Consider the following 57549-nt stretch of genomic DNA (forward strand, 5'->3'; position numbering starts at 1 on the left):
CGGCGAGTACTTACTAGGTGGCGCCACTTCTTCCTCGTTTCCTTGTTCAGGACAACCCTATTGGGTGCCTGTCCGGAAACTGCGTGGCCCCTCAGCGGTCAGCTCAGGGCTGCAGGCGGCGGCCGGTTCGGGTTGCTGGTCGGTGGCAGGTGTCTTCTGCAGTGTCTGAGCGGTCTGGGAAGTGCCTCCATGGTCCGCTTGTGTCGTTCCTGTGGCACGGCTGCCCGTAGTTGAGCCGCGGGAAGGAGCGGAGGTTTCCGCTGGTGTGATGCCTGCCGCTGCCAGGCCGTCCGGGGCCGTGTCGGCCAGGGGGACGCCGTACTTGGCCAGCCGCAGCGGCATCAGGGACTCCACCGGAGCCTTCCTGCGCCAGGCGCGGCCGTAGCGGGAGCGGAGTCTTGCCTGGTAGACGAGGCGTTCCTGCTCCAGCTTGATGACCTGGTCGTAGGAGCGTAGCTCCCACAGCTTCATGCGGCGCCACAGCAGGAAGGTCGGCACCGGGGAGAGCAGCCACCGGGTCAGGCGCACCCCCTCCATGTGCTTGTCCGCCGTGATGTCCGCGATCCGGCCGATCGCGTGCCGGGCGGCCTCGACCGCCACCACGAACAGGATCGGGATGACCGCGTGCATGCCCACGCCCAGCGGGTCCGGCCAGGCCGCCGCGGCGTTGAAGGTGATCGTCGCGGTGGTCAGCAGCCAGGCTGTTGGCCGTAGCAGGGGGAGGGGGATGCGGATCCAGGTCAGCAGCAGGTCCAGGGCGAGCAGGACGCAGATGCCCGCGTCGATGCCGATCGGGAACAGGTAGGCGAAGTTTCCGAAGCCTTTGTCGGTGGCGAGTTGGTGGATGGCTGTGTAGGAGCCGGTGAAGCCGATGCCGGCGATGGTCATCGTGCCGGTTATGACGACGCCGATGAGGACGCGGTGGGCTGTGGTGAGTTTTGCTGGCGGGCTGTCGCGCCTCACGGCTGGCCGGCCTTGAGGGTGCTGGTGTGTGGTGCTGGGTTGTTGAGGAGGTGGTGGATGAGCTGTGAGGTTTCGTTTTCGAGTGAGCAGTCCAGTGCGTGGTTGATTTGCTGGATGCGGGTGATGGCGGTGTGGAGTCCTTGCCGGTTTCCGGCTGTGTGTTCGATGCGGAGCCAGTCGCGGTAGAGGAGTTCTGCTGTGTCGTCGGCGTCGAGGCCGGTCGCGATGGCCTGCCGGGCCGCGGTCAGGTTGTGGTGGGGGCCGGCGGGTGTGCGGTGGGTGGCGACGGTGTGTGCCACGTCGATGATGCGGGTGACCATGTCCTGCAGGTGTGGTTCGGCCCAGGGGAGGGGTTTGCCTCCGAAGGGGCGGCCGCGGACCAGGGTGAGTGCTTTCTCCAGATCGGTGAGTCCGGAGGGGCCCAGTGGCAGAGCGTGTTCGGCGAGCTGCTGGAAGCGTGTCCAGTCGCAGCGCACTGCGGGGGCGAGCCGGTAGGGGTCCTGTCCGGAGCTGCGGCGTGGCACGTAGGGGTTGCCGGCCGGGTCGTTGCCCAGGGAGCGGCGCAGGCCCTGTATCCGTGCGTTGAGGGTGCTTGTCGACCAGGGGCTTGCGGGATCCATGTCGTAGCACAGGACGTCTGCGCTGCGGCCCGGCCGGAAGTAGAGCAGGGCGGCGAGCTGGGCCATGCGCGGGCCGTGGCCGGTGTTGTCCACACCGGTCACTTCGAGGGGACCGAGCACTCTGATTTCCGGGGCGTGCAGATCATGCGCCTCGCACTCTGCCTCGCTGGATGGTGCGCCGTCTGGGACAGCGGTGTCCGCGTCGTCTTCGGTGTCCTCGTGGCTCTCGGCGCGCGGTGCCGCCGGCGCTGCGGGGGACGGAAGGTGCTCCTTCTCGGCCTGCGGTGCCGGCGCGGTGGTGGGCAGGAGACGCAGTCCTGACGGATCGGTGGTGGCGGCGAGCAGGGCAGGGAAGACTGCGCCGCTCACGTCTGCTGCTGACGCTGCGGGGGCAGGTGCGCTTGTCTCGGGGTCGGCGGCTGCCGCAGGTTGGAGTGGCTGCACCGTGCCGGCCTCGTCCGGGACGTCCTGCCAGGGGCCCTGGGCCGGGTGTGCCGGCTGCGCGGATACGTGTAGCGCTGTGGTGATCTGAAGGTATGAGGCGTGCTCGAGGCGCTGCACGGTGATGTCGGTGCCGGCGGAATGGAGATGCTGGGGTTCGCTGACCGAGGCGTTGAGGATGTCCGCGTCGGGGAAGTGCGCGGCCGCCGTGCTCGCCGGTGCGATGAGGGTGACAGGTACTGTGCGGGACTTGTCGATGAGGTCGGCGAACTGCCAGGCCGTGTCCGAGTCCAGAGGTGACGCGGACAGCAGCAGGTAGGGCTGATGGCTGGTCTCGGGCATCTGGTGTGCTTCCAGGAGGCGTTCGCTCATGTCGCGGAGTGCGTGCGTGGCCTGTCGCATGTGGGCGATGCGTGCGGTGGGCAGTAACTGCGGCAGGTCCTGGCCGAACCCGACGGTGACGATTTCGACGTCGCCGGCCCACGGGTTCATGGCGAGTTCCAGGGCGAGTGAGGTGCATACCTCGGTGATGTGGAGCGGGTTGCCGTCCAGTAGCAGGGCGGGCACTCGGGCGAGGTTGAGGAGCAGCAGGTCACCCGCCCGCGTGCTGCCGATCGTGACCAGTGCCGGGTAGGGGGCCGGTATGTCACGGGCGGCGTCCTCGTCCAGGAGGACGGCGCCGGCGCCCAGAACCCACCAGCCGCCTTCCCCGGACACGAAGGGCGCCGGCGGCTCCTGGGCCACGTCCTCGGGCAGGACCTCGACGCTCCGCGTGCCGATCCGCGCGGCCCGCAGCGCAGGCAGGACCGCGGCCTGGTCCGAGGGGAGGTGGTGGGCGAGTGTCCGCAGCGCGACGTCCAGCCGGGCGGCTGCGCCCGGTTCGGCGGCCGCCGCCAAGGTGGCCTCGGCGGGAGACGTCTGCGAGGCGATCGCGATCCTCTCGCCGGGCCGGCGGCGGCGGCGCTGCAGCGTGCGCCGCAGGGCGAGCGCACCGGTGATGGCGGCGGCCAGGAGAGCACCGGCACCCAGAACGGTGCGCAAGTCCAGCGGGCCGTCGGCCGGTGCCGACACCGGCGACGGCGCGACCGTGGGGGAGGAGGACGCAGAGCCCGACGCCGACGCCGGCGGCGAGGCGGGCCCGGAGGCGCCGGTGCTGGGCTGCGGCGTCGCGGTCGCCGCCTCCGGGGGAGAGCCCTGATCCTGCCCGGGCTGCTGGGCAGGCCGGCTGCTCGGCACGCTGGGAGCCGACGGCTCCGAAGCGGTGGTATGGCTCGGCGCGGGAGTCTGCTCGCCCGCGCTGCTCGGCGTCTGCTCGCTGCCTGGCTGCTGGGCGGGCGGGGGAGCGGTCTCCCGGCTGTGGCTGCCGTTTCCCTCGCCGGGGCCTGTGTCACGGGGCGTGTCCCGGCGCGGCTCGGTCCGGTCGGGCCGAGCATCGGGCACGGTGACCTGCTGCCCCGGATAGATCATGTCCGGGTCGGTGATCTTGGGGAGGCCGTGCGGCTGCGGCCTGTCCTTGCTGGCGTCGAACAGCTCCTGCCATGCGCTGCCGTCGCCGAGTTCCTCCTTCGCGATCTTCGAGAGGTAGTCGCCCGGGTGGACGGTGACCATGTGCGCGTTCCCCTCGCCGGCGGCCGCGGACTCCCCACCGAACTGGGTGCGTACCCCTGGCGCGGTCCCCGCGGCGTCGGGCATCTGAAGCTGCCAGCCGGGCTGGAGAAAGCTGTTCGCGCGGAAGATTGTGCCGTCGGCCATGGTGTGGCCCTCGTTGAGGTCGGCGATCTCCCGCCACCGCTCGCCGTTGCCCAGCTCGTGCTCGGCGATGCCCCACAGGCTCTGCGCGGGCCGGGTCTCGCGCACCGTGTACACCGGTCGCGACGCCGACGCCCCCGCGCTGGACGGTGAGGCCTGCTCGGCCTGAGCGGCCAGTGAAGCGTGGGCTGTCTGGCCGGGAACGCGGGCTGCGGAGGTGGCCGGCGCGGCCTGGGCGGGCGAGGCGAGGGCCGAACTGGCGGGCAGCAGAACGAGGATGCTGCCGATCAGCAGGGCGGCCGCGCGCTGACAGGCGCCCAGACCGCGCGGGGCGTGCCAGGTTAGGCCGCGCAGCTGAGCGGCCAGCTCGCCGACGGCGCAGAACGTGAACTGCGCCCACCCGATCCAGCCCACCGCGACGAGCAGCAGCAGGAACGCCGCGCCGGTGTCCTGCCGGTCAAGGAGGTGTGTGACGTCGTCGTGGGCGGCCGTCCAGAGGATGGGGGTGACCCAGGCGAGCAGCAGTGGCAGTCCGGCGAGTGCGCAGGCCAGCACCAGCAGGCTCAGGACGGCCTTGAGTACCCGGGCCAGGGTGCGGCTCGCCGCGGCGGCGGGGGAGGGGGTGGTGCGCATCAGTTTCCTTCGGGAGCGGTGACGCCGTGCAGGAGGGTCGCCGTGCCGTGGCCGGTCACCGGCAACGAGCCGATCCCGACCGCCGACAGGAAGGCGGTGGCGTACGAGCCGGTGACCGTGACCGTGAGGGTCTTGCCGTCGCCGGAGACGCTGACCGTGCCGGTGGCGCCGGCCGAGCGCAGGTAGGACTGGGCTGCGGCGGAAGCGGCCTGGGGGTCGACGACGATCGCTTTCCCGCTGATCGCGTCGGCGGGATCGATGGCCTGCCCGCCGGCCCGGGCGGCTTCGCCGGCGATGTAGTCGGCGCGTTCGGTGGCACGCATCGTGCTGCCGCCGTCGACGGCGACGCCGATGATCCCGATCAGAGCGACGACGCAGATGGCGACAAAAACGGTGACACCGCCCCGGTCGTCCAGCCGCGCCCGGCGCAGCCCGAGTTGACGGAAGATCATGACCATCAGTCACCCCGCTGCCGGTACTGGTCCACCACCGAGGTCGCCGTCGACGTCAGCGTCTTGGATCCGGGCACGCCGGGAAGCAGGAGGTCGGACAGATCGACCGTGCAGACCACGGTCGCGGTGACCGTGCCGACCTGCCCCACCGGCACGCTGAGACCACTCGTGCTGATGCTGACCCGGGTCGACGCGCACGTGATGCCCTGATCGTTGAGGGACTCGGCAGCCGCCGCCCGGGCGGCACTCTGGGCGGCGCCGGCGGTGCGGTGGATGGACGCCTCCCGCGCCGCGTCCTCGGCCGCAGCGTCGATCTTCGCACCAGAGGTGACGATCCTGCCGCCCGCGAGGGCCATACACAGGAACATGATCAATGCCGGGAGGACGATCGCCGCTTCGATGGCGGCACTGCCCTCGTCGCTGCGCAGTCTGCGTGCCAGGCGGGCCACTGATCGCACGTGCTTCACCCCCCGGGGACGGTCCAGCGCTCCACAGGGCCGGACGCCGACTGCGTGATCGTGAGCCCCGGAACACCCGGGATCATCGACAGGGCCGTGCCGGACACCTGGACGCGCACCCGCTGCCCGGTAGTGCTCGCGGCGACGCTGTAGCCGCTCAGGCTGTCCCCCGCGGTGCGCCCCAGCACGCTCCGCGCCTGGGCCGCGCCGTCGGCGGGGCCCGCCTGGTAGGCACGCGCGGCGGTCAGGCCCTCGCGGGCGGCCGTCAGGGCGATCTGCCGGGCGTAGTACCACATGGAGGCCTGGATGACGGCGATGGTGGCGAGCAGCACGAACGGGAACACGATCGCCATCTGGATGGACGTGTCCCCACGGTCCTCGCGCCACCGACGCCCCTGCCACCAGTGCGTCAGCCGCGTGGGTGGTTTCATCACAGGCCGCTGAGCTTGCCGTTGTACTTGGCGATGACCACGGCGATGGTCCCGGCGATCAGGACGGCGCCGGTGACGGCGGCCACCCAGATGATGACGGTCGTGGTGGAGATGTCGCCACGGTCCGGCCGGCGGGCGGCCTCCTCCAGGCCCTCCTTGAGGCGCGTGGTCACGCTGAGGACCGCACTGTTGGCGCGTGCCCACACAGCACGGCGGGTGCGGGCTGCGGTGTCCTTCATGTTCCGGTACCTCTCTTAAGCGTTGAACGAGTCGGGTGGGTGTCAGACGGTCAGCATGCGGATCACCGCGGGGAAGGCCATCAGCAGCATCACCAGGACGGCCAGGAGGGCCCCCGGAGCGGTCATCTTTTCGCTGGCCGCATTCGCCTCGGCGGCCTGGTCAGCGAGGAGTTCGGCGTTGAGGGCGGCGGTCCGGGCCCGCAGCGCCTTGTAGACGGCGGCGCCGTCGGTAGCGCTGCCGCGCATGATGTCGGCGACGTCGTCCAGGACGGGCAAGCGGTACTCGGCGGCCAGCTCGGTGAGCGCCTGGTAGGGCGGGATCTTCTCCAGCCGGGCCCGGCGCAGCGCGCCCCGCAGATACAGGAAAGGCCAGCCCTCGCCGACCGCGGCGGCCTTCTCCAGCGCCTCGGCAGGCCCGGCGTCGGCGGCCCGCTTGAGCGCGACCAGGTCGAGGTAGGCGGACAGCGCGTGCGCGAACTCCTCCCTCGCCCGCTTGGCCTGGTCCCGCACGGACAGATCCGGGGTGATGAACAGCAGACCCGCGAGGACGAGTCCGACGACGCCGGGCACGTAGAACGGCAGTCCCACGCCCGCGATGATCCACGGAATCGTCGCGATCACCGGGCAGAGCAGGCCCAGGGCGGCGAGCGCGGTCTTCTTGAGCATGAACTGGCCCGGCCACTGCCCCAGCAAGGCCAAGTCGGTGGCCGGGATGCGTACGCCCGGCAGACGTTCGAGGCGGGCCAGCAGCCACCGCCCCCACACCTCTTCGCGGTCCAGTTCCGGCTCGGGCATCGTCAGCGTCGCCGGAGCGCTCCGCTTGAGAGCCGGGCCCAACGCGGGCTGCGGCTGCAGGAGTTCCCGGATCAGCAGCGCGACGCCGGCGCCGACCGTGCCGCCGGTGAGGACAACGGGGATCAGGTTCACGGGGTGGCTCCTTCCGGCTCCCGGGCGGCGATCGGCAGGTCCGGCTCGGGGGAGGGGGCGGGCAGCCGGACGGCGCTGGCCGGGTCGGTGACCAGGAAGCGGGGGATGCGGCGGAAGTGGCCCAGCTGCCGCATCAGGGCGAGCACGCCGACGAAGGCGGCCGTCAGGAAGGCCAGCACGAGCTGGCCGAGGAGCGTGGAGTACGGCTTCGTGTAGCTGGGCACGAAGAAGCCCGCGACCACCACTGCGACGGTGATGATGGTCATCCACCGCACCGTCGTCCGTGGTTTGGCCCGGTCGGCCTCGATGGCGCGTTTCCTGGCGACCTCCTCGCGCACCGTGTTCGACAGGTCTTCCAGCGCCTGAGCCAGCCCCGGGCCGCGGTCGCCCACCGCCAGGATGAGCGCGGCGGCCACCTTGTCCGCGGTGACGTCGTCCAGTTCGCCGGCGAACGCACGCAGCGCCCCCTCGGGGCGCCATCCCAGACGCAGCCGGTCGGACAGGGTGACGATCTGCGGGGCCAGCGCGTCCGGTGCCCCCTGACGGCTGGTGATCATCGCCTGCTCCAGGCCCATACCGAGGCGCAGCAGACCGGCCAGCCGCTGCGTCCACTCGCTCAGGCCCTCCAACTGCCCGATCCGCTCCTTGGCCATCTGCGCGGGCGTGATCAGCCACGGCACCCCGACGACGGCCGCGCCGAGCAGGGCACCGCCGACGAAGTTCCCCGAGACGAGCCACACGACCACGAAGACCACGACAGCCGCGACGACGAGGGCCCGCCGGCGCAGCCGGGCGTCCTCGCTCTGCGGCTGCGACCCGTGCAGGGCCGCCCGCCAGCGCCGGCGCAGCAGGGCTGGGCGCGGCGCCGTGGTGCCCACGAGACCCGCGATGACGCCGATCAGCCCGCCGACCACGGCCATGCCGCTGAGCAGTGCGAACAGCAGGATCATCGGCTCACCCCCACCTTCAGCGGCAGCGGTGCCGGCCAGGCTCCGTACGGCTGCTGGAGCAGCGACGAGTCGAAGCCGACGCGCCGCAGGTCATCGATACATCCCGGGTCCATGCGGGGCACCGCCCGCAGCTCCCCCCACTCATGGCCGGGGGAGAAGACCGAGTTGGTGGCGGGCCGGCCGTTCTCGCCGATCCCGGTGAGCTCCAGGACGTGGGAGACGTAGCGGTGACGGCGGCCGCCGATCTGCGTCTCATCGGTCATGTCGACGTACACGATCATGTCGAGGCCGTTGGCGGTCTGCCGGTAGGCGAGCTGCTCGGAGAGATTCTCCTGGGCAAGCGCATACAGCTCGGCGATCCGGTCGAAGATGATGTCCGGGCGACGCGCGTGGATCGTGCACAGGTTGCCGCCCGACCCGTTCGTCAAAGCCTGCATCATCGCGACGACCTCAGGGCCGCGGACCTCGCCGACCACGATCCGCTCCAGCGACATCCGCAGCGCCGGATGCATCAGGTCCAGCAGCGTGACCTCGCCGGCGCCGCGGCCGGTGGCGTCCTTCTCCCCGTTGGACTCGCGGCCCACCAGGGACACGACCTGCCGGTGGTAGCCGTTGGCGTGGGCGAACAGCTCGTCCTCGGTCTGGATGGTCGCGAACCGCGTCTCCGGGTCGAACTCCTTGAGCATCGCCCGCAGCAGGGTGGTCTTCCCGGCCTTCTGCTTGCCCGCGATCATGATGTTCTTCTCGGCGCGGACGGCCGCGCCGAGGAACTCCCGCAGGATCGGGTCGATCGTGCCGAGCCGGACCAGGTCGTCGAGATCCGCGTGCGAGACCCGGTGCCGGCGGATGACCGCGTAGGTCATCGGCCCGAGTCCGGTGATGGCCTGGAGACGGGAGCCGTCCGGCAAGGACAGCGCGAGGGTGGGGCTCGCGGTGGAAATGGTGCGCTCGCTGTGCCCGGAACCCCTGGCCAACTCCCGCAACAATTCCAGGAGTTCCTCTTCGGAGTCGGCGATCGCAGGGACCTGGCGGCGTTCGCCGTCACCGAAGTCGAGCCACACCTCGCGCGGCCCCTGGATGATGATGTCCTCGACCCGGTCATCGTCCAGATACGGCTGGAGCCGGCCGGCCCGAAACAGCAGGTCGTACACGGCGCGGCGCAGGGCCTCGTCCTGCTGCGGCGTCATCGCCGCGGCGTCCGACCACAGCGCGACGGCCTCGGCGATCCAGTTCAGGCAGCGCTGCTCTTCACTGGCCCGGTCCATCCCGGGCTGGGACTTCAGGAGCTCTTCCCGCTGCTTGGCGACCTGGGACGCGATCTCACGGGCCACCCGGTGGTCGACGGTGACCTGCGGCGCCCCCGTCCCGAGGACGCGGGTGCTTGAAGCGGCACCGGCAGGCGCGGGCGTGCCGTTGGCCTGGGGCAGTGGTGCCACCGTCGGGTCGGGGTGCAGGGGCCTAGCGTGCACGGGTCACCTCTTCGTCTGCGGCGTGCGGGCCGCGCGGATCGAGACGGGCCCGGCGCAGCGCGGCCCGCTGGACCAGCGCGGTACTGCCGGCGCGAGCGGCCTTCATCAGCGGCGACCTGGTGAAATGGCGCGGCTGTTCCACGCCGTCGGACAGCACCCGGGCCTCCTTCGGCGCGTACGGCAATGTGGCCACCACGGGCACCTGCAGCACGCGCTGCACTTCGCCCGCGGGATACGGACCTTCGCTGATCATCAGCACGCCGACGTCGCCGACGCGTTCCTCCAGCGCACGCACCCGGCTCTCCGCCGCCTGCAGACAGCGCAGGGTGTTGCGGACCACCACGAACGTCGTATCGGCCTGCTCCGCCAGCACCCCCGACGGTCCGTACGCTCCGCGCCGGCCGAGGTCGATCAGGACGTCGTGACCATGGTCCGCCTCGATACCGCGGAACATCTGCGCCAGCATCTTCCACACCTGACCCAGGCTCGCCGACTGCGCCGGATCGGTGAGCCCGGGCAGCAACAGCCGGTCATGCGGGGACTCCCGCTTCCCGTCATCGCTGCCCAGGTCGATCAGCTGCCGCCAGAAAGCCTCGCCGAACTCGTTCTTGCGCGCGGCAACGCTGAGGTTGCGCAGACCATACCGATCGCCGAGCGTGCCCTGCAGCAGGCCGTGCAGCACGGCGCCACCGTCCGGATCACACTCGGCCAGGATCATCCGCCGCTCCGCCTCCAGCGGCCACGACAGCAGCAGAGCGAGGGCACTCGTGGTCACACCAGGTGCCCCGCTGCACCCGGCAAGCGCGATCACAGCCATCAGCTGCCGTCCGGAGCCGCGAGGACCAGGCGCAGAGTGCCGGCCGACTCCCACGCGGCGGCCGTGGGGCCCTCAGCGGCGGCCGTGGCCACGTCGACGACCACGATGCCCGTACCGGGAGCGGCACCGGACGCCTTCACGACCCGACCGTTGATCGTCTGCGGCGCAGCATCCGAGCCGTTGCCGGTGTCCGTCGCCCCCTGAGCCGGGACGTGCACGAGCTGTACCTTCTGGCCCGGCACCAGCGCGGTGGCCGGGATCTCCTTGGGCTCCAGACCGATCGGCACCAACTGCTCACCCGCCTTCACCAGCGAATCCTTCGTCACCTGCGAAGGCGCCAACAGAGAGCCGGGCTTGAGCTCCACGGCGGCCCGCTTGCCCACCACCGACTTCAGGTTGCCGGCGCGCACCGCCTTGACCGCCGGGTCCAGCGCCACGGACGCCTTGCCCAGGTCGTCCTCGGTCAGCACCTGTCCGACCTGGACGTCCCGGACTACGGTCACGACGTCGGTGCGGTCGCCGACCTGGAGCAGCAGGACGGCAACTCCGGCGCCTCCGGCGGCGATCAGTGCCAGCGACAGGGCGATGACACCGGGCCGTCGCCTGCGCGCTGACACCCGGGGAGGCGCCACGGGCCCGGCCACGCGTCCTTGCCGGGGGGCTCCGTTCGGGCCGGCTGTGTCCACACGTTCTTGGGTCTTGCTCACCGTTCTGTCCTTCCGGCGGCGTTACCTGACGACCTGAACTTCACCGACTGCCACCTGCACATTGGTCTGCCGTACCTCAGTGAGCTGGCCGGCCTGTCCGCCGCCCTGCCAGTTGATCGTCCACGTCGAGGTCGCTGTCACCGGGAACTTGCCGACTGCAGCCGAGGCCTTGGAATACACGTGTCCACAGGTCGGCGACTGGGCCATGCCCTCGGATGACGTGTAGGGGGTGCCGGGGCCGTTGCAGGTCACAGAGGTGCTGTCGCCCATCGACCATACGATCCTCGACACCTTCGCAGTTGCGGTGACGGTGATCCCGCCCGCGGTGGCCGAGGCGGTGTTCGGCCCGTAGGTCATGGCGCTCTGGTTGACCCACATCCACATCGGGACGCCCACGGTGTACGTTCCGGCAGCTCGGGGGCTAGCGATGTCCGGGCCGAGCAGGGTCATGGAGTCAACAGCACGCTGCGCCAACTCCCGAGGGTCGACCTGCGGGGCAGGGTCCTGCCCGGTGGGCACGACAACCCAGCCGTCGTCGATGCCCCCTCCGCTGTCGATGCACTCCTTGAAGTACAGGTCGTGCATCTTGGGGTCGGCTCCGTTCCAGGCCGGGTGGTCGGCAGGAGGTTTCGGATCGACCTTGGTGTACTTGCACTGCACCTTGCTGTCGCCGCTGCTACCGTTCCCGGTACCGCCCGCTTGCCCGTCGCTACCACCCGTCCCGTCGCCGACACCGACGCCGACGCAGAACTTGATGACGTGGCACTTTCCCGCGCCCACGTCCGGGTCGCCGTCGGCGTGCGCGATGCCGGCAGATGCGAGGACGAGGGCGCCGATGCATAAGACCAGACGCCGAGTCAGCAGGTTTGATCTTGAGCGGTTAACTTCGTGACCATCCACTTCGTTCCCCACTTTTCAAGCGTTGCGGTGCTGACGTATTTGGTGAGCCGCGTCGTTGGCAGCGGGACCTTCTTCTTCGTGGCCTCGTCGATCAACGTCCAGTGCGTGGTGTCGACGCAGTCTGCGACGGTGGCTACCGGGATCTTGGCTGAGGTCACCTTGATAACCTTCGGATGGATCACCGGTTTCCCGGTGGTCACCTGTCCGGCCGTCCGCATCGCCGAGAGGTCGCTCTCTATGTCGGACAGGGCCTTGAAGGTGGTGTTCTTCTTCAGGTCGGTGCCGGCCGAGGAGGCCTTGCTGTAGGCCTCGGTCTGCGCGGCCCAGGAACTGGTATAGGCCGCGAGGACGGCGGCGTCCTGGGATCCGGCGGTGGAAGCCGCGGACGGCGAGGCGGCCGATGGGCTGGAGCTGGGTTTGGACGATGTGTCCGAGTCACCGCCGCTACAACCGGACATAGCCACCACGCTGCAGGTGAGGAGCAGCACGGTTGCGTACTTCCGGGTGTGAACAGCGGCGCTCCCGCGCCCCTTGGAGCGGTTCATAGCTGTCACGTGGTCTCCCCGTACGACGCGGTGCGGTAGACCGCTGCCCCCGGCCTCCGGCATGCGGCTGCCCAGAACCGCGGCCTGGTCCAGCTGCGGTGATCCGTTTGCGTGATCACAAGGTTACGCATATGCCAGTCAACTTCCCAGTGTCATATTTGAATTGACGTGCGCAACTCAGGGCGTACCCGGTCACTTTCGGAACAGGGCGTCGATTTGTAGTTCTGTGGCTTCGCTCGTCGCGCCCGTACATCATCAAGGCGCGTTCGCCGGGCCGAATGTTGCGGTGTCCCAACTGGTCATAGCTCTGCTTCCTTTCGGTGAGGGGGGCGGGGGCCGGTCATGGCGGCGGAGGGCTCGCGCTGGGCGGCGTGGGCGGGGCGGGGGAGGCGTGTTTCACAGTTGCCCAGCCTGTGGCCACACGGTGATGACGTCGCCGTCGAGGGTGACGTGCCGTCCGGGGAAGCGGTCGCGCACCGCGCCCAGGTCGGCGAGGTCGAAGTCGCCGATCCCGTGGACCACGCACGCGGTCCCGAGGTACGAGATGTCCCGCGTCCGGGTGGGCCATCCGGCTTGGACGACCGTTCCCATGGTGCGAACCTGGCCAGCAGGGTGCGACATGTGAAGTCCCTAACGTCAGTGCACAGCCGGGACTTTCCGAGAGCCAGCCTCGTTGTGCAGTAGTAAATTAGATGTTCGCGCGAGCAAATCTCAAGGGGGTTTGTGAGGCAGTTGCAAGGCTGCGACATTCGGGCCCCGGCCAACGAGGCGTCACAGCTCGGTCCACGGACGGGGCTTGCCGCCACGCAGCGGCACCCACACGTCATCGGTGGCCCCGCGCTCTTCGACGTCTTCGAGGACAGCCGTGCCCAGCGGCACTTCGTGGGCCATCTCGGCCACGAGCGGATGGTGGGCGACCATGGCCTTGAGGTCGCTGATCCGGTTGTTCATCGCCTCACGCCCTGCACCGGTCAGCACGAACAGAACGCGGGGGAACACCGGGTACCAGCGCAGCCATCCGGGGCCGCCCGCCTGCCGGCGCCGGCCGACGGGCTGCGGCTCGTACGTCCACAGCCGGGCGTATTCGATCAGTTTCGCGGCCAGCCGCTCGGCTCCCATGGTGGCGCGGTCGACCTCGACGAACGCCCGCAGTTTCCGCCGCTGCTGGTCGTCGATGAGGGTGTAGTGCATGACTGCGTCGGCGACGACCTTCTCTCCGTCGCCGATCGCGTGGAACACCTCGGGGGTCCAGTCCAGGGGCCCGTGCTCGTCGCCGCGGCGGCGGGCATCGGCGACGAATGCCAGGTGCGTACGCAGGACGGTCAGGGTGTGGGGGGTCTTCAGCGAGGCGGCCGTCGCCGTGGTGATCGGATACGGGGGGCGGCCCCGCAGAGCGGGCCAGTCCCGAGTGAGGCGGGCGCCCTTCGGCGTGAGGTACCAGACCCGGGTGCGATGGGACTGGGGCAGCACGGCGAAGTCGACCAGGCGCTCGTCGAGCAGATCGTTCAGACGCTCCGAGACCGTCTGGCGGGAGCGGTCCGGCCGCAGCAGGACGTGGAGCTGGCCGGTGGAGGCCATGCGGTGCTGGGCGAGGGTGGCCAGGAGCTGATGCGCGAGGGGTTCCACCGGGCTGGGGGTGAAGCCCACTGGCGTCTGTTGCTTCGGCTGGACAGTGGTCAGTTCCATTCGTTTTCTTCCTTCGACAGGTGGACTGCGGCGGCGCCGGCAGGGGAGTGCGCGGCGAGGAAGGCGGCGACGCGGCCGAGCTGCTTCGCGGCGCGGTCTGTGAGCTGGTCCAGCGGGAGCGCTCCGGCGTTCGCCTGGGCGGCCCGCTCCAGCGCGGGCACCTCCCGCGGGCGGGCCTGGGCGGCGAAGACATCGTCGAGATGGGGACCGCGCAGCTGGATGGGCCCGATGCGCCGTCCGCGCACGTTCATGGAGATGTAGTGCTCGAATCGGTCCATGGTGGCGACCCGGTCGGGGCTGGGGTCATCGCCCCACTCCGCGGTGATCGGTGCCACTGCCGATTTCGACCCGGCGGTGGTGGCCAGCGTGGACGCGTTCTGCACCAGAGACAGCCGCACCGCGGCCGGCAGGCGGGCCAGCAGCTGGGTCATGCCGTGGATGTGGCACCGGTACTTGCGCAGATCCTCGAACATCGCGGCGATGGTCTCCGGTGCCGCCCCGGTCAGAGTGATCAGCTCGTCGAAGTACGGGCGGAACGCCACCCGCTTGTCCTCGGGCGTGTCTCTCCGGGAGCGGGCGGCCCGCAGCAGATCGCGGGCGAGCAGCGCGGTCAAGAGGCGGTCGGTGGGCCCGTTGCCTCCCGGGCACACCCACACGATCATCTTGGAGTCCATCGCCGCGCGGATGTTGTAGACGCCGACCGGCTGGCCGAGGAACGCGCGGGTGACCGGGTTCGCGGCCAGCCGGGCGATCGGGTTGAGGACCACAGCGAATGCCTCGGGCGGCAGGGTCGGGAACACTCCCTGCCACCAGGAGCGGGTCTCCTCGTCCAGGCGGCCCGCCACGGTGGCGAGAGCTGCCTTGCGGAACGCGGTGTCGGTGAGCAGGGCCCGTACGTGGAAGATCGTGGCCTGGTCTTCGGGCTGGCCGGCCTGGCAGGCCGCCTCGTTGACGGCGACCAGGACCGTGAGCGCGGCGGTGAGGATGGTCAGCGCGCGCGGTGCGGTCGCGTCGTCCCAGGCCAGTGCGGAGGCGTAGGCGTCGGCGATCGCCTCGACGACCTCGTGCGCCGTCTGGCCCTGGTGCATACCGAGCGGATTCCACGAGCTCACCCGCGGGTTGGGGCCGAGACCGTTGAGGTCGATCAGTGCGATCCGTGGCATCAGGGTGTCATGCGCCAGGAAGGGGGTGGCCCGCGGCCAGGAGTCGCGGTGCGGGTCGACGAAGACCAGCCCGCCACCCGCGTGTGCCCAGCCGATCGCCTGCGCCAGGGCGCGTTCGGTCTTGCCGCCGCCGGCCTTGCCGACCCCGACCTCGAACAGGGTTTCCTCGGCGTAAGTGGCGACCAGCCGCTCCCGGCCGTCCGGGCCCCGATAGACGCCCTGCAGCAGCAACTCGCTCTCGCCGAAGGCGAAGGTCGGCAGGTCCCCGGCGAGCACCGGCAGGCGGCAGTTCGTGGTGGGGGGTTTGAGCAGCCCGGTCAGCTCGTCCAGGCGGACCCAGTTCGCGCGGGGTGGCTGGCAGTGCCCCAGAGTCCAGCGGCGTTCGAAGCCGTGCCGGGTGGGCCAGTGGTCGGCGCCGATCCGCCACGGGCCCAGCCTCAAGCCGCGCATGGCCCACCGGGAGCGGCCGCCGAACACATCGAACGCGGCCTGGAGCTGGGCGAGCCGCGCCTCGGCGCGGCCCTCGGTGTTCGACGCGCACATCACCAGCAGTTGCACCCTGACGAGGTGGTCGTCCTCGGCCAGCTTGCCCAGCGCCTCAGCCGGATCCACCCGGCGCGGCACCGGCGGCATCACCAGCCGCCGGCTGTTGCCCGAGCCGGGGTTGTCACTGAGGAGCTGCTGCAGCTGGAAGCCCAGGGAGTCCTCGATCCCGCTGGCGTCCTGCCGCAGCCAGCGCGCGGCCCGCTGGGACTCCCGACGTTCGCTCCGCCGCGCGGCGCTCATCAGCTGCAGGCGGCGCGCCCGCAGTGCCCACTTCGGGGCGCGCTGGATGTCGAGCCGGATCTCAGCGAGATCGCCGAGCTCGGCGCGGAGATCGGCCACCGCGTCGACCAGCGGCTGGAGCGGGTCGGGGTTGAGCGGCACCACTCGCAGCGGGGAAATGAGCTTGCCGCGCAGGATGAACTCAGCGCGCACGGTGTGCTTCCGCGGCTCGTCGACGATCGGCCGGCCCCGGTTGACGGTGATGTCCGGTCCGAACGGAGTGATGGACAGCAGCCGCTCCCCGCCCGCCGGTCCCTCGACGCGGTAGCGCAACGGCGCACTGCCGTCCGCGCGCAGCCGTATCTGCACGGTCTTCGCCCTGCGGGGCGCCCACCACGGCATGGCCGTGGACGCGCGGGCGAGCTGAACACCGCGCCTGAAGATCTCCTCCAGGCTCGGGTCAAAGTGCCGGTTGGAGACGAGCTCCAGGGCCATCCGCTCGGCCGAAGCCTTGGCCGCGAGACGGCGTACCACCCACTCGCCCACGCCCCAGCCCACGGCGATGAGCAGGGCGAGTAGGTACCAGTGGTCGTAGAGCCAGTCAGCGGCGTCGACCAGGCTGGTGACCAGGCCGAGTACCTGACCAGCAGCCGTGTCATCGGCCCGGTCTGTCAGGTACGGGGCTGCGGAGTCCACGTTGATGCTCCCTTTTTCGAAGTGGTGCGGGTGAAGTGCCAGTCGGTGATGCGCAGATCCGTGAAAGTGCCGCCGCGGTCCATGCCGGCCCACACCAGATGGACCACCGCCTTGTTGGGACTGTCGTCGCGGCGGGCGATTGCGGCCTGGATGCGGAAGCGGGCGGTCGCGAACGCTGGGGCCACCTCCTGACCTGCGTCGGGAAAGACTGTGGGCCACTTCGCGCGGCCGATGCCGGTGGCGTCCGCGTGCAGCAGCGCGCGACCAGCGGTGAGCAACTCCCGCTCGTCGGCGGCAGGAAGGTCGGCCGGCCAGGCCGCCTCCAGCGACCGCTGGATGGCCCGGTCGCCGGGCACGCCCTCGCCATGCGGCGGCAGAGCCGACGCGAGGACCGACGGAGTCGATGCGGCGGACGCCGTGGAGGAAGCCGTGCTGATGGTCGTCCCTCCTGCGGGATGTCTACTGGCCGCAGGGGACGGATCAGGGTTCGTGCTCGCGGTCGGCGATGGCGCCGGGGCCGGTGGCTCTTGATCGTGCGGCATGCCCAGCAGGGCGACGCCGACGATGGCGAGCACGACGGTGCTCAGCAACAGCAGACGCGGTGAGCGTGGGGTGGTGGTCACAGCAGTCGCGCTCCCCCCGCGAAGCCGGACATGGTGTTGATCGAGTCCAGCCGTACGACGGTGCCGGGGCGGGCGGCGTTGATCATTTGACCGCTGCCGGCGTAGATCCCGACGTGGTAGATCGTGGAATCGCGGCCGGGGGCGTAGGCGTAGAAGACGAGGTCGCCCGGTTTGAGGGCACTGGTGCCGAGGCTGGCGGGGATGCGCTGGCCGGCACCGGCTTGCGCGGCCGCGGTCCGCGGCAGCTGAACGCTGGCCTGGGCGTAGGCGTACAGGGTCAGCCCCGAGCAGTCGAAGCCCTTGATGGTGGTGCCGCTCTTCCCGCTGGGGGAGCAGCAGATCCCGTACGAGGGGCCCTTCGCGCTGCCGCCGCCCCACGAGTAGGGGACACCGCGCTGGGAGAGCGCCGCCTCGATGACGGTGCGGACCTTCCCGGTGACGTTCGTCAGGTCCGGGTCCTCGGCGGCCGCGGTGTACTGATCGATCCACCCCAGCACCGTCGCGACGTACTCGCTGGAGTGGTTGTACTGCAGGATCGCGGCGCTGAGCTGAGCGCGCTGGGTGAGGTCGCGGCCCGCCCCGCACAGGTAGACGGCGGCGCCGAGCGCGGCGTCGTCCGCGTTGTGCGGGTCAGCGACCTTGTCGCCGTTGGAGTCCTTGCCGAACGACGCCCAGGTGGAGGGCAGGAACTGGAACGGCCCGACCGCTCGCTCCCCGGTCGCCGTGCCGTCCCAGCGTCCGTGGTCGGTGTCCGCGACCGGGGTGGTGTTACCACCCTGCCCCGAGCCGTTGAGGAGCACTCCGTAGATCTTCGGGCGGATGTCCCCGTTGGCGGCGATGCTGTGACCGATGGCGTGGTTGGACTCGACCTTGGCGATCCCCGCGAGGATCGGCCAGCGCATGCCCCGGCACTTCGGCACGTACCTTCCGACCTGCTGGACCGCAGTCTTGTAGGCGGTGAGCATCCGCGAAGGGATGTCCGCGGCACTGCCGCCCTGGGCGATCCCGCCGTCGTCCTCGTCCGACTTCAGCGCCACGTACGCGCTGATCGCGTTCCCCACCGGCGCGGCGCAGCACACAGCGGCGAACAACAGCAGCCCCACCACACAGCCCCAGCGCGCAAGACGGCGTCGGCCCCTCCTCACTCGCTCTCACCGTCCTGCGGCGGCTGCTCCTGCTCCTGGCGCAGAAGCTCGGCGTCGGCCGCGGTCCGGCGCAGCAGCTCCTGGAACCGCCTCCTCGCCTCGTCACGCGTGCTGCCGCTCACGTTTCCGCCACCGGGAAGGACCGCTCCCGGCCCGCCGGGTACAGGGCGACGCCGGGGTGCTCCGCCCTGAAGCCGCGTCGGCGACACCGGCGGGGCGGTCGGCCCGCTGCCCGCGCCTGCCGCGGGCATGCGAGGCGGAACCGGCGCCGAGCGGGGAGAGGCAGAAGGCGCCGGGAGGGGGCCGGAGCGGCGCGTGTGCTGGGAAGACCGGCCGGCTGCCGGGGAAGGCGGGGCGGGAGGAACTGCGGGAGTGGACAAGCGGCGGGTGAACGGGACGACACCCCCGCGGTCGTCCGCATGGTCCCGCATCGTCCGGCCGACATGCCGGCCGGCGTCGCCCCATGCCCGGCCGTCCTCGCGGACGGTGTTGCCCCAGACCTGAAGCTGCTGGCGAGCGTCCTGGGTGAACCGCGACCGGCCCTCCCGCACCTGACGGACCGTGCCCGGCAGACCATAGCTGGCCCCGTACGCCGCCCGGCCGCTCCGATTGAGAATGCGGTACCCGCGGTAGCGCACGAGCCGGTTGTGGGCGCGCGTCGCCAGCAGCGTGCGGTCGGTGTTCTGGTCGTGAAGCACCTCGCCCGTGCGACGGTTGGCGATCTGGCCGTCCTCGTTGCGGTAGCGGTCGGGCGGACCGCCAGGCAGGAGCGGACCCCGACCGCCAAGTCCACCGGCGGGACCGCCACCTTCGTCGCCTCCGTCCGGACCGCCGGATGGTGCGTCGCCGTCCGCTGTGGGCTTGCGCCACCTCGCGAGCTGCTCGTCGTCCGGGCGACGGCCGATCAGTAGCCCGTACGCGCCTTGCAGTCCCAGGCGGGCCCCCAGCCCGCCGATCGCCGCGGCCGCCGTCAGGGGAGCCAGACCACGTCCGGCTTCCGCTGTGGCGTCGGCGAGGATCCCGCCGGTGTCCACCGGCATGCCCGCGCCATCGAACAGGGAGGCGAGCGCGCCCATCAGCCGCTGGCGGGTACCGAGCGTCCCGTACCGGCCGCCGCCGGCGAACAGGCGCAGCCCGCCCCCGTATCCGCCCATCGCTGCGGGGGAGTTCATGGCGAGCGCGGCGCCGAGCTCGGAGGTGTCGCCGGGCATGTGGGTGCCACCCACCTTGGCGTAGCGCATCCGCATGGCCATGCGCCGGCCGAAGGAGACGACACCGGTCAGCAGCCTGCGATGCCCGGCCGCGCCGGCGATGGCCAGCACGTCGATGAGCAGGATCCGTTCCACCATCAGGTTGGGACCTGAGGTGAGGGTCGCATCGACGGCGATCCCGAAGAACGGGATGAACGCGCAGATCGCGACGACGGCCATGATGGCGATGCCCCACAGGGACAGCCACTTCCACACCGACTGCCGGGCCGGGCCGGGCAGCATGCCCGCCACGAACGTAACGCCGCCGACGGCCGCCGCGCCCACGCACACACCCTGGGTGCCCAGCAGCACGATCGCGCTGGACAGCAGCATCCCGCAGATGAACAGAGCGGCGATCAGCAGCAGCAGCGCGCCGCCGACCCGCCACCAGGTGGGCTCCTCGGCGTAGGCGGCACACGCCTTGCCGACATCCCCGGCGTCCTTCATGTCGGCGAGGAAGGCGGCGAACTCCCGATCGTCCTCGCTGGTGATCGCGGTCGACGAGCTCAGAAGATCGCTTCCGGAGGTCAGCCCCGGCAGCCCCCCGGAGTTGTCGGAGGATTCACACAGCTGCTTGCCCGGGCCGTCGATCCCCGCGCAGGCGTCCTGGCTCCCGTCCCCCTCGCAGTACTGCTTCGCGGGGCCGTGGATCAGGGAGCAGGCGTCCGTCTTCTTGTTCTGCTCCTCGCAGTACTTGCGCTGCGGCGTGGCGAGCGAGTCGCAGTCCGCCGTGCTGCCGGCACCTCCGCTGCCGGAGGTCTTGTATCCGCCGGCGACCCACTTGAGATGGACGGCGTAGGCCTTGAGGTCGGATTTCTTGGAGGGGTCGAGGATGCGCCCGTACTCCAGCAACATGAACGGTTTGACGATCAGGGCGTTGGTGATGGAGTCCTGCAGGGGCCGGGCCACGTCCTCGGCGGAGACGGGGGCGTCGTCTTCCCGCTGCAGGCATTTGAGTTCGGCGTTGCCCGCCATGCCCGCGCACGGGTCGGTACTGGCGATCTTGCCGCCCCAGTCGTAGGAGGCGACGCTCTGCTGGGCGACTTCGGCGGCCACCTGCTGGGCCTGGCCCAGCGGCCCGTCCTGGCCGAGCAGGGTGTCCGGGCGGATGAGAGCGGACGCGGCGATGGCCCCGATGAGGAGGGTGAGGAAGATTTCTCCCAGACCGCGGCCGACCCGCCCCCGCACGATCATGAACCCGGCGAACACGAACGCCCAGGCGAGCAGAAGGCCCTTGAGCCCGAGGGTGTCGACGACCACGCTGTCGTAGGTGTCGGCGATCCGCTGTGCCGGGCGGGTGAGGATCTTCAGCAGCGGGAACCGGAGCGCGACCTCGATCGCCCACCCGGCCAGTCCGACCAGCAGCCTAATCAGCGTGAACAGGCCGGACAGGGCAAACGCCAGGGCCTGTCCCTTGAAGTTGATGATCGAGCCGCCTGAGGAGCCGAGGTCGTACCCGTTGATCGGCACCCCCTCGGAGGAGGTGATGTTCAGCGGGGCGAGCAAGTCTCCGGTCTCGCTCGTGTTGCTGGCCGCGTACACGACCTGGGTGTTGACGATGAGGAACACGCCGGTGAGCAGGACGACGAAGCCGGCCGAGCGCAGGGTCGTACGGTCTGGGCGGAACACGTCAGCGCCGCCTCTGCCTCAGCGTGGGCCGCAGCCGCCACACCACCAGGGCGGCCACGCCTGCGCAGGCCGTCACCAGCCGCCATGCCACGCCGGACACGGCATGCCGGTATGCCGCGGCCTCGGTGGTTGTGGTGCCGCGCTCGCAGTAGGTTTTGGCCGGGCCGGCGATCAGGGCGCAGGGGTCGTGGTGCGCGGTGCCTGTGCCGACGGCGAAGGCCTGCCCGGTGTGTGGCCACCACGCATCCGGCAGAACCACTCCGAGGACGACCGCACCGATGGCCACGGCGATCAGGGCGACGATGCAGGCCACCGTGGCGATGCGCCGGGCGCGGTCCCAGGACGCGGTGGTCATCCGACGTGCTCCTTCGGTTGGGAGTGCGCGGCCGCGCCGGCATCGGCGCCGGGCCCGGCCAGCGCGGCAAGGCTCGGGCGGCGTCCTGGCGTGGTGGTGATGGAGGTGGTGATGCGCGAAATGCGGGGGATGGAGACCTTGATGCGGCCGGTGTTCTGCCGCGGGCAGGTCAGCAGGAACTCGCCCTCCCGGCCCTTCTGGCCGACGGGGGACAGGCCGGTGGTCACCAGCCGCAGCAGCTCGCCGTCGTTCGCGTCGAGCCCGACGAACTCCAGGCCGCGGCGGGCGCGCTCACGGTCGGCGGTGCGGGCCAGTGCCCGGTAGGCCATCAGACCGCGGTCGGGGCCGAGTTCCTCTGCATCGTGCGAGCCCGCCAACAGGCCGGCGCCGTGCTTGCGGCCGTCGTGGAGGATCTCGTGGACCAGGGCCGTGCCTTCGGCGGACGAGGTGAGCCAGTACAGCTCGTCCAGGACCACCGCGGTGAACCGCTCGGGGTCCTCGAAAGCCGTCTGCCGGGCGATCGCCGCGATCAGGTAGAGCACCGCCCGACCGATCAGCGCCTCCAGCGGCTGCTGGTGCAGGATCTCGGAGTTGGCGAACGCGGCCTTCGGGGGCAGCTTCAGACCCGTGGTGGTGATCACGATCATGTCGGAGGCGCTGGAGGCATCCAGCCGCACCGGCGGCAGCGTCGGGTCGAAGACCATCCGGGCCAGGGGGTTGGTGGCCACGACCCGGATGAGGCCGGCGAGGGTGGCGGCCGCGTCCTGCCGTTTGCCCGCCTCGCTCGTGGCCATCTCCTCGAGGACCTCAAGGACACGGTGCATGGACGGGGAGTCGCTGAGGGCGGCCTGCTCGACGGCGTGGTGGAGGACCTCGCCGCTGGTGCTCATCGGGCCGATGCCGAGCTGCAGGGTGAGGTAGGACAGGGCGTAATGGCGGCCTTCGGGCCCGTCGAACATCCGCAGCGGGTCGATGGACACCTCGGCCTGGGCGGCGTCGATGATCTGGACGCGGCCCTTGGCGGCGGTGCGGGCGAAGGTCGCCCACTCGCGGACGGGGGTGCGGTCGATGCAGATCGCGCAGCCGCCGCGGGCCCACACCGCTTCCGCGATCAGCTTCTGCAGGACGCTCTTGCCCGCACCGAGGTCGCCGACGATGCCCATGGAGGCGGACGCGTCGACCTTGGGCGCATCTGCCACGTTGATCATGACGGGGCGGGTGGTGCCGCAGTCCAGGTCGATGCCGAGGAACATGCCGTTGGGGTCGCCGACCTCCGTGGCGGTGAAGGCCCCGGAAAGCGCCCAGTCTTCGGAGACCTGGTGCTGGGTGAACTCCCGCACGACCCCCGGCCGTACGGTGCCGGGCAGCCCCAGGGTGAACAGCGCCTCCTGCAGGCCGGCCGGGCGCACCGCCCGGTAGTCGGCGCCGCCGAGCAGCGCGGCCAGGGCGCGGGCCCGGGCATCGCACACGGCGGCGGTCGGACCCCACACCGTCAGCACGGTCACGGACTGCACCTCGACCTCCACGGAGGTACGGGACAGCCGGGCGTCCAGCTCGCCCAGGTCGCGGGCGGCCTCATTGAGGGAGGCAGGCATGCCGGTGGGCCGGGCGTCGTACTGGTCGGCCTGGTCGACCAGCTCGTTCTTCTTGCGCCGCACCTGGTCGCGGGCCTTCTCCGCCGGCACGAGCGTCAGGTCGACGGTGTAGTCGACGGGGAAATCGAGCAGCTCCAGCTGGGCGAACAGGTCGGCGGCGTCCTGGCGGACCGCGGGCGGGCACTCGGCCAGCGCCAATTGCGCCTGGTAGCCCACCCCCGTGTCGGACTCGACCTGCAGCCAGCGCCGCCCGAGCGGCGAGCTGGTGTTCACTCGCCACCAGGCCGCGCGGCCCGACCGGGTGATCCGGCCCGCGTTCTTGAGCTCGTCGACGCCATCGAACTCGGGGTCGATGCCGCCTTCCTGCAGGCGCACCTGGCCGAGATCGGCGTAGCTGGGGGAGCGCAGCACCCCGTCCCGGAGCTGCCCGCCATACATCTCGCTGGACTCGGCCTCCGCCAGCAGCGGCTCGTCAAGGCCGCGGTGCAGGGCGTGCTGGATCATCCACACGATCTCCGCCGGGCGGGCCGCGCGAAAAGCGATGCCGCCGGCGAGCGCGGCTTCCACCCGCGAGGCCTGCTCGCGATACGCGCTCACCTCGCGCCGGGCCACCGGCGCCGGCCGCATGCCCAGCATCGGTGCAACCTCGGCCCACGCGGCACCGAGGGACGCCGACACCTGAAGGCTGCCTGTTTCGGTCTGCAGGGGCACGGCCAGCCACAGGGTGCGGCGGTGCATCTCCTGGTCGTCGAGCAGGTCGAGGGCGGCCTCGACGTTCTCCACCCATGGGTGCCGGCCCGCACCGGGCGCCTGCTCGGCCGGCTCGATGCCCTCGATCATCCGCAGGGCAACCTCGCCCGGGTCGACCTGGGCGCACATGCCGTACAGGCGCGGGGCCCCGGACAGCGAGCGCACCAGGTGGGTGATTTTCGCGAGTTGTTCGTCGCGGACGGGGGCGGGCACGTAGGTGCCCTGCACGGTCTCCTCGCGGCGTCCGTGTGCGTCCGGGCCCGGGCGAAGGCGGTAGACGGCCCACACACTGCCCTGCGTCGACCACACCAGATGCCCGGCGATGTGACGGATCGGAACCCTCATCGCACACCCCCGCTCTGCTGGGCGATCGCGAGCAGCTGCTGTACGCCCGACACCGGCCCAACCGCTGCCGCGGGGGCAACCGGTTGGGTGTGGCGGGGTGCGGACGCGTGGTCTGTGGCCGGGCTTGGGCGCGGCGCCCGGGCTGGACGCCGCTGCACCGCACGGGAGGGTGCGGCCTGTGCAGCGGGGACGGGCGCGGGCGTGTCCTCGATGGTGAAGCCGCCGAGCAGCGGGTGGGGCGCGCGGTCGCGGGCGGCCCGCCCACCGATCCGGCCGCCTCGGGGCTGCCAGCCAAGCAGCACCCAGCCCAAAGCGGCCTGCATCGGGGCACGGCCCCGGATCTTCGGGCGACGCACCATCCAGATGACCAGGCCCCACCCGACGATGGGGACCGGCCCCATCCACGACCACCAGCTGATCGTCTTGACCAGAAGGAACCCGCCGCCGACGGCGACCGCGATCTGCGCGGGCGTGTACGGGCCGAGCGGGATCTTCCAGTCCGCGACCTTGCCCAGCACCCAGGGATGGCGGCGGGCGGAGGTGTAGAAGCGGCCCACACGTGCCGCGGCTGTCACGCTCACAGCCAGCCTCCGACGCCCGGCGAGTGGTCACGAGAGGCCGGGAGTTCGGACCGGACGATCCCAGGAACGGCGGGCGCGCCCTTGGACGGGTTCTTCACCTCGTCGGTGAACATGTTCGCCAGGTCGTTGCGCGAGTTGTACAGACCGAGCGCGATCACCATCAGAAGCAGGGCGCCGATCCCCGCCTTCAGCGAGAACTTCTGGATCATGATGACGACGACCAGGCAGATCAGACCGGCCTGAAGACCCTTGGTCGCCCACTCCTTGAACATGTTGATCCACGAGTTGCCAAGGTCGTCCAGCTGACCGGCGAGCATCAGGCTGTGCACGGTGTTCATCGGGCACCCCCGTCCCGGGCAGCCCCGGACTCCAACGCGGCGACTTCCCACCGGCCCGAGCGGGCCTTGAGCGTGAGCTCGTACGCCAACGGCCACCGACCGGTCGCGTCCCGGGCTTCCACCGAGGCGAGCACCCGCACCGTCGTGCCGTTCGGCGGCACCTGCTCAGCGGCCGCGGCCTCCTCGACGGCGGACACCTCCTGGACCACAACCGCCGTGTACGGGGCGGGGGAGACGGCGGTGAGCCTCACGCCGGGCGCGAGGTAGCGGTCGACCTCACCAGCCCCCGTCAGGTAGGCGCCGAGGAACTCCCCGACGGCGGACGACAGATCCCCCTCCGGGACGGTCACGGCGTACGACGACTTCGGCACGTCGGTCCGGGCCGGGCCGGCCACCACGCCGGGCGCACCGGTCACCGTGAACGAGGAGCCCGTGCTGTCGCAGGCAACCGGCACGGCGTAGTACCGCACCGAACCGTTGGCGTACTGCGCAGCCACCGTCACCGACCACGCACCGGCGCCGCGCTGCGCACTGCGCACCGCCGTCACGGAACCCGGCGCCGACTGCGCATCGGCGGCCGGGTCGGGCAGCTCGACGTCCGGCGCCATCGACTGCGCAAGCCGCGCCTGCGCACTCGTCTCGTCGTTCGTGCTGCTGCGCAACCACGCGCCGACGAACACCTGCGCATAGCCACCCGGGTCGGTGGCGGCCGTCGCGGTGCGCACGGCAGTGGGCTTGGTCGCGGGGGCTGCCGCGACCGTGGTCGGGGTGGAGGCGACGGCGACGCACAAGGCGATGGGGCCGGCCGCGATGACGGTCCAGACCGCCACGCGTGAGAGGCGTACGCGGCGGCGCATCGCCTCCAGCCGGGCGTCGGCCGCCATCGGAGCAGCGGCCTCGCTCTGTGCGGACTGCTTGCCAGGGGACATGGTCAAACTCCCAGGTCAGAACGTGTACTTGCTGACCTTGAGAAAACCCGTCGACCCCGACCCGACCACCGACCACGAACCCCCGACCACGGTCACGATGAGGACACGAAGTCCATGGTCGGGGTCATGGTCGGCCCGACCATGACCCCGACCATGGGGCAGCCGCGGGCCGGCGGCAGGCCATCGCGTCCGGCGCGCGTTGCCCAGGAGCGGCGCCCGCCGTGATCATGTGCCGCCCGGCCATCGGGCCCGGACGCCGATGCGCAGACAGAAGCCGGCCGGGCCGCGACAGACACCTGCGCAGTGCGCGAGAAGGACCTGCGCAAGAGAAGATCAAGAAGTCCGGGCGGACTGCGCAGCCGCCCCGGCATAACTCGACTGCGCAGGATCCTCGGACGGTTGCGCAGCCCGATTGCGCAACGCCCGTTCGGGCTGCGCAGTCGGCTGCGCAATCGCTGAGCGCCCAGGGTAGAAGGTGCGTGGTCGGCCCGACCATGAGCCCGACCACGGCAGCTAGACGGCTCCGTTGCCGGATCGTGACCGATGGTCGGGGCTCGTGGCCGTCAGCGTGGTCGGGGTCGGCGGGTGAGCTGACGACATGGAACCCACGCACGCCCGCGCACCCGGGTCAGCCGACCGCCCCACCTCGGCGGGCCCGGTGCGCTGCCCTGGGCACCGCACGCGGGCCGCTTCGGAGGTACGGCGGTGAGCCGCTTCGGGGCAGGCGTCCGGCGGGGGGTGATGGCGGCCGACCAATTCACCCAGATCGCCAACGGGCTGTTCCGCGACAGTCGGCTCTCCTACAAAGCGAAGGGGATCTTCGGGTACGTCAGCACGCACCAGGACGGCTGGCAGGTCACCCTCGCCCACCTCGTTGCCGTCGGGCCCGACGGGCGGGAGGCGGTCCGCGCCGGCCTGAAGGAACTGGAACGGTACGGCTACCTCATCCGCGAACGCCTGCGGCGCCCGAACGGAACGCTCGGCGAGGTCGTCTACTCGATCACTGACCGCCCTGCCACCCTCGACGTCGCCCTGCTGGAAGCCACGTCCACCCTCGCGATCGAAGACGAACACGACGTCGGCTTCGGGGCGGGGATCCGGCGGGGGGTGATGGCGGCCGACCAGTTCACTCAGATCGCCAATGGCCTCTTCCGCGACTCGAGGCTGTCCTTCAAAGCAAAGGGGATCTTCGGGTACGTCAGCACGCACCGGGACGGCTGGCAGGTCACGGTCGCCGAACTGGTGCGCCGCGGTCGCGAAGGCGTCGACGGGGTCGCCACCGGGCTTCACCAGCTGGAGCGGCACGGATTCCTCTACCGCACCCGCGAGCGGAACCCCGACGGCACGCTCGGCCAGGCGCTGTACTTCATCACCGACCTGCCCGGCCTGCAAAACCCCAGGTCGCAACCAGAGTCGGGTTTTCCAAGATCGGCTGAGCCTACGTTGGCTGATCCCGGCACTAAGAACACCAACAGAAAGAACACCACTCAGCAGAACACCAGACCCCTCCGTCCGTGCCGCGGCGAACCGTCGCGAACACTTGGACGGACGGACCGGCCGGACACGCCGACGTCCACGCCGGCCGCGCCCGTGGCGGATGAGATGCATCCGGGGATCCTGCTGCTGCTCGAACTCGGGGCGGCTCGCCCCGAGCTGCTGCTGACTGGGCAGGCGCTGACCGATCAAGGCCGCGTCGTGACGGTGATGCTGGAGTCCGGCTGGAGCCGTGAGCAGCTGCGGCACGTCATCGCTGCCCGGCCCCTGCCGAATCCGGTGCGGACCACGGTCGGCGCGATCATTGCCGCCCGCCTGCGCGCTGCCCAGGCCTACCCGCCGCCCGCCATCGCGGCCGACCGCCACGACACACCCGCCTGGGACGTCCCGCCGCCGCAGTCGACCAGCTCTGCCGCCGCGCGGTCGGTGAGCGAGGCCCTCACCTATCGGGCCCTCGTCGAGTGCGCCGGCTGCGGCGTTCCCGGAACGGCCCCCGGCGAGGACCTCTGCCCGGCCTGCCTCGGCTGGCCGCCGTGCCGCACCTGCCCGGGCCCCACCCCCCGGCGAGCCCACCCCGACGGTGACGGCCGCTGCACCACGTGCGCCTCCGCTTTGACCGACCAACCGGAAGGAAGCAACCCGTGACCGACACGCTCCACACCCGGCCGCCGACCGCGGCGCACCACGCGCGTCCCTTCACCCGCGATCCGGGGCAGTGGGAGAAGGAACACTCCCGCGCCCTGCGGACCGGCCACGTCCGCGACCACACCTGCACGGCCGCGTGCGAGCTCGTGCTCGTCCACGAACGCACCCCCTGGGGCTGGATCGCGTGGACCGTCCCCGCGGACGGCCTCCCGCCCGAGACTCCCCACCAGATCGGGGTGCTCACCCCGGCCGCCACCCGTACCCAGCGGCTGGCCCTGCGCTGGCTCACCAGGCGGCCCGCCCAGCGCATCACCCTGGACCCCGTCCCCGGATCCCTGCGGCTCTCCGCCGCCGCGGTCGCCCTCCTCAGTCTGATCGCCGGCCTTTTCGCTATCGGCTGCGGCGTCCCCGTCGACGTCGCCCTCCCGGCGATGCTGCTCGCTCCGATACTCGCCGAGCACCTCACCGGCCGACTCGACGCTCGGGCCCGCGAACACGTGCGCAGCGTCGAAGGCGAAGACGCCGTCCGCTATATGCAGCGCCTCGCCGCCCTGCACACCTCGCTCGTCCGGGCCGCCGCCGGCAGCGACCGCTACGAGCTGCGCCGCTCGGCCGAGATCGGCCAACACCTGATGTGGGAAGCCGCGGACCTGCTCCAGACCCGGGACCCCCGTTCGGCCTCAGCCGACCTCATCGCCCGCGAACGGCTGATGCTCCAACTCGCCGACCAGGTTGCTCAACTCCTGAAGCGCACCACCGCCCAGGACGGCACAACTGGCACGGACCAGAACCGCGAACCTGAGCGGCCCCTGGGCCCCTACCCGCCCGGCGTCCGGCCGCCAACTCACCCGACGCCTCAGCACACGCCTGGCACATCACCGCTGAAGGGAACCCTCGTCATGACCCAGCCCGAACCCACTCCGGCTGTCCGCACCACCGGCGTCTATCTGCTCTTCGCGCACGAGCCGTACTACCCCGGCCCCGGCACCCAGGAGATCAACACCACAGTGGTGGCGGCCGACACCCTGCTCCACCCGCAGGTCCTCCAGCCCGACGGCGCCCGGATCCACGACCTTCTCACCCAGGGGCGCCAGCGGGGCGAGATCATTCCGCTCGCCACCCTCACCCACGAACTGAACGGCGGCGCCGACTGGCCGACCATCGGTGGCTGGGAGCGCGTCACCATCGACTTGCTGCAGCTCGTCCGATCCGGGGACTGCGATGCCCTCAGCCTCTGCCTGCCCGAGATCGCGCGAGCCCTCGTCTGCATCGGTCCGGACAGCCAGGTGCGCGCCTTCGACGCCGCAGCCGACGAGTTCATCGTCTACGGGGCCGCCGAGCGGGCCGCCGTGCTGGCCGAGGTCGATGTGTTCCTCGCCGGCCTCGTGGCCGAACAAGACCTTTGGCCCGGCGACGGACTGCTCGGCCCGCTCGCCCGACGCGTATGAGCGAGCCAGGGATCAAGGCGGTACGGCGCCGACACCAGCAGCTCAGCCAAGGGGAGCGCGGATGCTAATCGGATTCGAAGGACGGGCGGTGTGGGCGGACCTCCGGCGCCTGCTCCACCGACTTGCGCAACGAGCCCGTTGCCGCTGGCAGTCCGTACGTTGACCGTTGCCGCTCCGTACGGCACACGGACCGGCCGGCACACAGACCGGAGCCCCAGGACTCGCCTGGGGCTCCGCGCTCTCTCGTGCCTGCCTGAACGGCCGGCTCACTTCGACCGTGCCGTCACGACGGCAGGGCCTTCAGTGTCTTCTGTGCCGCCCAGGTGGCGACGGTGACCGGCACGGCGTCGCCGACCTGGAGCTTCTGGTCGCCCTCGCTGCCGGCGAAGACGTGGTGTGAGGGGAAGCCTTGGTGCCTGTTCCTGAGGCCGACATGACAGAGCTGCGGTTGTGATTGGTCGGTGGACGGCTCGTTGGATCTGGCCGCCTGGCCCGTGGGCGGGCGGACGGCGGCGAGCCGGCTTCCCACGAGGGTGGGAAGCCGGCTCGCCGGGTGGTGCTTTTAGTTGGTCTTGGCGTGGGCCGGTCGGTGGGAGCGCAGGATGAGGGCTGCCAGGGCGGAGGCCAGGAGCGTGAATGCGGCGGTGGTCAGGAATGCGGCGCGGGCTCCGGGGACGAACTGGCCGGGGACGGCTCCGGCGGCGTAGACCGAGACGACGACGGCGAGTCCGATGGCGCCGCCCAGCTGCTGGACCGTCTGGAGCAGGCCCGAGGCCGATCCGGCGTGCTGCGGCTCGACCCCGCCCATCACCAGGGAGGCGGCCGGCATGAAGGTCAGTCCGGCCGAGACGCCGTTGATCAGCAGGGGAACGAGGACCGCGCCGGAGTAACCGCTGGTCGTGTCGATGTTGCTGAGCCAGACGTAGCTGGCGGTCAGGCCGAGGGTGCCGGTGATCAGCAGCGGCTTCTGTCCGAAGCGGGCCACTAGCTTGGGAGCGATGCGTGCCATGGCGAAGATGCCCAGTGTCATCGGCAAGAACGCGGCACCGGCAGCGATGGGGCCGAAGTGCAGCACCCGCTGGACGTACTGCACGACCAGGAAGAACGTGGCGATCTGGGAGCCGAAGACCAGGGTGGTGACGGCGAGAGCGCCCAGGCGGCGTCGGTCGCGCAGCAGGGCGGGCACCAGCATCGGGTTGGCGACCCGGCGTTCGGTGACGGTCAGCGCCGCTAGGAGCGCACCGCCGGCTGTGAGCGAGCCGATGGTCTGGAAGGAGGCCCAGCCGTGCTCGGGTGCGCCGATCAGTGCCCAGACGATCGCCACGGCCGCGCCGGTGGCGCTCAGTGCGCCGATAAGGTCGAAGCGGCCGGGGTTGCGCGGGGTTTCGGCGACGAACCGCGGGGCGAGGGCTAGCACGGCGATGCCGATGGGGACGTTGATGAACAGGGTCCAGCGCCAGGATCCGACTTCGGTGACCACGCCGCCCAGGAGGAGGCCGAGGGTGCTGCCGCCGATACCGACGGCGGCGAACAGGGCCAGGGCCCGGTTGCGTGCAGCGTCGTCGCGGGCGCTGGTGGTGACCAGGGCGAGCACGCCGGGTGCGGCGAGTGCTGCGCCGATGCCCTGCGCCGCGCGGGCGGCGATCAGCAGGGTGGGGGTCTGGGCGAAGCCGCCGACCAGGGACGACGCGGTGAAGATGCTCAGGCCGATGAGGAAGACGCGCCGTCGGCCGTAGGTGTCTCCGAGCCGGCCGCCCGTCAGCATCAGGCCGCCGAAGGCGAGGGTGTAGGCGTTGACGATCCAGGACAGGGCGGACGGGCCCAGGCCGAGGCCGGTGCCGATGCTGGGCAGGGCCACGTTGACGATGGTGCCGTCGAGGGTGAGCATCAGCTGCCCGACCAGCACGATCATGATGCCGAGCGCCGCGCGGCGGTTGCTGCGCTGCAAGGTGGCGGGCGATGGGGCGGACGAAGTCGGCGGTATAGCGGCAGGGATGCGCTGCGTTGTGGACATGGCGGGGTCCTGTTCTGGCCTTCGGGGGCCGACAGAGTGTGAGCGGTGTGCGGAGCGGCGGTCGCGCCTGGCCCCGGCGGAGAGGGGTGATCGCGGGCGCCTGTGGCGCCGGCGGGAATGGGCCGGTCGAAGCCTGGCCCGGAAAGGGGATGTCGGCGGGGTGGCGCGCGCCCGGCGGGCCTGGTCGTCGGGCGCGCGTGCTACGGCTTGGCTGCTCAGACCTGGGCCATGCCGCCGTCGGCGAAGAGCTCGACACCGGTGATGAAGCTGGAGGCGTCGCTGGAGAGGAAGGCCACGGCCTTGCCCATCTCGCGGGGGTCGGCGATCCGGCCGGTGGGGTTGCCCTCGCCCATCTTCTGGACCGCGGCCGGGACGGCGTCGGCGCCCTGCGCCATGCCGAGGGCGCGGCGCAGGGATTCGGTGTCCACGGCACCGGGGCTGAGGACGTTCATGCGGATACCGGTGCCCTTGATGTCCTGGATCCAGGACCGGATGAAGGCGCGCACGGCGGCCTTGGCACCGCCGTACAGGCCCATACCGGCCGGGGGCTGGATGGAGGCGGTCGAGCCGATGATGACGACCGTGCCGCCGGCCGGCAGCAGCGGGATCGCCGGCTGGACGGTGAACAGGACGCCCTTGGCGTTGACGTTGAAGGTCTTCTCGAACTGTTCCTCGGTGATCGCGCCGAGCGGGGCGTGGGCGCCGATGCCGGCGTTGGCCACGACCGCGTCGAGGCGTCCGTGGCGCGCGATGACCTCCTGATACATCGCCTCCATGTCCGCGAGCTTGGTGACGTCGGCGACGATGCCCGAGCAGTTCGGGCCGACCGTGGCGACCGCCTCGTCCAGGGGCTTCTGCTGCAGGTCGGTGATGACCACGCGGGCGCCCTGGTCCACGAATTCCTGGGCGATCCCCAGGCCGACGCCGGACGCGCCGCCGGTGACCACGGCGACCTTGCCTTCGAGCGGGAGGCTCATCATTTTCTCCTTGCGATTGGGGGTGCCCGCACCCTGCGGACGGCGGCGGGATGTGCTCTACACTCGTAAGTGGAGGCGTCGCCGCTTCCTTGACTATAAGCGGGGCCGCCTCCACTTAGCAAGATGTGGAGGCGCCTCCACTTAAACTCGATGAGGAAGGGCCCTTACGTGACTACAGACACCGGGCGACCGCTGCGGGCCGACGCGCGGCGCAACCGCGAGAAGATCCTTTCCGCGGCGGTACGCGTCTTCGCCGAAGAAGGGCTGGAGGCGCACCTTGAGCGCATCGCCAAGGAGGCGGGCGTGGGCTCGGGCACTCTCTACCGGAACTTCCCCACCCGGGAGGCGCTGATCGAGGCCGCCTACCGCAACGAGCTGAGCCGGCTGTGCGAGGCCGCTTCCGAACTCCTGGCGGCCATGCCGCCACGCGAGGCGCTCCGCGCCTGGATGGGGCGCTTCATCGACTACGCCACCGCGAAACTGGGGATGGCCGAGGCCTTGCGCGCCGTGGTCGACTCCGGCGTCAACCCCTACGACCACAGCCGCGAGCTGATCATGGCCGCCCTCACCTCGCTCATGGACGCCGCGACCGCCACTGGGACGATCCGGTCGGACGTCAGCCCGGCTGTCATGTTCGCCGCCCTCACCGGCGTCGCCCTCGCCTCGGGAAAGCCCGAGGAGCGCGAGCAGGCCGAACGCCTCCTCGACCTCACCCTCGACGGACTCAGGTACGGCACAGCCGACTGATGCCACCCCGGAAAGTGCCGACGGGCTCGCCTCCGTGCGAGCCCGCGGCCGGGCCGGCGCGGACCGCCGGTCGTTTGCGGCTGGCGGTCAGGGTTCTCACCGGCAGCAGCCCGATCTGGGGCAGCGACCGGTTGAACGACCCTCAGGATCACGGGAGTTCATGGCCGACGAGGGTGTCTGCTTCGTACGGTGAAGCACATGGGCGGTGACAGGGTGCCCCGGCTGCGGTTGGTCGTCATTGCGGCCGACGAGGGCGGGCCGCGTTTGTGTCGTGGATGCGGTGATCCGTTGATGCCGTCAGCGAAGGCGACGGCGGTGTTCTGTTCGTCGGCCTGCCGGTCGAGGAGCTGGCGCCGGGCGCGGCGGACGAAGGCACGGACCGAAGCGGTGACGGCCGGCGTGAGGGCCGAGTGCCCGCAGTGCGGGGCGCAGTGGACGGTCGGGGTCGACCGCCTCGTCTCGGCGGTCTACTGCTCTCCCGTCTGCCGCAAACGGGCCTGGCACGCGCGGCGCGCGCGGGCAGGCGGGGAGTGAGCCCGCACGCCGCCGGACCGTGGGGCCGCTTACGCTCTTCCCGCCGGGGGCGAAGCGGTCGGATCGTGCGAAGTGGAGGGTTTCCAGGGCGAGTTGACGGCACGGGTCGGGTGTCGTCCCCGGGGGCTCGTGGGGGTGGTGTCCGGATGACCGGGATGGTCGGCAGCGTGACCCGGCAGCGCTACGACGAGCTCGTGGAGCTGGGCCGGGGCTGGGTCGCGGAGATGAGCTCCGTCCAGTGGCGGCTGGGGGACGCGGCCGGGGAGATCGAGCCGATGCGCGCCCACGGCGGGGTGAATCCGTCGGGGAGCGAGGAGTTGTTCACCGTCAGCGAGGCCCTGCGGATGTTCGCCGAGGACGTCGGCCTCGCCTACACGACGGTGCGGGACTACCGGTGGGTGGCCTCGCGCTGGCCCAAGGAGCACCGCCGCGCGGACGTCTCGCACACGATCCACAAGATCCTCGCCTCGATCCCGGACGAGAAGGAACGGTTCGAGGCGGTCGCCAGTCCTCCGGCCCATCCGCGCGGAGGGCCTGCGCGGTGGACGCACGACAGCGCGAAGCGGATCGTGGGCTGGAAGGTCGACACCCCCGAGAGCATCCAGGAGAAGGTGGACGCGATCCACGACCTCGCCGCCGACGACCAGGTCGCCGCGAAGGTGACGACGGACTTCCTGCGCCGGCCCGCGGTCGCCTCGAAGGCGATGGCCGACGACACCGCCCGGCATGCCGTGAACAAGGCGCAGTTCGACCGCTTCCGCCAGGAGGCCGCGTTCGTGCAGGACGAGGCGGCGCCGCTGCCGCAGCTGGCGCGGATGGAGCACAGCGTCCAGTTCATGGACCTGGTCGCGGCCTGCACGCAGCTCGTCGTCACCGCCGGGAGGATCGTGCCGAACCTGCGCGGGGCGCCGTTCGACGACGCCGAACGCGAGACGGTCCTGCACGGCCTTTCCAGGGTGCGGGCGTCGGCCGACTGGATCGAGAACGCGGTCACCCGCGGCGAGGTCGACCTCGACGAGCAGCTCCAGAAGCTGCTGAAGGGCTCGGGCGAGTAGCCGTGGGGCGGGGCGTTCCCGCTCACGTCCACGCCGAAGCCATCCTCTCCGCCCTCCTGGAGGCCCGCCCCGCCGGCCTGACCGTCGTCCAGCTCATGGCGGCCACCGAACGCACCCGCGCCCAGGTCCACACCGGCCTCGCGCATCTGCGCAAGGTCGCCGCCGCGAAGGGCCTGCCGCCGATCACCTGGGACAGAACCTGGGGCTACCGGATGCTGGACGACGCGCCGGAGATCTGGATCGGCTACGAGCGGGCGTTCTTCGAGTCCACCCACCACCGGATCGTCAACTTCATCGAGGGCATCCTCCTCGCGCACCGCAAGAAGAAGCCCGACGACCCCTACATCCGCACGGTCATGGCGCAGATGGGCGCGATCGAGTCGACCCTGCACCTCCTCGCCAACCTGGAGTGACCCCATCCGAGGAAGGCGACGGGCCGCGACCGCCCCGCAGTTGGCTCCCAGCACAGGTCGCGGCCCGACACCCCGCCATGCCCCCGGACCTGCCCCGCTACCACTACCCGTCCGACACCAGCGACCTCGAATGGGCTCTCCTGGAACGGTTGTTGCCGGTTCCCGCCTGCCGGACCGCCAGGGGCGGTGCCCCGGAGAAGTGGCCCCGTCGGCGCGTCGTCGACGCGATCCGCTACATCACCGACAACGGCGCGAAGTGGCGGGCGCTGCCCGCCGACTTCGGCATCCCCTGGCGCACCGTGTTCGGCTACTTCGCCCGCTGGGCGAAGGCCGGCGTCCTGCGCCACGTCCTCGACCATCTCCGCCGACGACTGCGAATCCTGCGACGGCGGTGTCCCTGGCCGGTCCGCGTGATCGTCGACTCCCAGTCCGTCAAGGGCGCCGAGACCGTCTCGAAGGCGACTCGCGGCTACGACGCAAATAAGCACATAAACGGGAGGAAGCGCCATCTCCTGGTCGATCAGGACGGCCTCTTGGTCGATCTCCTCGTCACGCCAGCCGACGTCACGGACCGGGACGCGGCCCGCATCCTCCTCACCCGCCTGCACACTGAGCATCCCGAGATCGTGCTCGTCTGGGCCGACAACGGCTACGGCGGCGAGGAGTTCGCCACCTGGGCACAGGGCACCCTCGGCATCACCGTCAAGGTCGTCTCCCGCCCCAAGGACGCCAAAGGTTTCGTCCTGTTGCCGAAACGCTGGGTGGTCGAGCGGTCGAATTCGTGGACGATGCGGGCCCGCCGCAACGCGAGGGACTACGAGCGCCTCATGTCCCACGCCGAGGCCCACATCCAGTGGGCGTTCATCACCCTCATGAGCCGCCGCCTCACCCGCCGAAACCGCCGCGTCGAGGCCGTCCGGGCCCCTCTCACGACAGCAGCCTGACGATCTCCAACTGCCGTTCGGGTGGGCGTCTATGGACGCCCACCCGAACGGCAAACCCGATCAACAACCGACCTCACAACGCCGCTACCTGCGGAAAGAGGATGTGACACAGGCACTTGGGCACGGGCGTTCTCCACGACGGTCAGGGGCCGGTACTCGCACTCGTCGATGTCCAAGTTCGCGGCGGGGCGCGCGAGGTAGTGGTGGGCGCCGCCCTGCGCGGTGACGGTTCCGATCGGCTCGTTGAGCGGGGTTGGCCGACCGTGGTTGCGGCGGGTGACGATGAACGGCTTGCCGCCGAATTTCCTGTGTCCTTCCTCGACCTGGGCGCGGGCCGCGGCCGAGTACGCCTCGAACTCGTTGCGGTCCTGTCGACCCTCGCCGAACCGGTGGCCGCGCACGCCCATGTCGAGGACCTCGCCGATGCCGCGCATGACCGGCTCCACGCGCACATGGCAGCGCGGTGTCGGGCAGACGTAGTAGTACGACTGCTTCGCCGTGGACGGGCGCCCGGATACGGGCTTGCGGCGCAGGTACCCGCCGATGCGGCGGCCGCGTTCGACACCGGGCCAATGCTGAATGCCCTTGACCAGGCCGCACGACGGGCAGAGCGCATCCGGCCTGGGCCGAAGGTCTGGCACCACGCCGAGGTCTTTGCGGACCATCACCCACACCAGCCGGTCGCGGTACTGCGGGACCGGGCCGAGGACGCCGTCCGGCGTGTCGACGCCGATGTGCGCGGAGTTCACGCAGGCGAGCGTCGGGTGGTAGCCGCGGGGCCCGAGGGCGTCCCACACCCGCAACCAGGCGTCGAACATCCTCGGATTGTTGGTGAAGAAACCCGGCACGTTCTCACCCACGTAGGCCAGCGGTCCGTGGACGTCGGCGTAGCGGATCGGCTCCCACGCCGTCATCCGGGTCTGCGCCCACCGGCTCGGCTTGGCCACCTTGCCGTCCCCGACATCGAACTCTTCCTGGACGCGGGCCTTGGAGTTGCCGCCTGCCGGGGTGGCTTCCCGGCAGATCGGCGAGCCGACCAGGACGTCCGCGTAGGGAAGGGTGCGCATGTCGATCGTCTGGATCGCGGCCTCGCGTACGTAGAGGCCCGGGACGTTGGCGCGCGCGGTGGCGACGGCGGCCGGGTTGTGGTTGGCGCCGAAGCGCGGGGCGTATCCGGCATTCATGAAGCCGCGGCCGTCGCCCCAGCCTCCGCTGAACAAGTGGCCAGAGGTGTACACGTCACGCCTCCTGGTCCGCGGCGGTGGTGGGGTTCCCTGCTGCGCAGCCGTCGCAGCTGCCGGGCAGGGCGTCCGCCGGGGTGCCGGGGCGGACGTAACGAGCCCGCTTGGCGGGCTTCTTCAGCGCGGCCTCGACGGCGTTCTCAAGGGCGTCGAACTCGGGTCCTTCGTCCTCGATGACCACCCCCGGATCGGGTGCTCCCGGCCGGGCGGCCCGCTCGATCAACTCGGCCATGCTGGTGTTGGGGTTGAAGGGGACGCCCCGCACCCGCTCGACGAGGGCGTACAGTTCCGCCAGCCGCGGCCGGCGCTTCACGGCGAGCAGCAGGTCCCGCTGGGAGGCGAGGACGCACAGCGAGCAGGAACAGCGGCTGGATCCCTTCCAATCTCCCGCGCCCGGGTGGGAGTCGTAGCACCACTGGTGAGGAAGGCCCTGCTCGTCCGTCCAGTCCTTGACCTCCTGGGTGGTCACCTCGTCCGTCCAGTCCTTGACCTCCTGGGTGGTCACCTGGTGGGCGGGGGACCACTCGTGTACGACCCGGGCCGTGTTGTCCGTCGTCGTACGGAACGCAGGCCGCTTCTTGCGATCCGGGCTCTCATCCGCCCTGAGCCCCAGGACGTTCGCGCAGACCACCGGACGGCCAAGCTGCTTCTTGCGGGCCCGGACCATGGAGCTGAAGGCGCCATAGATGAGGCCGGTCTTCCAGTCGCTGCGGCAGGGGAGCACCGCCTTCCACGGCCAGTCACCGCGCTCGGCGATGTAGGTCAACAGGTCGTACGGGACGCGCTCGCCCTCCAGCTCGCGGGTCCGGCGGACCTCGATGTGCCGCTCGGTAGGCACGCCCAGGACCCGGCTGTGAAGGGCCGCCAGTTCGCTGCTGCCGGGGTAGCGGACGCCGCCGACCGTGACGGCGGGCCACTCCAGCGGACCGAGACTGGCATGGATGGTGTAGACGCGCTCCTCGACGCCGGCGGCGCGCGCAGCGTCCAGAGCCAGAGCGGCGGCGCGGGGGCCGTCCTTCCCGCCCGAGAGATTGAGGATGTAGATGTCGACCTCGTCTGGGACGAGGGCGGTCATGGGGTCTGCTTCCGCTTCGGTGGGGAACAGACCGAGCTGCAGGCTGCGGCTCATGCGCGACGTCTCCTTGTGAGCTGAGTTGGTGGCCTGTGGGCCGGGCGTTGCCGCGCCCGGCCCACAGAGACTCCTGAGAGTGGTGACCGTTCCAGGTTGCCGCCTGAAATCTAAAATCAATTAGACGCTCTTTTCAGGGATTGGCAACCCTGCTCACAGCTGTGGCCCCCGGTGGACCGGGGGCCACAGCCAGGCGTTTCGCGGCCACGCGAGGCGGCGCTTGCCTGTGGTGGTAGTCGGTGGTCGGCGGTACGCGTTCTCGCGCGCGGCGATCACACGGTGGGCAGCGGGCCAGGCGCGTCGTCTACGCCGAGGAGCAGGACGTGGTGGCCGACGGCCTCGGTGACGCCGGCGGTGACCCTTTCGACGTCCAGGCGCAGCCGGATGCGGCCGGCGCCTTCGCCGTTGGCCGCAAGGTCGTGTTCCAGTTCGTCGTCGAGGCGGTCCAGCGCGGTCTCGGCCGCGGCGTAGTCGGGAAGGTCGCGGGCGAGCAGCTGGCGGGTGGCGGTGTCGCGGAGCTGGTAGCTGGTCATCGGGACTCGTCCTTCGGGGTGGGGTGATCGGTGGTCGAGTTGGCAATCCCGCGTGCCGCGTTCACGGCGCGCGACCAGACGTCGGGGCTTCCTCCGTGCTCGCGGGCGAGGGAGGCGGCGAGTCCGCGGATGTCACCGCGCTCGCGCAGGGCGGCCAGGGCAACAGCCGCACGCCGGTCGGCTTCCGAGCGGGCCGACGCGGCCGCGGGGCGGTGCTCGAGGGCGGTGCGGACGACGTACTCCCAGGACCTCTGCGGGCCGCCGTACTGCACGCTGAGCTCCGCGGCCAGACCCGGGTGGTAGCCGTCGCGGTCGATCGCCTCGGCGGCGTAGTGCTCGGCGAGCTGCGTGGCCGTGAGCGGCTCACCGCCGGCGTGGGCGCTCAGCTCGGCCGCCAGAGCCTCCTCGAGGGCGGAGGGCCGGCCGACGGCCGCGTCGGCCTGGGGCCCGGGACGGCGGCCGGCCTTGCCGAGCTTGTCCCCGGTGCGCTTCTTGTCGAAGTCCTGCAGGTCGCCGACACGGAAGCCGGGGATCATCCGGCCGGTCGGACCCTCGACCGGCTCCGCGAGGGGCTTCGGGAAGTAGTCGGGGTTGTCCTTCAGGTACTTGCGGATCGCCGAGGCTCCGTTGAAGCCCAGCCACTTGGCGGCCGTGTTGATGGAGACGACGTCCTCCGGGTCGGCCTGGTACAGCTCGGGGTCGGCCTTGAGGACTTTGTCCGCCTTGTCCTGCTGGAACCAGGTGTAGAAGTCGCGGAACTGCTGCTCGTCGTAGAAGTCGGTCCCGTCGATGCGCTCCTTCTCCGGGTGGCGGTGCTCCTCCGGCTGATCGAGGCGCACCTTGTACCAGCGGGCCGCGGTGCCGACGCTGGCGCCGGTGAACTCGCGGATCCAGTCGCGGTTGACCACGGCACGGTCGCCGACGACGCGACGCTGCGGGTTCAGGGCCTTGGGCATTGCACTCTCCGGTTCGGATCGCGGCCCTATACTGAGGGCCTGCTCCTCTTGTTCCTCCGGTGCTCACGCGCCGGCGGCGAGTCGAGTTGGTGATGGTGGTCGGCGGGACGTTCGGTCGGGGTTGCCGCCCTGGGCCGACACCTTCGTGAGAGGGTGCCTTCCGCCGCCCACCGCTTTTGCCGCTTGTTTCGCGTAATCAATATGGCGCTCTTGGTAGGTGGCTGTCAATCTCGCCGGCGCCCAGAGCACGTCACGACCGGCTGCCGCGATGCGCGGCCCACTTCCGTTCGAAGTGCGGCACCTTCTTGTCCCGGACGTGGAACGGGGCGGTGACCATCAGTTCCTCCACGGTCGGAAGCGCCGGCCCGCGCCGTTGGACCCACGCTCGCACCCGCCCGTAGCGCTCGTCGACTTCGACTGGGACGCTGTGCCGCTCCGAGACGCTCTGCAGCCTCCGGCCGAGAGCGGATGCCCGGCCCACGTCGACCCGCTCCACCGAGCGCATTGCCCGCCCGCGGCGGGTCGGGTCCGCCTTCGCGACGGGCAGGATCCGCCGCACGTGGTACAGCGCCCACGGACAGGCGAGCTCCTCCTCGAACGCGGCGAGCACGGGCCGGTCGGCGGCCCGGCCAGGGTCGAACTGCTCCAGCAGACTGCGCCGGCCGAACAGCCTCGCCTTCGGGTTGAGGCTGACCGAGGTGTACTCCAGGCGCAGCACCCGTCCGGCGATGTCCGGATGGGCGCGTATCCGGTCCAGGTGCGGAGGCCTCTGCCGTCCTGCGCAAGGTCCGCGCCTCGGCTCCTGCGCCTGTCGTCCTGCCCGTCCCCTCCATCCCCGCCCGGAGAAGTCCCGATGAGTGAGCCCCGCACCCCCGCCCAGGTCCTGCGCGAGGCGCGGCAGAAGGACTCACGCGACAAACGCGCCCGTGTTCTGTCCGTTGTCGACCAGCTGCTCGCCGACAACGAGCCGGTCACCTTCACCGGAGTGGCCCGTGCCGCGAACGTCTCCCACTGGCTCGTCTACGCCGAGGGCGTGCGCGAGCACATCGAAGCCGCCCGGCGCCGTCAGGCGCGCGGAGCGACCAACGATGCCCGCGCCAACGCCAGGGAACCGGTCGGATGGAAGGTGGAGAAGCAGCTCCTCCAAGAGGACAACCGGCGCCTTCGGCAAGAAGTCGAGCGCTTGAAGGGCGCCGTCCGTCGGAGTCTCGGCCAGCAGCTCGACCAATTCGGTGCCGCCGACCTCGGCACCCGCCTGGACGAGCTCACGGCAGAGAACCAGCGGTTGCAGGGTGAGCGCGACAAGGCACTGGTCAGTGTCAAAAGCCTCACCGAACAGCTCGACGAGGTTCAGGACGATCTGGCCAGCGCCCGGCTCAGCCTGCGCCGCATGATCCGCGCCGAGAACACTCCCTGAACCGGGAAGCGGCAGCGGCGCTCAAAGAGGTGGACTGACATTCCTGAGTGGCTGTTGTCGTTCCGAATCTGAGGGCGGCGTTTTCGCTGGTCAGGCATAGCGTGGGTGACTCGGTGGGAGTGGTGGCGTGTCGTGTTGTCGCTCCTCGGGAGGTTGCGGATGCCGTCGGTCGTCGGACTGCTGGAAGAGCACGAGCTCGCTGCTCGGCGTCGAGTCGACGGGCTGCGGGAGGAAGCCGATCGCATCCAGGCCGAGCTGGCCGCGGCCGAGCAGGAATGGCAGGAGTGGGCGATTGCCCGCAGACGAGTGGGCACCGTCCTAGCTCCGGACGACGGCAGCATCGCTGATCAGAAGGCCGCTCCCGGCCCACAGAACACAGACACGCTCTCAGGGGCCAGGCAGGCGGCAAAACCGAAGTCGCAGGTGCCGGTATGGCGTGAGGGGCTGGACTGGTCGGTGCTGTCGGTGGACTATCAGCGCATCCTCGCGACCCTCGCGGACCGGCACCGGCTCCATCAAGGACCCTTGAGCTGCCAGGATTTGGCCATGATGTTCGGCCTGGACGCGGTGCCGGCCAAGGTAGAAGCGCTGCGGTCGAAGGCGAAACGCCTGGTCGCGCGGGGCTGGCTGGCCGAGCGGCAGCCGGGCCGGTTCACCCTCGCCCAGGGTGTGGCCGGGCAAGGCGGCGCGTCATGAGCAGGGTCATCGACCAGTAGACCATCGCCTCGGCGCTGGCGGTGCGGCGTTCGAAGTCACGCACCAGACGACGGGTGCGCATCAGGTGGGCGAAGAACCGCTCGACGATCCACCGCTTGGGCAGCACCACGAAGCCGCGCATGTCGTCGCTGCGTTTCACGATCGCCAGGACCAGTGCGAACACGGCCAGACAATGCTCGACGAGGCTGCCGGTGTAGCCGCCGTCGGCCCAGACCATTTCCAGCCGGTGGTGCATGTCGGCGACCTGCCCGAGCAGCACGTGGGCTGCGGTGCGGTCGCCGGTGTCCGCGGCGGTGACCATCACGCCCAGCAGCAGGCCGAGCGTGTCGACCACGACGTGCCGCTTGCGGCCGTTGATGAGTTTGCCGCCGTCGAACCCGCGGCTGTCGGCACCGACGACGGCGTCCGCCTTGACCGACTGCGAGTCGATCACGCCGGCCGTCGGTGCCGCGTCGCGGCCCAGCCTCTCGCGCACCTCTTCACGCAGCCGGTCGTGGAACTCCCTGACCAGGCCATGGTCACGCCAGCGGCGGAAGAACGCATAGACCCGGTCCCACGGCGGGAAGTCCCCTGGCATCGCCCGCCACTTGATCCCGTTGTCCACGAGATACCGGATCGCGTCCAGCATCGTGCGGTGGCAGTACGCCTCCGGCTGCCCGCCCCGGCCGCGCAGCCAGGCCGGCACCGGCAGCAGCCGCCGGACCTGGGCCCACTCCGCGTCCGTCATGTCCGACGGATACCGCCGAACACGTTCCGGGTGATCGGTCGCATTCCCGAACCGGTGAGCGACACAATCACACGTCGGTGCAACCGAGTTGAACTTCACCGGCGTGAGCACGTACAACTGCGGCAACAGGGTCTCCTGGATCTCGGTTGGCTTCGCAACCCCGAGCTACCAAGAGGCCCTGCCTTCATGCCCGCGGCCAGCAGCAATCACCCGATCGAGACTCCCGTTCGAGGGCCGGCCCTCAAGATCGGAACGACAACAGCCACTGAGGCCCCCGGTTCTGAGCGACCGGCTTGAGGCCGCGATCGGGTAGCGGGCGAGGGACCAAGCTGCCGAGAGGGCTGCAGCGCCGAAACGCAGGTGGTAGGTAGGGGTCAATCATCATTCACCGATGTCAGCGGACCGGTAGTGACAACGCTGAAGTATCGTCGCCCTCGCTGGTGGGCAATTGGGCGACGACGAGACTCTGCTGGGTACCGATGAGAACGACCAGGGCGTCGCCGGACAGGAAGACGGCAGAGAGGCCGGTAACGCGCGCGTCCACTGGTAGAGGAGTGCCAAACAACTGTCCAGTTGACAAGTCCCACACCCGTACGATGCCGTCCTGGTCGCCGGAGACGGCCAGGGCGCGCCCGTCCGGCAACACCACCGCCGACACCGCCTCCACCGAACCATCGTGACCGGTCAGGGGGCCGAGGGCCTCTCGTCCGGCGGCTAGATCCCACACCCTCACTGCGCCGTCCCGGCCGCCGGAGACGGCCAGGGCGCGCCCGTCCGGCAACACCACCGCCGACACCGCCTCCACCGAACCATCGTGACCGGTCAGGGGGGCACCGACTTGCTGTCCGGCGACTAGGTCCCACACCCGAACCGTCCCATCCCAACCGCCGGAGACCGCCAGGGCGCGGCCGTCCGGCAGCACCACCGCCGACACCGCGTCCACTGAATGGCCGTGTCCGGTCAGGGGGGCACCGACTGCTTGGCCTGTAGCCAGATCCCACACCCGCACGCGGCCACCGGCACCGGCGGAGACGGCCAGAGCTCGTCCGTCAGTGTCCACTATGGCCGAGACCGCTCGCACCCAAGTTCCCTCGTTGGCCTGGATGCTGCCGACTAGCTCTTTGGTCGCCAGATCCCACACCCAAACGGTGCCGCCGTCATCGCTGGCTACGGCCAGGGCGCGGCCGTGCACTACCACGGTTGTCACCGCCCCCACTCCAGTCCACACCGGCCCGGTGCTGGTCAGGAGGGAGACGATTCCTTGGCCGGTGGCAAGATCCCACACCTGTACTCCGCTCATCCCACCGCACAGGGCCAAAGCGCGGCCGTCCGGCAGCACCACCGTCGCCACCGAGAGCGCTCCCGAGCCAACTTGGCTAAGGGAACTGCGGGCAGGCTGGGTTGTGGCAAGATCCCATGCCCGTACCGCGCCGTCCCGGCCGCCGGTGACGGTCAGGGCGCGGCCGTCCGGCAGCGCCACCGCCGAGGCCGCCTCCGCCCAATCATCGTGGCCAGTCAGGGGGGTGTCGGTTTCCTCGCCGGTGGCCAGATTCCACGATCGCACGGTGTCGTCCTCGCTGGCAGAGATGGCCAGGGCGCGGCCGTCGGGGAGCGTCAGCGCCGCGACCGCCCGGATCCTCTCTCTGTGGCCGTCCAGGAAGGGTACTTGGTGGGTGGGTCCCCATAGCCGGGAGGGAAAGGAAACTGCTTGTCTGGCCATCAGGTCCCACACCTGGAGGTTGCCGTGGCGGCCGCCGGAGACCGCCAACGCGCGGCCATCCGGCAGCACCGCTGCCGTCACCTCTACCACCCATTCGTCTATGCCGGTCATCGGTTTGCCGACGCGCCGCGTCTTGGCCAGGTCCCACACGCGCACCGTGCCGTCCTGACCGCCGGAGACGGCCCAGGCGCGGCCATCAGGCAGCACCAGTGCTGTCACTGACAGGACCCAACCTCGGTGCCCGGTCATCGGCTTGCCGACGCGCTGGCCGGTGGCCAGGTCCCACACCCGCACGGTGCCGTCGTAGCCGCCCGAGACGGCCAGGGCTCGGCCGTCCGGCAGCACCACGGCAGCCACTTCCGGGAAGTCTCCGTGGTCGGCCTGGATCACGAAGACCGACTGGCCGGTGTCCACATTCCATACCCGCACCGTGCCGTCCTGACCACTGGAGACCACCAGGATGCGGCCGTCCGGCAGGACCACCGCCGCCACCGACGCCACATGCCCTGTGTGGCCAATCAGAGGCATCCCAATCGGCCCGCCGGTGGCCTCGTCCCATACCCGCACCGTGCCGTCCTCGCCGCCGGAGACCACCAGGGTGCGACCGTCCGGCAGCACTACCGCGGCAACCGAAGTCACCGGACCGGCGTGGGCGCCAAGACGTTCGCCTTGTGCGCGGGTGGTGATGGCCCAGGGGACACGCCAACCGCCGGGCATGGATGGCTCGGTGAGTGGTGTGTTCAGTAGCGCGGCTTGCATCTCCAGGGCAGCGGCGTTGTTGGCAGGGCGAGTGAAGTCCCATTGATGGGTGGCGTGCCGGAAGGCTTGCCACAATCCGTCGCTCGCATCCGGGGTGGAAGGTCCGACGGCGCTGCGCAGGCGTCCGGCATCGAGGTGCGGCAGGAGAGCGGGGCGAAGTACGCGGCGGTCGAGCAGTCCTGCGTCCTGGGCGTGCTCAACCAGATGGCGGCGCAGGTAGGCCGGCATTGCGGCATCGTTTTCGTCGACGGCGTCGTTGGCCAGGGCCAGCAGGCGGCGGGTGATGCGGGCCTCGGTAGCGCGCGCGTCCGGGCTGTTGGGGGTATCGGTCATAGCGGACTCGGGGTGTGCAGGAGGTCGCGCCAGTGGTCGCGCAGAGTGGTGCGCAGGGCGTCGTGGAAGAGGCGGTAGACGGTGGCGCCGTCGGCGGTGTCGGTGGTGAGGTAGCCGGCCAGCGGTGAGGCGAGAAGGTCGGCAATGTCGCGGTCGCCGTAGGTGCGGTCAGGGTCGTCGGCCACGGCGTTGGCCATGGCCGGCCAGATGCGGCGCCACGACAGGCCGCGGCCGCGGGCGAAGGCGACGGCGCGCAGGAGGTGAACCGCGGTGAGGCGGTCGTCTTCGTCGGGACGGTGGGTGTGCAGGTCGGCACGGACCACGCCCAGGATCCCGTTGTCGACGATGTTCAGCCACGCCCGATCGGCGGGCGCGACCGGGGCGGGACGTGCAGCGAGATTGGCGGCGGCGATCCGGGTGATCAGAAAGGACCTCCCTGCATGGGCAGCCAGAACGCGGGCGACATCTGTGGCGTTCTGCTCTGTCGTGTAAGGGGAGTTGGGGGTGGTCTTCAGGATGCTGGCGGCGTAGTCGGCGAGATCGTCGCTGTTCCACCAGGGGGCTTCGTCGACGCGGATGCGCTGCGCGCCCAAAGCGCGTTCGGCCTGGTCGGCCAGAGGCATGCCGCGCTTTGGACGGGCTGGAGCTTCCTCGTCGTGCTCGCCGCCGAGGGAACGCACCCCCACCAGCAGCCGCACTCGCTGCCAGTGCGGGTCGAGACGGGCCAGGACCTCGGTGAGCACAGAGGTCGCGCCATCGGCCTCCTCCAGGCCGTCCACCACCACGGTCACGGGACTGCTGCGCGTGGCCAGCCACTGCTGCCAGGCAGTGATCCACTCCTGCAGCGTGGGCGTGGCTCCGTCTGCTGACGGTGCTGGGACATCGAGGGCGCCGCACAGTTGGGCGATGATCTCAGGTGCGGTCTTCCCGGTGGCCAAGACCGCCACATCCACCGAACCCGCGGCCGGTTGCAGGACGGCAGGGACGGCCTCGAGGCGATCGCGGTAGTGAGCGCGGAAGGCGGGGTCGCTGAAGGTCACCAGCCGTGCCAGCGCCGCGGACTTGCCACTGCCCGCGCCGCCGGTTACTACCGTCGCCCCGGGGGAGCTGCTGGCGGCTGCAAGCAGCGCCTTACTCAACATCTGTCGGCCGGTGAACAGCCAGCCGGCATCGCCGACTTGAGCCACCCCACGGTGGCGCGGCTCCCAGTGGGCCTCCAGATCATTACGAGGCAGTGCGAAGTCGATGCGCGGGCGTTCCATCGGAGCGAGCGCCTTGGCGCGGTAGTGCGGGTTGGGCAGGCACAGGTGGGGGCCTGTCTGCTGGCTGCCGGGCAACAGCTGCAGCCGCTGGCCCTGACCGAGCTTGGCCCGCACCCCTTGCAGGAAGATTTCCACGCTGAGCAGCGGGATCGTCGGGCCGGCGTAAGCCGCTCCCTGGTCGGTCTGCAGGTCGGCGAGGAACGCGGTCACGGCCTGGGTGAGCGCGCCGGTCAGCACCTCGCTTCCGCGGGTGGCACTGGGCAGCACCAGCCATTTGTCGGGAAGCTCTTCATCGAATCCGGCGACCTCGGCGACAGTGTTGCCAGCGAAGCACTGGTCCAACACTAAGAAAAGGTGCTGGATGTTGGTGTCCTTCAGCCAGGAAATCAAGTCGACGGTGCGCAGCGCCGTCGCGGCCAGTCGATTGGACTCGGTAGCTTGCAGTACCGTCCAGTGCGCACGGTCTTGGAGGATCCCGTGGCCGGTGACGTAGACCACCGCCGTATCAGCCTCGCGCCAGCGTCGCTCCGGTGGCGGGTCTTCCAGGGCCTCGCGGATCGCTCGCTTGGTCGGGTTGTCCGCCAGGTGTGGATACGCCGGAGCGAAGGCGCGCTCACCGAGGTCGTCCGCGCACAGCCACTCGCGCATCGCCTGTACCTCGGGACCCACCTCAAGCGGCTCGAAGGATGGGTCGTCGTAGTCGGCGGTGGCGATCGCGACGAAGTGTCTGCGTGTGCGCTCTGTATCGGTCCGGCTCGGGGTGCTCACGGCGCGAGCTCCGGCAACGCCGCCAGCACGGCGGCACCAGTCTGGCGCTTGCCCAAGTAGCGGGAGGCGGCATGCGCATCGTTACCGTTGTCCACCAGCAGATCCTGGATCTGTTGCCAGCGCCGTGCCAGGTCGCCGGCGAAGGCCACCGGATCACGCGGGTCACGCACGTTCACCCAGGCGTCCACGCCCGGCGGCAACCCATCGGCGCCAAGGTTCGGGTCGGGCATCAGTGCTCGTACAAATCGCGCGCCCAGCGGGGAGCCCAGCGTCACCAGCAAAGCCAGGCGATGTTCAGGGTGCTGGCGGACATATTCGAACGCCACCACGGACCCCAGCGAGTGCCCCACTAACACCTTGGTCTCCTTGGCCATCGCCGCATCGACGATCGAGTCGATGGCTGCTTTCAACCGCGCGTCACGCAGGTACAGGCGCACCTGCTTGAACACGCCCACGAACAGCAGTGCCGCGCCCGGACCATAGCGCCAGTCCACCGCACGAAACACCAACTGCACGGCCCGCGGCGACCGCATGAGGCTCTTCGGGGTCTGGGCCTCTGCGACCCGCAGCGCCTCCGCGCCAACAATCTCTGCGGCCGCATCCAGCAGGTCGTCCAGCTCGTCCTCGGCGAGCCCGGCCAGCTCGTCCCGTGGCTGTGCCCCCTTGCTGCCAGCCCCAGCTGGGCCGGTCATGTCCAAGAACAGCCGCCCGTAGTAGGCCAGGTCAAGCGGCAACGTCCCCACGTGCCGCCCGGACAAAGCCGCCTCCACGCCATCCGCCAGCGACGGACCCCACACCGCCGCCAACTGCTGTCGACCCAACTGCTGTTGGGCGATCCCATGCACTCCGATGATCAATGCCACTGGCACCCCGCACTACCCAGTCCAGCCCCTTTTCACTACCTGGGCCGCAAGCGCCCGTCTCAAACCATGCATAGAGATATGCACCCCGGGCCCAGCACCACCGGCGTCGAGACAGCCCCGGACGCCATCGGACCACAACATGAAGAACCCCAGTTCTGCCGTTCGGATGCCTGTTCATCGACGGCCACCCGAGCTACATCGGTTACCTCGTGCCTGATGTGACTGCACGGGAGCCCTAGCTCTGACCAGCCTCAAGGCTTGGCAGGTGCAGATAAGGCCGCACGAGCCGCTGTAGTGGTGAGCGCGCACGAAGGCCTTCGCCGTGTGGACCAGATCGTTCGGCATCTCGCGGACGCGGTAGCGGGACGGGTCGAACCCGCCTTCACTCCTCGGCCTCCAGCTGTGCCGGCGGTTCTTCCACCGCTGGCAGACGGCGCCGAGATCGAGCGGGGGTTGCTCGTACGTAGACATCAGGGTGTTCCCCTCGGGGCGGTTGAGTTGGTGAAGGAAGGCCGGTCCGGGGTTGCCGCCCCGGGACCGGCACGGCCGGCGGGTGGGTCAGGTCGTAGTGGGGAGCATCAGCTGACGGGGGGCGTGCAACACGTCCAGGACGCGTTCGCGCCAGCGCATCGCCCAGTGCACGCAGTTGGAGCAGCTCTTGTGCTTGCCCTCGCACTGGGGCAGCGGGGCGTTCCAGCGGGCATCGCGCGACCACGCCAGGGAGTCGGCGGAGGCCAGGTACTCGGCGCACGTCTCCAGCGCTTGGGTCTTCAGCCCGAAGCCGTGCAGGCGCAGTCCGGCGGTGGCCACCGTGGCGAGGACGGCCTGAACATCCTTGACCGACTTGCGTCGGCACACGGAGCCGACCCCCACCAGCGGATAGTCCGCCAGCCGGACGCCGCGCTTGTCGTACAGGTCCAGGCAGGCTTCGTAGTCGGCCGGCCGCCAGCCCTGGACGGTCGGGATGATGTCGACGCCGGGGTCCTCGGCCATCAGGTCGACGAAGTTGCCCACGGTGCGGTCGATGTGCTCGCTCACGGACAGACCGGTTTTGGCGATCATGTCGGGCTCGCACATCCAGTCCTGCGGACCGGCCCAGACCAGGCGGCCGATCCCGTCGCGGAACTGGCGCAGCTCGCGGACGTAGGCGTGCGGGCCGATCGTCCATCCGCCGTGGTTGTCGAGTTCGGAGAAGGCGCCCGAGTCGTACACCCAGGCCTCGGCGGCGCAGGGCAGCATGGCGCGGCCGGTCAGGGCGGAGCGCGAGACGCACATCGGCACGCCCCAGGAGGACAGCCAGTTGGCGTGGTGTCCGCCGATCCAGAACATCGGTCCCTCGGGCGGCGAGTCGCCCGGGTGGAAGCCGAGGCCGTACTCGCAGTGGCAGACGCAGCTGCCCATCGTGCAGAACCCGCAGTCCAGGCACTGTTCGTGGTAGCAGTGGCCGCAGGCGTAGCGGACGGCAGCTGTGCAGGTGCACGTCTCGGGATACGGGGCGTATACCGGCGGCGCCGGCATCCGGCGGGTCGGGGCGGTGAGGACGGCGTTCACGGGCGTGTCCTTCGAGTTGGCGAGTGGGGCCGGTCCGGGGTTGCCGCCCCGGACCGGCGGTGGGGCAAACGGAGAGTGGGTGTGGCTCACGCGGTCGGCGACCGCGTCAGGTGTCCGCGCTGGGCAGGTCGCCGCGGTTCCAGGGAGCGAGAACAGCCCGCGGCTCGCTGGCCCCGTGATCGCGTTCGTGCCGCGCGGCTGCCAGAAGGGCGAGGATCCGTTCGCCCTTGATGGCGGCCTGGTGGCGCAGCGGGCCCGCGGGGATCTGGTCGGGGAGCGTCACCCGCATCGTCCCCAGGTCGATCTGCAGCGTGACGGTGCGCACGAGGGCGCATCCCCGGTCCTGCCCGGCGTACAGCTGCAGCCGCGCTTCCACGCGGTGGTCGACGGGGGTGAGTACGACGTACTCGTTGCGCCAGGAGCGGTGTTGGGCGTCGGGGGAAATCCGCACCCGGACGGGAACGGTGCGGCCGGTGGGCACCGAGCGGTCGTTGAGCGGGGCGGTGGGGTCCTTCTCCCGGCGGGTCACGTGTTCGTGGAACGGGTACCAGCCGGGCCCGTAGAACACCGCCTGGGCGTCCAGGACGTACCGCCAGCCGCCGAGATCCAGCTTCACGCCGTAGATGTCGCGTTCGGCCTGCGGGGCGACGTAGAGGTCCAGGGGCGCCGTGACGGCGCGCGGCATCAGGTACGGGGCGAGGCAGGGGAACGCCGGCAGGTCGGTGGGCAGGAACGTCGTGCGGGTGTTCCCCAACTCCCCTGGCACGAAGCGGCCGGTGCCCACCACCGAGCGGACCAGGTGGGGGACGGTGCGGCCGCGCGGGGTGACGCGCAGGGCGACGGCCGAGCCCTCGACGGAGATCACAGCTCCTGGAAGTCCCAGTCCGGCCGGTCCGTGCACAGCCCGTGCTGCAGCGCGCGCAGGGCCCGGGAGGAGCGGCGGCCGAGCGGGTCTTCCGGATCCCAGTGCGGATCTGAGGGCAGGACCAGCGCGGCGGCGGGGTGCCATTGGTCGGACAGGACCTGCCATGGTCCGTGCGGCAGCAGCGAGGCGACCTGGCCGGTCAGTTCCCTCGCGCCGGTCAGCTCTCGCAGGACGGCGGCGGTGAGACGGGCAGTGGACGGTGCGTCCCAGGGACCGCCCAGGGTGAGGCTCAGCCCGCTGCCGGGGGCACCCAGGGTGACGCTGAGCCGTCGGCCCTCCAGCCAGGCCTGCGCGTGCCCGAACTGGACGAACAGGCCCGGCTCGCCAGGCTGCCGGAAGGGGGCGCCGGTGGTGAGCAGGCGGGCAACGGCCTCGGGGGACGGGTGGGCGTCGCGGGCGTCGGGCAGGGCCGGGGCGTAGCGGGTGACCGCGTCGAGAATGCGCGACGTGACGGGCGTCGGGGTGTGCGCGCTGATGCGCGCGGTGCAGATCCGGGCGGGGCCGGTGGGCGACGGCGCGGCCAGAGCGGCCTCAAGCCGGCCGTGCCGCTCGCGGGTGCGCAGGGTCAGCCGGTAGCCGCCGGGCAGGTCGGCACGGGTGCGGTCACGGCCGCGCAGGTGGTGTTCGACGATGGTGTCGGAGATCGCGTAGGTCGGAGAGGCGGGCTCGAACACGTACATGGCGCAGGCCTCCACAGGCGGTAGTCGGCGCGGGTGTGCGGGGCGGTCAGCGGGTGATGCGGGCCCGGGCGCGGTCGGCCTGGACGTGGACGGCATCGGCGTGTGCGGCGGCGCGGACCTTGTCGGCCCACTCGGCGGCACGCTGGGCCAGTCCTGCGAGGCGCACGAAGTAGGCGTCCTGGTGCTGGCGGGCGCGGTCCATCAGCGCCGCGTGCTCGGCGGTCAGCTCCTGGGCGGTATACGCGGCGATCGCCTCGACCCCGTGGCGGCGGGTGACACGCCCGAAGGGGCAGGCGCCTTCCTCCTGCTCGATGACGGCGAGATCGGCGGCGGGCCAGCCGGTCTCCTCGTCGCGCGGCCCGAGCTGGATGTCGAGCACGCACACCGCGTCCGCGTCGTGCAGGCCGTCAGCCTGGTAGCGGATGTGCGGGCGGGGCACCGGGCCCGTCTGGCGCTCGGTGTGCGCGCGCCACAGGTCGGGGGCGGGGTCCTCCTCGTCCTGGTGGAGGCGGTGAAGGTAGGAGACCAGGGCGGGCAGCTGCCAGGCGGGGGAGCCGAACGGCGCGGCCGGCATGGCGAGCCCGGACCGGGCGATCAGGCCCGTGTGGTTGCTGACGGCGGCCTGGGCGACGAACACAGAGGCGTTCAGACGGAGTTCGGAGCGGAGCATGGCGAGGCCTTCCGGGCGGGCGGCGCGCAGAGAGGGGAAGGGGGAGGGCGCCCGGGCCGGACCTGACAGGTCCGGCCCGGGCAGCAGGTCAGGACGCGTCCTCGGAGTCCTCGACGCTCACGGCGTCCGGAGCGTCCGGGGTGTCCTCGTCTGCCGCGTCCGGCTCGCCCTCCTGGTAGGGCTCGTCGTCGACGATGGCCTGTTCGACGCTGGAGAGCGGGTAGCCGATCTCGGCAAGGAACTCCAGCCACGTGCGGGCGTCCTCGCGGATCTCCCGCAGCTCGTACACGGCCGAGCGGGCGGTGCTGTCGGTGCGCCAGGTCCGCACCTCGCCCATCCGCTTCTCGAACGTCGCGGCCAGCACCGCGAAGTTCAGCAGCGTGAGCTTGGCCGGGGTCGCCGACTTCGCGCGCTCGGCGGGGGCGTCGTAGCCGGTCAGCTCCTTGACCAGGTCCCGGCGGCCCGCGTCGCCCACCCACTGAGCCACCGGCTTGGGGCAGGAAAGGAGCTGCTCGGTGATGAACGCGGCGAGCGGCTTCGGCGCGGTCTTGCGGCCGATCAGGTCCTTCAGCCACGCCTGCCGGGCCTTCTCGGCGGCGCGGTAGGCCTTGTTGCCCGCCTTGACGTACTCGCGCGACGGCTCCGACGGCTTGGCCGCCCCCGTCGCCTGCGGCTGCTCCTCGGCCTGGTCGCCGTCCGTCTCGGCGGCGTCCTCCTGGGGCGGGTAGTGGCCGAAGCGCTCCGGGTCGGTGCAGAAGTACTCCACCTCGCCGGGCTCGCGGGGGTTCTCGGCCCAGGTCGCCACGTGTCCGGGGCACTCGGCGTGCGCCTCGGCGCTCATGGGCTCGCCGTCCGGGCCGTCCAGCTCGCTGAGCGGCTCGACGGTGGCCGGAAGCGTGTCGCCGTCCTCGGCCAGCCGCACACCGGCGGCCTGAAGCTGCGGGCGGACCTGCTCACGGGCGCGCTGCTCGGCGCGGTCGTCGCGCTCCCACTGCACCTGGAACTCGAAGCGGCCCTTGGCGTAGGCCTCCAGCAGCCGGTTGACGGCGTCGGCGTCGTCGTCGAACTCGCCCAGCACACCGAGCACTTCGAGGTCGAGGTCGTAGGTACCGGCCTCGGCGAGTGCCGAACGGGTCCGCTCGCCCACCGACTTCGCGGTCCTCACCGCCTGGGACACGTCCCTGCGGGAGCGGCCAGTGAGTTCGGCGACCCTGGCCTGCTTCATGCCCGCGCCGACCGCGCCGAACAGGGCGTCGGCCTGCTCCAGCTCGGTCAGGCCCCGGCGGTAGTCGTCGTCGTTCTCGATGAGCTGGTCGATGAAGTCCTCGCCCGCCTCGCGCAGGGAGGGGTCGAGCACGTACGCGGGGACCTCGATCGCGTCCTGCTCCTCGCCGGTCTCCTTGGTGGCCCGGGCGGCGAAGTAGCGCCGGTGGCCCATCTTCAGTTCGTAGGTGTCCTCGCCGAGCGGGAGGACCACGACGGGGACCTTCACGCCGTTGGCCGCGACGGACTTGAGGAACTTCTCGTCCAGGTTGAGGTCCTGGCGGACGTTGTTCTCGTTGACGCGGATCTGGCCGAGCTGCAGGGTGACCCGCTGCATCGGTGTGGTTGTTGCGGTGTCGCTCACGGATTGCTCCTCGTGGGCTCGGTTGGTGTTGGGCAAGTTGCCGCTTGCCCGTGAAATCAATTATACGCCATTTAGGGAATGGAGCAAGGCCTTTTATCCCTGGTCGGCTGGGGTGTGATGCTGGCGGATCTCCTCGGCGATGCCCTTGGCGACCGCCTCGATGTCCTCGGGGGTGTGGACTTCGCGGAACACGGCGATGGGGCCAAGGGGGTTGAGGCTTGCCCACAGGCAGAGCTCGCCGTGTTCGTCGACGTGGAGCGCGTACGGGTCGGCTCCTGGGGCGTCCAGGTGGCCGGAGGCTTTCCATGGGCCGGCGGTGGCCGTCCAGTTGCCGCCGAGGATCTCGGCGACGCGGTCGGCGACTGCTGCGGGGGTCGTCATGGGGGCTGGTCCTTTCGGGCCCGGGCCCGGGGGCGGTGCGCCCCGGGCTGGCTAGGTGATCAGTCCTCGTGGGGTTCCATGATGGTGATCACGGGTTCGCCGTGGTCGCCGGGGCCGATTGCGCAGACGAGCTGGACCGGCCGGGCCTGCCGGGTGCGGCCGTCGCGCGGCACCCGCCGCAGGTCGATGGTGACCTCACCTCCGCCTCCGCCGCTGCGCCGGATCGCGTGGCGGGCCATGGTCAGTACGTCCCACAGACGGCCGCGCTCGTCCTGCGGCGTCTGCCGTTCGCTGTCGCCTTCGTTCCACGCCACGCAGCCTTCCCATACGGCGCTGGTGAGGGCGACCGGGACGCGGAAGCCGGCCTCCCGCGCCAGCTCGGCGTCGGCGGCGACCAGGACGCCGTCTGCCAGGGCCCGGGCGCGGGTGTAGGCGTGGATGATGTCGCCCGGGTCGGCCAGCGGGACCGACCGCATGGCGTCGTCGCTGACGTCGGGGTCGTCGGTGACGGCGGCGTCGTCCAGAACCGCATCGATGCGGGACAGCACGCTGTCGCTGCTCACCCGCTCTTCACGCGGCGAGCCGGGGCGGTGCCGGGCGGGCTCCTGGTCGTGCGGGGAACTGTGGCCGTGGTCGGCCGGTGCGGGGCCGGTGGGCGACTGGGCGGCGTCCTCCTCGGCCACCATCGCCGCGTGCACCTCCAGCACCGTCCCCAGGGCCGCAACCCTCCCGGCGTCGCCGACGGTCACGGCCTCCGCCCGCTCCTGCTCGAACTCGTCCCGGATCTGCTCGTGGCTGTAGCCCTGGGCGAGCTTCACGCGGACGGTCTTTCCCACGAGATCGACCGCCAGGGCGGGCAGATGACCGGGCAGACGGTCACGCCCCGGCACACCGGATGCCCGCGTGTGCCGGGCGAGCGTGCAAGCCGCGCTGCGGTCCTGCGCGCTGGCCGGTCCGGCGGCCTGGTGCGCGTGCCCAGAGCCGGGCCCGGCGGTGGGAGCCGCGGGAACCTCGGCGGCCGGCGCATCGTGCGCGGGGACGGCGGGGGCCTCGGCGGTCAGTTCGTAGAACCGGTTGGAGTGAACGTGGACCGTCCACTTCTGCCCGGGGGTGTCCTCGGTGAGCCGGGCGCGCGGCGCGCTTTCCCAGGCTTCGAATGCGCGGGCTGGGTCGACCGGCCGCATGTTGCCGCTGTCGGAGTCGTAGGCGCGGCAGAAACGGGCCGCTGCGCGGATCTGCGCAACGCGGTTGGTCCAGTTCCGGCGGATCGTGGTCATGGTGCGTCCTCCTGCGAAGTTGGTGACCAAGCGAGTTGCCGCTCACTTATAAAATCAATAATACACCCTCACGGGGGATTGAGGGCTTCAGAACAAGGTGTCCGCGCCTTCCGTGTCTCTCGTCTTCCGTGCGGTCTTGGGCGTGGTGGCATCCGCTACGGTCGGCCGGAGCGTCCGGGCGCTCGCCGACTGCCGCACCCGGGCGGCCTGTTCGGCCCTCGCCTCCAACTCGTCTTCGTCGCGGTTGCGCACCACGATTTCGACGGCCGGTGAGGCGTCACGCCACTGGTCACGGAAAGGGTCGGTGGGGATACCGGGGTTGGGCCGGAGCTTGATTCCGGTCTCGCGGTGGAAGCGCTCGTACGCGGGCGAGTCCTGCGCGACGAAACCGGTCTCGATGCGGAACGGTGCGGACTCCCTCGGGATGATGAACGCCCCTCGCCGGGCGAGCGTCTCGGCGACCGCGATCACGTGGAACTCGAACAGCGGCCCCCGATAGCCGGGGGCGTTGCGGCTGCGCTTGATCCGCCCGAACGGCGGGTTGCTGATCGCACAGTCGAACGGGCCAAGGTCCATGCCCGGGACGTCGAGCACATCGGCACAGATCCACGTCGCCTCCGGCAGGACCCGCCGCCCGACCCTCACGTACTCCGGGTTCTGCTCCACGCATACGATCTCGCGCGGCGGGAGGCGCTCCCAGCGCCGGTTCCAGTAGTCGCGGGCGTGCCAGGCCAGGCGCCCGATGCCCGCGCACAGGTCGATGATGCGGTCACCCGGGATCACGTGGTGGAGTTCGCCGGCGAGCTCGGCCGGGGTGAAGAACGCGCCGTCCAGGGTGCGGCCCATGTTGGCGGACTCGTGGAAGTGGTCGAGAACGAATTCCCGCTCCTCCTGCGTCAAGACCCGCTCACTGTCGACCAGTTCGCGCGCCCGGTTGTGCTGCTTGGTCAGCTCCTTGCTGAGCTTCGCGGCCATGGCTGGCCTCCTTTCGAGGGAGGGGCGGTGCGCCGGTCCGGGGGCTGCCCGGACCGGCGGGGTCGGGTGCGTGGCGGGCGGGGCTACGCGGTGCGCAGGTCGGCGACCAGGGCGGTGGCGTTGTCGATGTGGGGTCCGGCGTGGCTGACCGCGAAGGCGGCGACGGAGCGCGCGGCCAGCTTCGGGGAGCCGGTGAGGTAGTCGGCAAGTCCGCGGTTCGAGTCCTCCAGGGGCTCGTATGCGCCGTCGCTGACGAGCAGCAGGCGGCAGTTCTCCATGTCGCGGGTCACGGACTCGATCGCGGGATGTCCGACCTGCGCCTTGCGCTCCTCGTCGGTCTCCGTTGCTCCGAGGTACGACGTGACGCGGTTGCGGCTGCCGCGGAAGACGCGGCGAAGATTGTGATCTTCGGTGAGGCGGTGGAGGGTGCCGCGCGGGTTGAGGACGTAGGCGCGGGCGTCACCGCACCAGGCAACGGTGAGCGGCCTGCCGGGGGCGGTGACAGCCACGACGGCGCACGCGGCGGGCAGGTCGTAGCGGGTGTGTTCGTCCTGCCGGTCAGGCTCGGCGGCGTACGCCTCGTAGGCGGCCCGTAGGCCGGCCTCGGCGTCGGCCT

The 57549-nt window shown here is 70.8% G+C and carries 51 protein-coding genes and 2 pseudogenes (1 of these 53 only partly in view); 8 read left to right on the forward strand and 45 right to left on the reverse strand.

Annotation, left to right across the window (positions count from 1 at the left end):
* Positions 1–258 precede the first annotated feature (258 nt).
* The 24 genes and pseudogenes from ACFY0P_RS49045 to ACFY0P_RS49160 all read right to left on the reverse strand — a co-directional run.
* A pseudogene (locus tag ACFY0P_RS49045) lies at positions 259–888 on the reverse strand (DUF2637 domain-containing protein); the annotation flags it as partial.
* 71 nt (positions 889–959) lie between these two features.
* Complete coding sequence (locus tag ACFY0P_RS49050) at positions 960–4406, reverse strand: hypothetical protein (protein WP_388929005.1); 3447 nt, start codon at positions 4404–4406, stop codon at positions 960–962.
* Positions 4406–4858 (reverse strand): TadE/TadG family type IV pilus assembly protein, encoded by a 453-nt coding sequence (locus ACFY0P_RS49055; RefSeq protein WP_388929006.1) that lies wholly within the window; start codon positions 4856–4858, stop codon positions 4406–4408. The genes ACFY0P_RS49050 and ACFY0P_RS49055 overlap by 1 nt, the downstream gene beginning before the upstream one ends.
* 5 nt (positions 4859–4863) lie before the next feature.
* Positions 4864–5307 carry a TadE/TadG family type IV pilus assembly protein gene (locus tag ACFY0P_RS49060; protein WP_388929060.1) on the reverse strand — a complete coding sequence of 148 codons (444 nt, stop codon included), beginning with the start codon at positions 5305–5307 and terminating at the stop codon, positions 4864–4866.
* A 14-nt stretch (positions 5308–5321) separates the two neighbouring features.
* Entirely contained in the window at positions 5322–5747 is a 426-nt protein-coding gene (locus ACFY0P_RS49065; RefSeq protein ID WP_388929007.1) for a TadE/TadG family type IV pilus assembly protein, read from the reverse strand.
* Positions 5747–5986, reverse strand: coding sequence for a hypothetical protein (locus ACFY0P_RS49070; RefSeq protein ID WP_388929008.1), 240 nt, complete (start codon positions 5984–5986; stop codon positions 5747–5749). The genes ACFY0P_RS49065 and ACFY0P_RS49070 overlap by 1 nt, the downstream gene beginning before the upstream one ends.
* A 42-nt stretch (positions 5987–6028) precedes the next feature.
* Positions 6029–6913, reverse strand: coding sequence for a type II secretion system F family protein (locus ACFY0P_RS49075; RefSeq protein ID WP_388929009.1), 885 nt, complete (start codon positions 6911–6913; stop codon positions 6029–6031).
* On the reverse strand, positions 6910–7863 hold the full coding sequence (locus ACFY0P_RS49080) for a type II secretion system F family protein (RefSeq protein ID WP_388929010.1): 954 nt from the start codon (positions 7861–7863) through the stop codon (positions 6910–6912). The genes ACFY0P_RS49075 and ACFY0P_RS49080 overlap by 4 nt, the downstream gene beginning before the upstream one ends.
* Positions 7860–9332 (reverse strand): CpaF family protein, encoded by a 1473-nt coding sequence (locus tag ACFY0P_RS49085; RefSeq protein WP_388929011.1) that lies wholly within the window; start codon positions 9330–9332, stop codon positions 7860–7862. The genes ACFY0P_RS49080 and ACFY0P_RS49085 overlap by 4 nt, the downstream gene beginning before the upstream one ends.
* Positions 9322–10149, reverse strand: coding sequence for a hypothetical protein (locus tag ACFY0P_RS49090; RefSeq protein WP_388929012.1), 828 nt, complete (start codon positions 10147–10149; stop codon positions 9322–9324). The genes ACFY0P_RS49085 and ACFY0P_RS49090 overlap by 11 nt, the downstream gene beginning before the upstream one ends.
* Positions 10149–10766, reverse strand: coding sequence for an SAF domain-containing protein (locus ACFY0P_RS49095; protein ID WP_388929013.1), 618 nt, complete (start codon positions 10764–10766; stop codon positions 10149–10151). The genes ACFY0P_RS49090 and ACFY0P_RS49095 overlap by 1 nt, the downstream gene beginning before the upstream one ends.
* 111 nt (positions 10767–10877) lie before the next feature.
* Complete coding sequence (locus ACFY0P_RS49100; protein WP_388929014.1) at positions 10878–11768, reverse strand: ATP/GTP-binding protein; 891 nt, start codon at positions 11766–11768, stop codon at positions 10878–10880.
* Positions 11714–12301: a hypothetical protein gene (locus tag ACFY0P_RS49105; protein WP_388929015.1), complete on the reverse strand. Its 588-nt coding sequence runs from the start codon at positions 12299–12301 to the stop codon at positions 11714–11716. The genes ACFY0P_RS49100 and ACFY0P_RS49105 overlap by 55 nt, the downstream gene beginning before the upstream one ends.
* A gap of 396 nt (positions 12302–12697) precedes the next feature.
* Complete coding sequence (locus ACFY0P_RS49110; protein WP_388929016.1) at positions 12698–12892, reverse strand: hypothetical protein; 195 nt, start codon at positions 12890–12892, stop codon at positions 12698–12700.
* 180 nt (positions 12893–13072) lie between these two features.
* Positions 13073–13987 carry a replication-relaxation family protein gene (locus tag ACFY0P_RS49115; RefSeq protein ID WP_388929017.1) on the reverse strand — a complete coding sequence of 305 codons (915 nt, stop codon included), beginning with the start codon at positions 13985–13987 and terminating at the stop codon, positions 13073–13075.
* Positions 13978–16611, reverse strand: coding sequence for an ATP/GTP-binding protein (locus ACFY0P_RS49120; RefSeq protein ID WP_388929018.1), 2634 nt, complete (start codon positions 16609–16611; stop codon positions 13978–13980). The genes ACFY0P_RS49115 and ACFY0P_RS49120 overlap by 10 nt, the downstream gene beginning before the upstream one ends.
* Positions 16587–17201, reverse strand: a complete 615-nt coding sequence (locus ACFY0P_RS49125; protein WP_388929019.1) for a hypothetical protein — start codon at positions 17199–17201, stop codon at positions 16587–16589. The genes ACFY0P_RS49120 and ACFY0P_RS49125 overlap by 25 nt, the downstream gene beginning before the upstream one ends.
* A gap of 29 nt (positions 17202–17230) precedes the next feature.
* On the reverse strand, positions 17231–18379 hold the full coding sequence (locus ACFY0P_RS49130) for a C40 family peptidase (protein ID WP_388929020.1): 1149 nt from the start codon (positions 18377–18379) through the stop codon (positions 17231–17233).
* Positions 18376–21258: a hypothetical protein gene (locus tag ACFY0P_RS49135; RefSeq protein WP_388929021.1), complete on the reverse strand. Its 2883-nt coding sequence runs from the start codon at positions 21256–21258 to the stop codon at positions 18376–18378. Before ACFY0P_RS49135 ends, ACFY0P_RS49130 begins: the two co-directional genes overlap by 4 nt.
* A 1-nt stretch (position 21259) precedes the next feature.
* The gene (locus ACFY0P_RS49140) at positions 21260–21613 is read right to left on the reverse strand and encodes a hypothetical protein (RefSeq protein WP_388929022.1); all 354 of its coding nucleotides are present in this window, start codon (positions 21611–21613) and stop codon (positions 21260–21262) included.
* Positions 21610–24303, reverse strand: coding sequence for an ATP-binding protein (locus ACFY0P_RS49145; protein WP_388929023.1), 2694 nt, complete (start codon positions 24301–24303; stop codon positions 21610–21612). The genes ACFY0P_RS49140 and ACFY0P_RS49145 overlap by 4 nt, the downstream gene beginning before the upstream one ends.
* Positions 24300–24884, reverse strand: coding sequence for a hypothetical protein (locus ACFY0P_RS49150; RefSeq protein WP_388929024.1), 585 nt, complete (start codon positions 24882–24884; stop codon positions 24300–24302). The genes ACFY0P_RS49145 and ACFY0P_RS49150 overlap by 4 nt, the downstream gene beginning before the upstream one ends.
* Positions 24881–25222 (reverse strand): hypothetical protein, encoded by a 342-nt coding sequence (locus tag ACFY0P_RS49155; protein ID WP_388929025.1) that lies wholly within the window; start codon positions 25220–25222, stop codon positions 24881–24883. The genes ACFY0P_RS49150 and ACFY0P_RS49155 overlap by 4 nt, the downstream gene beginning before the upstream one ends.
* Complete coding sequence (locus ACFY0P_RS49160) at positions 25219–26151, reverse strand: conjugal transfer protein (RefSeq protein WP_388929026.1); 933 nt, start codon at positions 26149–26151, stop codon at positions 25219–25221. Before ACFY0P_RS49160 ends, ACFY0P_RS49155 begins: the two co-directional genes overlap by 4 nt.
* A gap of 705 nt (positions 26152–26856) precedes the next feature.
* Between ACFY0P_RS49160 and ACFY0P_RS49165 the strand changes: the two genes are divergently transcribed.
* Positions 26857–28290, forward strand: a complete 1434-nt coding sequence (locus tag ACFY0P_RS49165) for a hypothetical protein (RefSeq protein ID WP_388929027.1) — start codon at positions 26857–26859, stop codon at positions 28288–28290.
* Positions 28287–29738: a hypothetical protein gene (locus ACFY0P_RS49170; RefSeq protein ID WP_388929028.1), complete on the forward strand. Its 1452-nt coding sequence runs from the start codon at positions 28287–28289 to the stop codon at positions 29736–29738. The genes ACFY0P_RS49165 and ACFY0P_RS49170 overlap by 4 nt, the downstream gene beginning before the upstream one ends.
* 283 nt (positions 29739–30021) lie before the next feature.
* On the opposite strand, the gene ACFY0P_RS49175 is transcribed toward ACFY0P_RS49170, so the two are convergent.
* The 3 genes from ACFY0P_RS49175 to ACFY0P_RS49185 all read right to left on the reverse strand — a co-directional run bounded on the left by ACFY0P_RS49175 (position 30022) and on the right by ACFY0P_RS49185 (position 32729).
* Entirely contained in the window at positions 30022–30267 is a 246-nt protein-coding gene (locus tag ACFY0P_RS49175) for a hypothetical protein (RefSeq protein WP_388929029.1), read from the reverse strand.
* 33 nt (positions 30268–30300) lie between these two features.
* Positions 30301–31686, reverse strand: coding sequence for an MFS transporter (locus tag ACFY0P_RS49180; RefSeq protein ID WP_388929030.1), 1386 nt, complete (start codon positions 31684–31686; stop codon positions 30301–30303).
* Between the two features lie 281 nt (positions 31687–31967).
* Positions 31968–32729: an SDR family NAD(P)-dependent oxidoreductase gene (locus ACFY0P_RS49185; RefSeq protein ID WP_388929031.1), complete on the reverse strand. Its 762-nt coding sequence runs from the start codon at positions 32727–32729 to the stop codon at positions 31968–31970.
* A 150-nt stretch (positions 32730–32879) separates the two neighbouring features.
* Between ACFY0P_RS49185 and ACFY0P_RS49190 the strand changes: the two genes are divergently transcribed.
* The 4 genes and pseudogenes from ACFY0P_RS49190 to ACFY0P_RS49205 all read left to right on the forward strand — a co-directional run.
* Positions 32880–33476 carry a TetR/AcrR family transcriptional regulator gene (locus ACFY0P_RS49190; RefSeq protein ID WP_388929032.1) on the forward strand — a complete coding sequence of 199 codons (597 nt, stop codon included), beginning with the start codon at positions 32880–32882 and terminating at the stop codon, positions 33474–33476.
* Between the two features lie 680 nt (positions 33477–34156).
* The gene (locus tag ACFY0P_RS49195; protein WP_388929033.1) at positions 34157–35065 is read left to right on the forward strand and encodes a DUF6192 family protein; all 909 of its coding nucleotides are present in this window, start codon (positions 34157–34159) and stop codon (positions 35063–35065) included.
* 2 nt (positions 35066–35067) lie between these two features.
* Entirely contained in the window at positions 35068–35478 is a 411-nt protein-coding gene (locus ACFY0P_RS49200; protein ID WP_388929034.1) for a RacP protein, read from the forward strand.
* 77 nt (positions 35479–35555) lie between these two features.
* Positions 35556–36371: pseudogene (locus ACFY0P_RS49205) on the forward strand (IS5 family transposase); the annotation flags it as partial.
* A gap of 80 nt (positions 36372–36451) precedes the next feature.
* Here the strand turns inward: ACFY0P_RS49205 and ACFY0P_RS49210 are convergent.
* The 5 genes from ACFY0P_RS49210 to ACFY0P_RS49230 form a co-directional block, all read right to left on the reverse strand.
* Positions 36452–37660 (reverse strand): DNA cytosine methyltransferase, encoded by a 1209-nt coding sequence (locus tag ACFY0P_RS49210; protein WP_388929035.1) that lies wholly within the window; start codon positions 37658–37660, stop codon positions 36452–36454.
* 1 nt (position 37661) lies between these two features.
* Positions 37662–38792: a phosphoadenosine phosphosulfate reductase gene (locus ACFY0P_RS49215; RefSeq protein ID WP_388929036.1), complete on the reverse strand. Its 1131-nt coding sequence runs from the start codon at positions 38790–38792 to the stop codon at positions 37662–37664.
* A 272-nt stretch (positions 38793–39064) separates the two neighbouring features.
* The gene (locus ACFY0P_RS49220) at positions 39065–39325 is read right to left on the reverse strand and encodes a hypothetical protein (RefSeq protein ID WP_388929037.1); all 261 of its coding nucleotides are present in this window, start codon (positions 39323–39325) and stop codon (positions 39065–39067) included.
* A complete protein-coding gene (locus ACFY0P_RS49225; protein WP_388929038.1) occupies positions 39322–40281 on the reverse strand; it encodes a hypothetical protein in 960 nt (319 codons plus the stop codon). The genes ACFY0P_RS49220 and ACFY0P_RS49225 overlap by 4 nt, the downstream gene beginning before the upstream one ends.
* 250 nt (positions 40282–40531) lie before the next feature.
* Entirely contained in the window at positions 40532–40999 is a 468-nt protein-coding gene (locus ACFY0P_RS49230) for a hypothetical protein (RefSeq protein WP_388929039.1), read from the reverse strand.
* Between the two features lie 135 nt (positions 41000–41134).
* Between ACFY0P_RS49230 and ACFY0P_RS49235 the strand changes: the two genes are divergently transcribed.
* Both ACFY0P_RS49235 and ACFY0P_RS49240 read left to right on the forward strand, forming a co-directional pair.
* The gene (locus ACFY0P_RS49235; protein WP_388929040.1) at positions 41135–41698 is read left to right on the forward strand and encodes a DUF6262 family protein; all 564 of its coding nucleotides are present in this window, start codon (positions 41135–41137) and stop codon (positions 41696–41698) included.
* 159 nt (positions 41699–41857) lie between these two features.
* Entirely contained in the window at positions 41858–42394 is a 537-nt protein-coding gene (locus ACFY0P_RS49240) for a hypothetical protein (protein ID WP_388929041.1), read from the forward strand.
* Here ACFY0P_RS49240 and ACFY0P_RS49245 read toward each other — a convergent pair.
* From ACFY0P_RS49245 to ACFY0P_RS49305, 13 genes are all read right to left on the reverse strand, one after another.
* Entirely contained in the window at positions 42351–43142 is a 792-nt protein-coding gene (locus ACFY0P_RS49245) for an IS5 family transposase (RefSeq protein ID WP_388929042.1), read from the reverse strand. The two genes, ACFY0P_RS49240 and ACFY0P_RS49245, sit on opposite strands and share 44 nt — an antisense overlap.
* Before the next feature lie 394 nt (positions 43143–43536).
* Positions 43537–45954: a WD40 repeat domain-containing protein gene (locus ACFY0P_RS49250; protein ID WP_388929043.1), complete on the reverse strand. Its 2418-nt coding sequence runs from the start codon at positions 45952–45954 to the stop codon at positions 43537–43539.
* On the reverse strand, positions 45951–47984 hold the full coding sequence (locus ACFY0P_RS49255) for an AAA family ATPase (RefSeq protein WP_388929044.1): 2034 nt from the start codon (positions 47982–47984) through the stop codon (positions 45951–45953). The genes ACFY0P_RS49250 and ACFY0P_RS49255 overlap by 4 nt, the downstream gene beginning before the upstream one ends.
* Positions 47981–48847: a hypothetical protein gene (locus tag ACFY0P_RS49260; protein WP_388929045.1), complete on the reverse strand. Its 867-nt coding sequence runs from the start codon at positions 48845–48847 to the stop codon at positions 47981–47983. Before ACFY0P_RS49260 ends, ACFY0P_RS49255 begins: the two co-directional genes overlap by 4 nt.
* A 558-nt stretch (positions 48848–49405) precedes the next feature.
* Positions 49406–50398, reverse strand: coding sequence for a hypothetical protein (locus ACFY0P_RS49265; RefSeq protein WP_388929046.1), 993 nt, complete (start codon positions 50396–50398; stop codon positions 49406–49408).
* A gap of 106 nt (positions 50399–50504) precedes the next feature.
* Positions 50505–51263, reverse strand: coding sequence for a hypothetical protein (locus ACFY0P_RS49270; RefSeq protein ID WP_388929047.1), 759 nt, complete (start codon positions 51261–51263; stop codon positions 50505–50507).
* Positions 51260–52003, reverse strand: coding sequence for a hypothetical protein (locus tag ACFY0P_RS49275; RefSeq protein ID WP_388929048.1), 744 nt, complete (start codon positions 52001–52003; stop codon positions 51260–51262). The genes ACFY0P_RS49270 and ACFY0P_RS49275 overlap by 4 nt, the downstream gene beginning before the upstream one ends.
* Positions 52004–52049: 46 nt before the next feature.
* The gene (locus ACFY0P_RS49280; RefSeq protein ID WP_388929049.1) at positions 52050–52673 is read right to left on the reverse strand and encodes a hypothetical protein; all 624 of its coding nucleotides are present in this window, start codon (positions 52671–52673) and stop codon (positions 52050–52052) included.
* Positions 52674–52761: 88 nt separating this feature from the next.
* Positions 52762–54300 (reverse strand): ParB/RepB/Spo0J family partition protein, encoded by a 1539-nt coding sequence (locus tag ACFY0P_RS49285; protein ID WP_388929050.1) that lies wholly within the window; start codon positions 54298–54300, stop codon positions 52762–52764.
* A gap of 93 nt (positions 54301–54393) precedes the next feature.
* The gene (locus tag ACFY0P_RS49290; protein ID WP_388929051.1) at positions 54394–54681 is read right to left on the reverse strand and encodes a hypothetical protein; all 288 of its coding nucleotides are present in this window, start codon (positions 54679–54681) and stop codon (positions 54394–54396) included.
* A 59-nt stretch (positions 54682–54740) separates the two neighbouring features.
* A complete protein-coding gene (locus tag ACFY0P_RS49295; RefSeq protein ID WP_388929052.1) occupies positions 54741–55958 on the reverse strand; it encodes a DUF6573 family protein in 1218 nt (405 codons plus the stop codon).
* Between the two features lie 87 nt (positions 55959–56045).
* A complete protein-coding gene (locus ACFY0P_RS49300) occupies positions 56046–56933 on the reverse strand; it encodes a methyltransferase (protein ID WP_388929053.1) in 888 nt (295 codons plus the stop codon).
* Positions 56934–57016: 83 nt separating this feature from the next.
* On the reverse strand, positions 57017–57549 hold the 3' portion of the coding sequence (locus ACFY0P_RS49305; RefSeq protein WP_388929054.1) for a PP2C family protein-serine/threonine phosphatase. The gene runs 181 nt beyond the window's last position; 533 of the gene's 714 nt are visible here — the last part of the coding sequence; its start codon lies beyond the right edge, outside the window; the stop codon is at positions 57017–57019.

Source organism: Streptomyces sp. NPDC001714, assembly GCF_042892755.1.
Classification (GTDB): Bacteria; Actinomycetota; Actinomycetes; order Streptomycetales; family Streptomycetaceae; genus Streptomyces.

Excerpts from the sequence above, each read along its gene's own strand:
- ACFY0P_RS49290 (WP_388929051.1), bottom strand. The coding sequence starts at position 54,681 with ATGACGACCCCCGCAGCAGTCGCCGACCGCGTCGCCGAGATCCTCGGC.
- ACFY0P_RS49245 (WP_388929042.1), bottom strand. The coding sequence starts at position 43,142 with ATGACGGACGCGGAGTGGGCCCAGGTCCGGCGGCTGCTGCCGGTGCCG.
- ACFY0P_RS49160 (WP_388929026.1), bottom strand. The coding sequence starts at position 26,151 with ATGTCCCCTGGCAAGCAGTCCGCACAGAGCGAGGCCGCTGCTCCGATG.
- ACFY0P_RS49115 (WP_388929017.1), bottom strand. The coding sequence starts at position 13,987 with ATGGAACTGACCACTGTCCAGCCGAAGCAACAGACGCCAGTGGGCTTC.
- ACFY0P_RS49220 (WP_388929037.1), bottom strand. The coding sequence starts at position 39,325 with ATGACCAGCTACCAGCTCCGCGACACCGCCACCCGCCAGCTGCTCGCC.
- ACFY0P_RS49215 (WP_388929036.1), bottom strand. The coding sequence starts at position 38,792 with ATGAGCCGCAGCCTGCAGCTCGGTCTGTTCCCCACCGAAGCGGAAGCA.
- ACFY0P_RS49185 (WP_388929031.1), bottom strand. The coding sequence starts at position 32,729 with ATGAGCCTCCCGCTCGAAGGCAAGGTCGCCGTGGTCACCGGCGGCGCG.
- ACFY0P_RS49050 (WP_388929005.1), bottom strand. The coding sequence starts at position 4,406 with ATGCGCACCACCCCCTCCCCCGCCGCCGCGGCGAGCCGCACCCTGGCC.
- ACFY0P_RS49145 (WP_388929023.1), bottom strand. The coding sequence starts at position 24,303 with ATGAGGGTTCCGATCCGTCACATCGCCGGGCATCTGGTGTGGTCGACG.
- ACFY0P_RS49155 (WP_388929025.1), bottom strand. The coding sequence starts at position 25,222 with ATGAACACCGTGCACAGCCTGATGCTCGCCGGTCAGCTGGACGACCTT.
- ACFY0P_RS49250 (WP_388929043.1), bottom strand. The coding sequence starts at position 45,954 with ATGACCGATACCCCCAACAGCCCGGACGCGCGCGCTACCGAGGCCCGC.
- ACFY0P_RS49295 (WP_388929052.1), bottom strand. The coding sequence starts at position 55,958 with ATGACCACGATCCGCCGGAACTGGACCAACCGCGTTGCGCAGATCCGC.
- ACFY0P_RS49300 (WP_388929053.1), bottom strand. The coding sequence starts at position 56,933 with ATGGCCGCGAAGCTCAGCAAGGAGCTGACCAAGCAGCACAACCGGGCG.
- ACFY0P_RS49280 (WP_388929049.1), bottom strand. The coding sequence starts at position 52,673 with ATGCTCCGCTCCGAACTCCGTCTGAACGCCTCTGTGTTCGTCGCCCAG.
- ACFY0P_RS49090 (WP_388929012.1), bottom strand. The coding sequence starts at position 10,149 with ATGGCTGTGATCGCGCTTGCCGGGTGCAGCGGGGCACCTGGTGTGACC.
- ACFY0P_RS49140 (WP_388929022.1), bottom strand. The coding sequence starts at position 21,613 with ATGACCACCGCGTCCTGGGACCGCGCCCGGCGCATCGCCACGGTGGCC.
- ACFY0P_RS49195 (WP_388929033.1), top strand. The coding sequence starts at position 34,157 with ATGACCGGGATGGTCGGCAGCGTGACCCGGCAGCGCTACGACGAGCTC.
- ACFY0P_RS49190 (WP_388929032.1), top strand. The coding sequence starts at position 32,880 with ATGAGGAAGGGCCCTTACGTGACTACAGACACCGGGCGACCGCTGCGG.
- ACFY0P_RS49065 (WP_388929007.1), bottom strand. The coding sequence starts at position 5,747 with ATGAAACCACCCACGCGGCTGACGCACTGGTGGCAGGGGCGTCGGTGG.
- ACFY0P_RS49225 (WP_388929038.1), bottom strand. The coding sequence starts at position 40,281 with ATGCCCAAGGCCCTGAACCCGCAGCGTCGCGTCGTCGGCGACCGTGCC.
- ACFY0P_RS49235 (WP_388929040.1), top strand. The coding sequence starts at position 41,135 with ATGAGTGAGCCCCGCACCCCCGCCCAGGTCCTGCGCGAGGCGCGGCAG.
- ACFY0P_RS49105 (WP_388929015.1), bottom strand. The coding sequence starts at position 12,301 with ATGAACCGCTCCAAGGGGCGCGGGAGCGCCGCTGTTCACACCCGGAAG.
- ACFY0P_RS49275 (WP_388929048.1), bottom strand. The coding sequence starts at position 52,003 with ATGTACGTGTTCGAGCCCGCCTCTCCGACCTACGCGATCTCCGACACC.
- ACFY0P_RS49070 (WP_388929008.1), bottom strand. The coding sequence starts at position 5,986 with ATGAAGGACACCGCAGCCCGCACCCGCCGTGCTGTGTGGGCACGCGCC.
- ACFY0P_RS49110 (WP_388929016.1), bottom strand. The coding sequence starts at position 12,892 with ATGGGAACGGTCGTCCAAGCCGGATGGCCCACCCGGACGCGGGACATC.
- ACFY0P_RS49080 (WP_388929010.1), bottom strand. The coding sequence starts at position 7,863 with ATGATCCTGCTGTTCGCACTGCTCAGCGGCATGGCCGTGGTCGGCGGG.
- ACFY0P_RS49240 (WP_388929041.1), top strand. The coding sequence starts at position 41,858 with ATGCCGTCGGTCGTCGGACTGCTGGAAGAGCACGAGCTCGCTGCTCGG.
- ACFY0P_RS49055 (WP_388929006.1), bottom strand. The coding sequence starts at position 4,858 with ATGATCTTCCGTCAACTCGGGCTGCGCCGGGCGCGGCTGGACGACCGG.